Source organism: Exiguobacterium sp. E4787 (assembly GCF_018618375.1).
Classification (GTDB): domain Bacteria; phylum Bacillota; class Bacilli; order Exiguobacteriales; family Exiguobacteriaceae; genus Exiguobacterium; species Exiguobacterium chiriqhucha.
Map to the genome: position 1 here is coordinate 112,571 of NZ_JACSLY010000007.1, position 56,012 is coordinate 168,582.

At 51.6% G+C, this 56,012-nt stretch carries 55 protein-coding genes, 1 pseudogene and 1 riboswitch (1 of these 57 cut by a window edge); of the genes and pseudogenes, 34 read left to right on the forward strand and 22 right to left on the reverse strand.

Annotated features, from left to right (window positions below; all coding sequences use genetic code 11):
* Window positions 1-546 carry the 3' portion of an AraC family transcriptional regulator gene (locus KNP80_RS09635; RefSeq protein WP_021066189.1) on the forward strand. 336 nt of this gene lie to the left of the window's left edge, so the window shows 546 of its 882 coding nt (coding positions 337-882); its start codon lies beyond the left edge, outside the window; the stop codon is at window positions 544-546.
* Window positions 547-693: 147 nt separating this feature from the next.
* Window positions 694-1,530, forward strand: a complete 837-nt coding sequence (locus KNP80_RS09640; RefSeq protein ID WP_214720331.1) for a Cof-type HAD-IIB family hydrolase — start codon at window positions 694-696, stop codon at window positions 1,528-1,530.
* A gap of 23 nt (window positions 1,531-1,553) precedes the next feature.
* On the opposite strand, the gene KNP80_RS09645 is transcribed toward KNP80_RS09640, so the two are convergent.
* Window positions 1,554-1,988: an Rrf2 family transcriptional regulator gene (locus KNP80_RS09645; protein WP_214720330.1), complete on the reverse strand. Its 435-nt coding sequence runs from the start codon at window positions 1,986-1,988 to the stop codon at window positions 1,554-1,556.
* 148 nt (window positions 1,989-2,136) lie between these two features.
* Here KNP80_RS09645 and KNP80_RS09650 point away from each other — a divergent pair, with 148 nt between their 5' ends.
* Window positions 2,137-2,997, forward strand: coding sequence for an SDR family oxidoreductase (locus KNP80_RS09650; RefSeq protein WP_214720329.1), 861 nt, complete (start codon window positions 2,137-2,139; stop codon window positions 2,995-2,997).
* A 35-nt stretch (window positions 2,998-3,032) separates the two neighbouring features.
* Here KNP80_RS09650 and KNP80_RS09655 read toward each other — a convergent pair whose 3' ends face one another.
* Together KNP80_RS09655 and KNP80_RS09660 are read right to left on the reverse strand one after the other, a co-directional pair.
* The gene (locus KNP80_RS09655; RefSeq protein ID WP_214720328.1) at window positions 3,033-4,559 is read right to left on the reverse strand and encodes a methyl-accepting chemotaxis protein; all 1,527 of its coding nucleotides are present in this window, start codon (window positions 4,557-4,559) and stop codon (window positions 3,033-3,035) included.
* A gap of 112 nt (window positions 4,560-4,671) precedes the next feature.
* The gene (locus KNP80_RS09660; RefSeq protein ID WP_214720327.1) at window positions 4,672-5,319 is read right to left on the reverse strand and encodes a TVP38/TMEM64 family protein; all 648 of its coding nucleotides are present in this window, start codon (window positions 5,317-5,319) and stop codon (window positions 4,672-4,674) included.
* 220 nt (window positions 5,320-5,539) lie between these two features.
* On the opposite strand from KNP80_RS09660, the gene KNP80_RS09665 reads away from it, so the two are divergent.
* The 5 genes from KNP80_RS09665 (at window position 5,540) to KNP80_RS09685 (ending at window position 10,603) form a co-directional block, all read left to right on the forward strand.
* On the forward strand, window positions 5,540-7,234 hold the full coding sequence (locus KNP80_RS09665) for a methyl-accepting chemotaxis protein (protein ID WP_251129013.1): 1,695 nt from the start codon (window positions 5,540-5,542) through the stop codon (window positions 7,232-7,234).
* 321 nt (window positions 7,235-7,555) lie between these two features.
* Window positions 7,556-7,885, forward strand: a complete 330-nt coding sequence (locus tag KNP80_RS09670; protein WP_214720325.1) for a hypothetical protein — start codon at window positions 7,556-7,558, stop codon at window positions 7,883-7,885.
* A 717-nt stretch (window positions 7,886-8,602) separates the two neighbouring features.
* Complete coding sequence (locus KNP80_RS09675) at window positions 8,603-9,787, forward strand: ABC transporter permease (RefSeq protein WP_251129014.1); 1,185 nt, start codon at window positions 8,603-8,605, stop codon at window positions 9,785-9,787.
* The gene (locus KNP80_RS09680) at window positions 9,784-10,446 is read left to right on the forward strand and encodes an ABC transporter ATP-binding protein (RefSeq protein ID WP_214720323.1); all 663 of its coding nucleotides are present in this window, start codon (window positions 9,784-9,786) and stop codon (window positions 10,444-10,446) included. The genes KNP80_RS09675 and KNP80_RS09680 overlap by 4 nt, the downstream gene beginning before the upstream one ends.
* 1 nt (window position 10,447) lies before the next feature.
* Window positions 10,448-10,603, forward strand: coding sequence for a hypothetical protein (locus KNP80_RS09685; RefSeq protein WP_214714403.1), 156 nt, complete (start codon window positions 10,448-10,450; stop codon window positions 10,601-10,603).
* 85 nt (window positions 10,604-10,688) lie between these two features.
* Here KNP80_RS09685 and KNP80_RS09690 read toward each other — a convergent pair whose 3' ends face one another.
* Both KNP80_RS09690 and KNP80_RS09695 read right to left on the reverse strand, forming a co-directional pair.
* Window positions 10,689-11,111, reverse strand: coding sequence for a DUF1801 domain-containing protein (locus tag KNP80_RS09690; protein WP_214720322.1), 423 nt, complete (start codon window positions 11,109-11,111; stop codon window positions 10,689-10,691).
* Window positions 11,111-11,467 (reverse strand): DUF2200 domain-containing protein, encoded by a 357-nt coding sequence (locus tag KNP80_RS09695; RefSeq protein ID WP_214720321.1) that lies wholly within the window; start codon window positions 11,465-11,467, stop codon window positions 11,111-11,113. Before KNP80_RS09695 ends, KNP80_RS09690 begins: the two co-directional genes overlap by 1 nt.
* Window positions 11,468-11,609: 142 nt before the next feature.
* On the opposite strand from KNP80_RS09695, the gene KNP80_RS09700 reads away from it, so the two are divergent.
* Together KNP80_RS09700 and KNP80_RS09705 are read left to right on the forward strand one after the other, a co-directional pair.
* On the forward strand, window positions 11,610-12,062 hold the full coding sequence (locus KNP80_RS09700) for a MarR family winged helix-turn-helix transcriptional regulator (protein WP_214710230.1): 453 nt from the start codon (window positions 11,610-11,612) through the stop codon (window positions 12,060-12,062).
* Between the two features lie 13 nt (window positions 12,063-12,075).
* Window positions 12,076-12,582 (forward strand): GNAT family N-acetyltransferase, encoded by a 507-nt coding sequence (locus tag KNP80_RS09705; protein ID WP_214833713.1) that lies wholly within the window; start codon window positions 12,076-12,078, stop codon window positions 12,580-12,582.
* Here the strand turns inward: KNP80_RS09705 and KNP80_RS09710 are convergent.
* On the reverse strand, window positions 12,557-13,243 hold the full coding sequence (locus KNP80_RS09710; RefSeq protein WP_214720319.1) for a haloacid dehalogenase type II: 687 nt from the start codon (window positions 13,241-13,243) through the stop codon (window positions 12,557-12,559). The genes KNP80_RS09705 and KNP80_RS09710 overlap by 26 nt on opposite strands.
* 107 nt (window positions 13,244-13,350) lie before the next feature.
* Between KNP80_RS09710 and KNP80_RS09715 the strand changes: the two genes are divergently transcribed.
* The 5 genes from KNP80_RS09715 (at window position 13,351) to KNP80_RS09735 (ending at window position 17,756) form a co-directional block, all read left to right on the forward strand.
* Window positions 13,351-13,950, forward strand: a complete 600-nt coding sequence (locus tag KNP80_RS09715; protein ID WP_214720318.1) for an FMN-binding negative transcriptional regulator — start codon at window positions 13,351-13,353, stop codon at window positions 13,948-13,950.
* 51 nt (window positions 13,951-14,001) lie between these two features.
* The gene (locus KNP80_RS09720) at window positions 14,002-14,499 is read left to right on the forward strand and encodes a hypothetical protein (RefSeq protein ID WP_214720317.1); all 498 of its coding nucleotides are present in this window, start codon (window positions 14,002-14,004) and stop codon (window positions 14,497-14,499) included.
* Window positions 14,500-14,666: 167 nt separating this feature from the next.
* Window positions 14,667-15,704 carry an iron-siderophore ABC transporter substrate-binding protein gene (locus tag KNP80_RS09725; RefSeq protein WP_214834603.1) on the forward strand — a complete coding sequence of 346 codons (1,038 nt, stop codon included), beginning with the start codon at window positions 14,667-14,669 and terminating at the stop codon, window positions 15,702-15,704.
* A 10-nt stretch (window positions 15,705-15,714) separates the two neighbouring features.
* On the forward strand, window positions 15,715-16,728 hold the full coding sequence (locus KNP80_RS09730; protein WP_418508268.1) for a FecCD family ABC transporter permease: 1,014 nt from the start codon (window positions 15,715-15,717) through the stop codon (window positions 16,726-16,728).
* Window positions 16,725-17,756, forward strand: a complete 1,032-nt coding sequence (locus KNP80_RS09735; RefSeq protein WP_029594756.1) for a FecCD family ABC transporter permease — start codon at window positions 16,725-16,727, stop codon at window positions 17,754-17,756. The genes KNP80_RS09730 and KNP80_RS09735 overlap by 4 nt, the downstream gene beginning before the upstream one ends.
* Window positions 17,757-17,800: 44 nt before the next feature.
* On the opposite strand, the gene KNP80_RS09740 is transcribed toward KNP80_RS09735, so the two are convergent.
* Window positions 17,801-18,667 carry a LysR family transcriptional regulator gene (locus tag KNP80_RS09740; RefSeq protein ID WP_214834606.1) on the reverse strand — a complete coding sequence of 289 codons (867 nt, stop codon included), beginning with the start codon at window positions 18,665-18,667 and terminating at the stop codon, window positions 17,801-17,803.
* Between the two features lie 104 nt (window positions 18,668-18,771).
* Between KNP80_RS09740 and KNP80_RS09745 the strand changes: the two genes are divergently transcribed.
* The 4 genes from KNP80_RS09745 to KNP80_RS09760 all read left to right on the forward strand — a co-directional run bounded on the left by KNP80_RS09745 (window position 18,772) and on the right by KNP80_RS09760 (window position 21,022).
* On the forward strand, window positions 18,772-19,503 hold the full coding sequence (locus tag KNP80_RS09745) for an SDR family oxidoreductase (RefSeq protein ID WP_131471375.1): 732 nt from the start codon (window positions 18,772-18,774) through the stop codon (window positions 19,501-19,503).
* Window positions 19,503-20,063, forward strand: coding sequence for a sugar O-acetyltransferase (locus KNP80_RS09750; RefSeq protein ID WP_214834608.1), 561 nt, complete (start codon window positions 19,503-19,505; stop codon window positions 20,061-20,063). Before KNP80_RS09745 ends, KNP80_RS09750 begins: the two co-directional genes overlap by 1 nt.
* A complete protein-coding gene (locus KNP80_RS09755) occupies window positions 20,060-20,491 on the forward strand; it encodes a cyclophilin-like fold protein (protein ID WP_214834610.1) in 432 nt (143 codons plus the stop codon). Before KNP80_RS09750 ends, KNP80_RS09755 begins: the two co-directional genes overlap by 4 nt.
* 132 nt (window positions 20,492-20,623) lie before the next feature.
* Entirely contained in the window at window positions 20,624-21,022 is a 399-nt protein-coding gene (locus KNP80_RS09760; RefSeq protein ID WP_021066236.1) for a cytidine deaminase, read from the forward strand.
* 35 nt (window positions 21,023-21,057) lie between these two features.
* Here the strand turns inward: KNP80_RS09760 and KNP80_RS09765 are convergent, their stop codons facing one another.
* From KNP80_RS09765 to KNP80_RS09775, 3 genes are all read right to left on the reverse strand, one after another.
* Window positions 21,058-21,780 (reverse strand): polysaccharide deacetylase family protein, encoded by a 723-nt coding sequence (locus KNP80_RS09765; protein WP_214834612.1) that lies wholly within the window; start codon window positions 21,778-21,780, stop codon window positions 21,058-21,060.
* Between the two features lie 227 nt (window positions 21,781-22,007).
* Complete coding sequence (locus KNP80_RS09770; RefSeq protein WP_214834614.1) at window positions 22,008-22,724, reverse strand: polysaccharide deacetylase family protein; 717 nt, start codon at window positions 22,722-22,724, stop codon at window positions 22,008-22,010.
* 138 nt (window positions 22,725-22,862) lie between these two features.
* Window positions 22,863-23,324 (reverse strand): GNAT family N-acetyltransferase, encoded by a 462-nt coding sequence (locus KNP80_RS09775; protein WP_214834650.1) that lies wholly within the window; start codon window positions 23,322-23,324, stop codon window positions 22,863-22,865.
* Between the two features lie 188 nt (window positions 23,325-23,512).
* On the opposite strand from KNP80_RS09775, the pseudogene KNP80_RS09780 reads away from it, so the two are divergent.
* A pseudogene (locus KNP80_RS09780) lies at window positions 23,513-23,650 on the forward strand (Lrp/AsnC ligand binding domain-containing protein); the annotation flags it as partial.
* A gap of 38 nt (window positions 23,651-23,688) precedes the next feature.
* On the opposite strand, the gene KNP80_RS09785 reads toward KNP80_RS09780, so the two are convergent.
* The gene (locus tag KNP80_RS09785; protein ID WP_021066242.1) at window positions 23,689-24,408 is read right to left on the reverse strand and encodes a GntR family transcriptional regulator; all 720 of its coding nucleotides are present in this window, start codon (window positions 24,406-24,408) and stop codon (window positions 23,689-23,691) included.
* Window positions 24,409-24,554: 146 nt separating this feature from the next.
* Between KNP80_RS09785 and KNP80_RS09790 the strand changes: the two genes are divergently transcribed.
* Complete coding sequence (locus KNP80_RS09790; RefSeq protein WP_214834617.1) at window positions 24,555-25,883, forward strand: 6-phospho-alpha-glucosidase; 1,329 nt, start codon at window positions 24,555-24,557, stop codon at window positions 25,881-25,883.
* A 92-nt stretch (window positions 25,884-25,975) separates the two neighbouring features.
* Window positions 25,976-27,529 (forward strand): PTS transporter subunit EIIC, encoded by a 1,554-nt coding sequence (locus tag KNP80_RS09795; RefSeq protein ID WP_214834619.1) that lies wholly within the window; start codon window positions 25,976-25,978, stop codon window positions 27,527-27,529.
* A gap of 51 nt (window positions 27,530-27,580) precedes the next feature.
* On the opposite strand, the gene KNP80_RS09800 is transcribed toward KNP80_RS09795, so the two are convergent.
* Together KNP80_RS09800 and KNP80_RS09805 are read right to left on the reverse strand one after the other, a co-directional pair.
* Window positions 27,581-27,850 (reverse strand): hypothetical protein, encoded by a 270-nt coding sequence (locus KNP80_RS09800; RefSeq protein WP_214834621.1) that lies wholly within the window; start codon window positions 27,848-27,850, stop codon window positions 27,581-27,583.
* 84 nt (window positions 27,851-27,934) lie between these two features.
* On the reverse strand, window positions 27,935-28,834 hold the full coding sequence (locus KNP80_RS09805) for a helix-turn-helix transcriptional regulator (RefSeq protein WP_214834623.1): 900 nt from the start codon (window positions 28,832-28,834) through the stop codon (window positions 27,935-27,937).
* A 66-nt stretch (window positions 28,835-28,900) separates the two neighbouring features.
* On the opposite strand from KNP80_RS09805, the gene KNP80_RS09810 reads away from it, so the two are divergent.
* Window positions 28,901-29,419 (forward strand): dihydrofolate reductase family protein, encoded by a 519-nt coding sequence (locus KNP80_RS09810; protein WP_214834625.1) that lies wholly within the window; start codon window positions 28,901-28,903, stop codon window positions 29,417-29,419.
* A gap of 36 nt (window positions 29,420-29,455) precedes the next feature.
* Here the strand turns inward: KNP80_RS09810 and gntK are convergent, their stop codons facing one another.
* The 5 genes from gntK to KNP80_RS15805 form a co-directional block, all read right to left on the reverse strand.
* Window positions 29,456-30,955, reverse strand: coding sequence for a gluconokinase (gene gntK / locus KNP80_RS09815; protein WP_483297739.1), 1,500 nt, complete (start codon window positions 30,953-30,955; stop codon window positions 29,456-29,458).
* A 17-nt stretch (window positions 30,956-30,972) separates the two neighbouring features.
* Complete coding sequence (locus KNP80_RS09820; RefSeq protein ID WP_214834629.1) at window positions 30,973-32,316, reverse strand: GntT/GntP/DsdX family permease; 1,344 nt, start codon at window positions 32,314-32,316, stop codon at window positions 30,973-30,975.
* Between the two features lie 82 nt (window positions 32,317-32,398).
* Window positions 32,399-33,283: a phosphogluconate dehydrogenase (NAD(+)-dependent, decarboxylating) gene (gnd, locus tag KNP80_RS09825; protein WP_214834631.1), complete on the reverse strand. Its 885-nt coding sequence runs from the start codon at window positions 33,281-33,283 to the stop codon at window positions 32,399-32,401.
* Between the two features lie 138 nt (window positions 33,284-33,421).
* Window positions 33,422-35,095 (reverse strand): putative bifunctional diguanylate cyclase/phosphodiesterase, encoded by a 1,674-nt coding sequence (locus KNP80_RS15985; protein WP_353047993.1) that lies wholly within the window; start codon window positions 35,093-35,095, stop codon window positions 33,422-33,424.
* A 15-nt stretch (window positions 35,096-35,110) separates the two neighbouring features.
* Window positions 35,111-35,797: an MHYT domain-containing protein gene (locus tag KNP80_RS15805; RefSeq protein ID WP_251132364.1), complete on the reverse strand. Its 687-nt coding sequence runs from the start codon at window positions 35,795-35,797 to the stop codon at window positions 35,111-35,113.
* Window positions 35,798-36,093: 296 nt separating this feature from the next.
* Between KNP80_RS15805 and KNP80_RS09835 the strand changes: the two genes are divergently transcribed.
* From KNP80_RS09835 to KNP80_RS09845, 3 genes are all read left to right on the forward strand, one after another.
* Window positions 36,094-39,468 (forward strand): InlB B-repeat-containing protein, encoded by a 3,375-nt coding sequence (locus KNP80_RS09835; protein ID WP_214834633.1) that lies wholly within the window; start codon window positions 36,094-36,096, stop codon window positions 39,466-39,468.
* 89 nt (window positions 39,469-39,557) lie between these two features.
* Window positions 39,558-40,406, forward strand: a complete 849-nt coding sequence (locus tag KNP80_RS09840; RefSeq protein ID WP_214834635.1) for a MurR/RpiR family transcriptional regulator — start codon at window positions 39,558-39,560, stop codon at window positions 40,404-40,406.
* An 81-nt stretch (window positions 40,407-40,487) separates the two neighbouring features.
* On the forward strand, window positions 40,488-40,874 hold the full coding sequence (locus KNP80_RS09845) for a hypothetical protein (protein WP_214834637.1): 387 nt from the start codon (window positions 40,488-40,490) through the stop codon (window positions 40,872-40,874).
* A 179-nt stretch (window positions 40,875-41,053) separates the two neighbouring features.
* Here the strand turns inward: KNP80_RS09845 and KNP80_RS09850 are convergent, their stop codons facing one another.
* Window positions 41,054-41,911, reverse strand: coding sequence for a glycoside hydrolase family 191 protein (locus tag KNP80_RS09850; RefSeq protein WP_214720301.1), 858 nt, complete (start codon window positions 41,909-41,911; stop codon window positions 41,054-41,056).
* Between the two features lie 32 nt (window positions 41,912-41,943).
* A riboswitch (cyclic di-GMP riboswitch) is annotated at window positions 41,944-42,030 on the reverse strand.
* 69 nt (window positions 42,031-42,099) lie between these two features.
* On the opposite strand from KNP80_RS09850, the gene KNP80_RS09855 reads away from it, so the two are divergent.
* From KNP80_RS09855 to pelG, 5 genes are read left to right on the forward strand one after another with little or no spacing between them, the layout of a single operon-like run.
* On the forward strand, window positions 42,100-43,326 hold the full coding sequence (locus KNP80_RS09855) for a hypothetical protein (protein ID WP_214834639.1): 1,227 nt from the start codon (window positions 42,100-42,102) through the stop codon (window positions 43,324-43,326).
* Window positions 43,323-44,240, forward strand: coding sequence for a hypothetical protein (locus tag KNP80_RS09860; protein ID WP_214834640.1), 918 nt, complete (start codon window positions 43,323-43,325; stop codon window positions 44,238-44,240). The genes KNP80_RS09855 and KNP80_RS09860 overlap by 4 nt, the downstream gene beginning before the upstream one ends.
* Window positions 44,233-46,074 carry a DUF2194 domain-containing protein gene (locus KNP80_RS09865; RefSeq protein WP_214834642.1) on the forward strand — a complete coding sequence of 614 codons (1,842 nt, stop codon included), beginning with the start codon at window positions 44,233-44,235 and terminating at the stop codon, window positions 46,072-46,074. Before KNP80_RS09860 ends, KNP80_RS09865 begins: the two co-directional genes overlap by 8 nt.
* On the forward strand, window positions 46,071-47,489 hold the full coding sequence (pelF, locus tag KNP80_RS09870; protein WP_214834644.1) for a GT4 family glycosyltransferase PelF: 1,419 nt from the start codon (window positions 46,071-46,073) through the stop codon (window positions 47,487-47,489). Before KNP80_RS09865 ends, pelF begins: the two co-directional genes overlap by 4 nt.
* Window positions 47,449-48,930, forward strand: coding sequence for an exopolysaccharide Pel transporter PelG (gene pelG, locus KNP80_RS09875; RefSeq protein WP_251132365.1), 1,482 nt, complete (start codon window positions 47,449-47,451; stop codon window positions 48,928-48,930). Before pelF ends, pelG begins: the two co-directional genes overlap by 41 nt.
* 103 nt (window positions 48,931-49,033) lie before the next feature.
* Here pelG and KNP80_RS09880 read toward each other — a convergent pair whose 3' ends face one another.
* Window positions 49,034-50,020: a metallophosphoesterase family protein gene (locus KNP80_RS09880; RefSeq protein WP_214720295.1), complete on the reverse strand. Its 987-nt coding sequence runs from the start codon at window positions 50,018-50,020 to the stop codon at window positions 49,034-49,036.
* Between the two features lie 118 nt (window positions 50,021-50,138).
* Between KNP80_RS09880 and KNP80_RS09885 the strand changes: the two genes are divergently transcribed.
* The 3 genes from KNP80_RS09885 (at window position 50,139) to KNP80_RS09895 (ending at window position 54,350) form a co-directional block, all read left to right on the forward strand.
* Entirely contained in the window at window positions 50,139-50,753 is a 615-nt protein-coding gene (locus KNP80_RS09885) for a flavodoxin family protein (protein WP_214720294.1), read from the forward strand.
* A gap of 257 nt (window positions 50,754-51,010) precedes the next feature.
* Window positions 51,011-53,359, forward strand: coding sequence for an Ig-like domain-containing protein (locus KNP80_RS09890; RefSeq protein WP_214834646.1), 2,349 nt, complete (start codon window positions 51,011-51,013; stop codon window positions 53,357-53,359).
* 13 nt (window positions 53,360-53,372) lie between these two features.
* Window positions 53,373-54,350, forward strand: a complete 978-nt coding sequence (locus KNP80_RS09895; protein WP_214720292.1) for an SH3 domain-containing protein — start codon at window positions 53,373-53,375, stop codon at window positions 54,348-54,350.
* A 32-nt stretch (window positions 54,351-54,382) separates the two neighbouring features.
* On the opposite strand, the gene gnd (KNP80_RS09900) is transcribed toward KNP80_RS09895, so the two are convergent.
* A complete protein-coding gene (gnd, locus tag KNP80_RS09900; RefSeq protein ID WP_214834648.1) occupies window positions 54,383-55,264 on the reverse strand; it encodes a phosphogluconate dehydrogenase (NAD(+)-dependent, decarboxylating) in 882 nt (293 codons plus the stop codon).
* Window positions 55,265-55,325: 61 nt separating this feature from the next.
* A complete protein-coding gene (locus KNP80_RS15920) occupies window positions 55,326-55,451 on the reverse strand; it encodes a hypothetical protein (RefSeq protein WP_285800950.1) in 126 nt (41 codons plus the stop codon).
* Between the last annotated feature and the right edge of the window lie 561 nt (window positions 55,452-56,012).

A 56,012-nucleotide genomic window follows, 5' to 3' on the forward strand; every position in this document is an offset into this window, starting at 1 on the left:
GTCGGGCACGTCGAGCTGACTGAGCCGCGTGAACCGAAACGAGGCATGTATATCGCCGATGCCGACGAGGCGTTGTTCGATGTCGCGCTCCGACTCGCCCGTCTCGTCGACACACCGGATCACGTGGCACTCGCGCCGCTTTATAAGCGCGAGCTCCTATATTGGGTGGCGCAAGGGTCGAACGGAGAGATGTTGCGTCAGTTGGCGTTCGAGGGAAGTCAGGCGTTCCGGATTAAACGCGTCATCGACCACATCATCGCGAACTTCAACGAGACGATTCGAAGTGAGGAATTGGCCCGAGTCGCCAATATGAGTGTCTCGACGCTCCACCGTCATTTTAAGGAAGTAACGGCGATGAGCCCGCTCCAATTCCAAAAACAGTTACGGCTCCAAGAGGCGAGACGGCTGTTGCTCATGCAGGCGACAGACGTGGGCGAGGCGGCGTTCCAGGTCGGCTACGAGAGTCAATCACAGTTCAGCCGCGAGTATGCCCGGTTGTTCGGGCTGTCGCCACGGGCCGACGTGCGGCAACAACGACAGCTTTGACAAAGGAAATGCGCGAGCGGTATGCTTGAGGGGAAAACGACATACATCAGGATTGTTACTGGATTGCCAGGCAAAACCTAAACTGGGCGCACGTGTTGCGTCTGGTTTAGGTTTTTCTTGTGTTCAGGACAAAAAAAGGAGGATATTATGCGACACATCATCTTTCTAGACGTCGACGGCACGCTCGTCGATGACCACGGCAACATCCCGGAATCGGCCAAAGAGGCTGTCCGGCAGGCGCGACAGAACGGTCATCTCGTCTTCTTGTCGACCGGGCGCTCGAAGGCGGAGCTGTTTTCGGACATTCTCGACGTCGGCTTTGACGGCATCATCGGGGCAGCCGGCGGCTACATCGAACTCGAGAAAGAAGTGTTGTACCATCAACAAGTCTCCGTCGATGATTTGAGCCACCTCATCTCCTTCTTCACGGAACACGGCATCGATTTCTATCTTGAGTCGAACGACGGCCTGTTCGCCGGCGGCAACGCCAAGGCACGGGTAGCGACGATGATTGACGAGTTGATGGCGAACAATCCGGAGGCGAGTGCGACGATCGAGCGCGGCTTGAAGCCGTTCCATGACGCAATGATGGAAGGGGTCGACCTCGTCCGTCCCGATGTGAACAAAATCTCGTTCCTCGGCTCATCCGTGCCGCTCGACGTCATCCAACAAGAGTTCGCATCCCGCTTCACCGTCATCCCGAGCACGGTCGCTGTATTCGGGGCTAACAGCGGGGAGCTCTCCATCCCGGGCGTCAACAAAGCGACGGCGATTGCGACGCTGCTCGAACATCTAGGTCTCGAGCGAGCGCAGACGTTCGCCTACGGGGACGGGTTGAACGACATCGAGATGCTCGAATACGTCAAGGTCGGTGTCGCCATGGGCAATGCCAAACCCGAGGTCAAGCGTGTCGCCGACGATGTGACGGACGCCTGTGACCAAGACGGGCTTGCGAATAGCTTCAAAAAGTATCGACTCATCTGAAAAAAAAGCCAAGCAACCTCTCTTCAGGTTGCTTGGCTTTTCGTCGCGACATCGTTCACGACATCGGCGAGGGTCACATGCTTCAATACCGATTCCATCGCCAATTGGGCGTGGATAAAGATCGGCTCGATCGTCGCTTGGATATGTTGGCCGACGGGGCACGCCGGGTTCGGGTTGTCATGGATACTGAACAGCTCGTTCTCCTCGACGACACTGACGGCGCGATAGACATCATAGAGCGAAATCTCGGTCAAGTCTTTCGTCAGTTTGGCTCCGGCGACGCCAGGCTTCACTTCAATCAAGTCGGCCTTCTTCAACATGGCCATGATTTTTCGGATTAGGGCCGGGTTCGTGTTGACACTGCCGGCCAAAAAGTCAGACGAGGTGACGCCGTCCTGATTGACCTCGATCAACGTCAAGATATGAATGCCGACCGCGAAACGGCTACTGATGGACATAGGCTACCACCTTTCTGCACAAGTCATGTAAGTGAATTGGTTACATCTTCAGTATAACAGGGAACAAACAATTGACAAACGAAGATGCTGTAACTATGATGATTACATGTAACTGATTTAATTACAGGTTAAAAGGAGGAAATGATTTATGAAATACTTAGTCACAGGTGCAACCGGGAAACTCGGTTCGAAAATTGTCGATGTGTTACTCAAGTCGGTACCCGCAAGTGAACTCGCGGTCAGCGTCCGCAATCCGGAAAAAGCGGAAGCACTGAAAGCGAAAGGTGTCGATGTGCGACATGGGGACTTCGACAAGCCCGAGACGCTCGATGCAGCGTTCAAAGGTGTCGAACGACTGCTCATCATCTCGGCGGACGGGGACAACGACACGCGCATCCGTCAACATGCGAATGCCGTCGAGGCGGCCGAACGCGCAGGCGTATCGTTCATCGCCTATACGAGTCTCGCCGATGCGACAGAAAGCCAAAACTTGATGGCACCGCCACATGTCGAGACCGAAGGCGCAATCGAGCGGACGGGGATCCCGCATGCGTTCTTGCGCAACAACTGGTACTTAGAGAACGAACTCGGCAGCATTCAAGGCGTGCTCGCCGGTGCGCCGTGGGTGACGGCGGCCCGTGACGGGAAAGTCGGTTGGGCGCTACAGGACGATTATGCGGAAGCCGCTGCGAACGTGCTCCTCGCCGACGATTTCGAGCAGGATACCTTCGAATTGTCGGGTCCGCTCCATACGCAAGCCGAACTCGTCGAGGCGCTCGGTGAAGTGCTCGGCCGCGAAGTGCCACTCCAAGAAGTGAGTACCGAGGCGTACGCCGGCGTCATGCGCGGCGCCGGGGTGCCAGAAGGAGCGATTCCGATTGTCGTCGGCATTCAAGACAGCATCCGCAACGGCTCGCTCGAGGTCGAGTCGAACGATTTCGAGTTGGTGCTCGGTCGTCCGGTGACGCCGCTGAAAGAAGCGCTACAAAAATTGATTGCCACATTATAAAAGCAGACCGCGAATCGACATTCGCGGTCTGCTTTTTAGTTGGCTCTTGCCTGAAGTTGACCGGTCACGTCTTCTAACGTATTCGCGGTCGAAGCGAGGCGGTCCGACATGTGGCTCAACTCTTTTTGGATGGCGACTTGTTGCTCGGTCGCGGCGGCGACGTGTTGAATCTGTTGCTGCAGTTCGCTCGCCGCTCGTTTCGTCGTCGCGAGGCGCGTCTCGAGCGTCTCCATCTGTGACGTCACGCGTTGGCGCGTCTCTTGAATCGAACTGATTTGACCGTCGATCTCAGAAACGTCCCCGGTTAAACGGTGGAACACGGCCGTCACGTCAGCCGTGACGGTTTGACAGTTCTCGGTCGCGCGTTTGAACAACTGTGCCGAATCACGGACGACGGTCGTATCATCCATCAGTCCACCGAGGACACGGGTCATCTCGGCCGCATAATCTCGGGACTGGACGGCGAGCTTGCCGACCTCGGAAGCGACGACGGCGAAACCACGCCCGGCGTCCCCGGCCCGGGCCGCTTCAATCGAGGCGTTCAAGGCGAGCATGTTCGTCTGGCCGCTGATCGTCTCGACGTGCTGCAGGATGGCTTGAATCTCGGTCGACCGGTTCGACATCGTCGTGACGACACGTTCGAGCCGTTCCGACTCGTTGATGATCTCATTGACTTTCGCCTCCATCCGTCGCATGTCATCGTCCCCGGCCCGTGCGTCAGCCGCAATCCTCGACGAGGCGGCGGCCGTCTGCGCCATCCGGTCTTGGATGAGGGCGGTGAGGGAGCGAATCGACTGAATCTCGTCAGCCCCGTGGTTCATCGACGTCTCTTGCTCGGTCGCATGGGCGACGATGGGATCGACGGTGACGGCAATCTGTTCACCGGACTCGAGCGACTGGTTGGCAGAGGTCTCGAGCTCGGTCGCATGGTCTTTCAGTGTCATGACGAGTCGACTCGTATCGCACACGGCTTGTTGTAACAACCGGCGCGTCTCGTCTTCCTGTGCGTTGACCCGTGCCGTCTCGAGGTTCTGAAAGTGAATCTGCGCGACGAGCACGGCGCTCAGTAGGATGAGGTAGACCGCATGGACGAGCAATAGACTGAACGGATAGTCCGTCGTCCCACAGATGATTTCAGGCACGAAGAAGTAGCCGGCAAAATGCTGCACGGCGAAGATGAGGGTACTGTAGACAATCAAATCGATACGGCGCATGAACGATAATATCGCCAGGACGACGAAAATCGAGAAGTGATACTCGACGAGCCCCTGTCCGCCGGCGACGGTCGAGATGCTCGCGAACGTGAGCGTCAGCATCATCAAGTATGGGAACAGATGCGGTTTCACGCGCTGGCTGACGACCATGGCCATCAACAGCATGATTGGGACGGCGAACAGGACCCATGTCGCGATGGGATACGCATAGCCGACGACACCGTTCCGGAGCACGGTGTACGTATAGGCGAAATCGGTGAAGCGATGGAGCAGATGGACGATGACAGACGTCAAAACGATCATGAACGTGGTGACGAGCATCAAGTGATTGCGTTTTTCAAAACTCATACAGTTTCCCCCTGGTCATAAGTCGATATAGCTACTTGATTATCGTCCGATTGACCCGAATCTTTATCGAATTTACACATTGACGCAAAAAAAGAGAAGCGGATGTGCTTCTCTAGTCGTTCGTGAGCCCGAGCCACCGTTTGACCGGTTCGCGGAAATAATAGGTGACAGCAATCAACGTGACGAAGACGAGGGAGGCGATGACGACCAAGGTGATGCTCCCCGAGGCGAGACTCGCACCGAGAAAGCTGTAGGCGAGCGTCCCTGGAATCATGCCGAGCACGGTCGCAAGGAGAAACGACTTGAATTTGACTTTGGCGATACCGCCGGCGTAACTGAGCAAATCGAAGCTGACGAGCGGGATGAGCCGCAAGACGAAGACGTACATAAAACCGCGTTGCTCCATCTGTATGAACAGTTTCTCCGACCACGGATAGCTCTCGACCTTGAGTACGGAACGTCCGAACAAGCGGGCCATGACGTACCCGGTCACGGCCGCGGCCGTCGCCCCGAACAAAATATAGAGGACACCCGGCCATACCCCGAAAGCGAGACCGGCGCCAAGGGATAAGACAGACGTCGGCAAGAAGATGATTGGGCCGATTGCATAGATGAAAAAGAAGACGACCGGACCCCACCAGCCGAATGACATTACGATGTCGCGGACGTCAGATGGACGGAGTTCGTAATGGAAATGGGTGATATAGAAGATACTCACGAACAAGGTGAGCATGAGACTAAGTTTGAGCCAGCGAGGCACAGCAGACGCCTCCTTTCCATCAGTTCTTTTGTTTATCGTATCGCATTCTGTGTCCAAATGAAGGGGAGCCAGCCTACAAATACGTCGGCAATGTGCGATTATGGTCAACAGTATGGCTAAAAATGGAAATTTAGGTCAACGCATATGTAAAGTTACTTCATTTCAAGCCTCTTTCCTACGATAAATCAGGTAGGGAGGGATCACGATGAAAAATTTGAAGATGTCCAAAAAGTTAATGGTACTGATTAGCGTATTTATCGCGACACTCGTTCTCGTCGCCACACTCAGCCATGTCTTCATGGGACGCATGGCCGATGCGGGAGAATCGATTTATGAAGATCGGTTATTGCCGATTCGCGCCCTTGGTCAAATCCGAACGGATAACCGTGCCTTGGACGGGTATATGCTCGAATTGATGTTAACGACCGATTCGAGTCGGAATGAAGAGTTACAGGCAAGTATCACAGAACGTCGCGACAGTATCGGGACGAACCTAAAGCTGTTCAATGAAACATTCGCCTCAACAGATGCCGAGATGCAAGGACGAGTCGAGGACCTGAATGCCGAGATTGCAGCCTACCTCGAAGGGACTGAACTCGTGCTCCAACCGGCGTTGCGCGGCGAGAACACCGCAGCATATCGCGTCTATTTGAGTGACTTGCGTCCAATCCGTCAAGACCTCGTCGAGACGGCCACAGTCGTCATGGACGGCATCAATGCAGAGGCCGAGACGGCAAGCACGACGATGCAGAACGATCGGACAGAATCGGTCACGTTGTTCTGGGTGCTCGTCGCCATCGGGGCACTCGTCTCAATCGGGCTCGGCGTCTACATCACGCGCCTCATCGTCCGTCCGATTCGTGAGTTGAATGGACTAATGAGCCGTGCTGGAGCCGGCGATTTGACGGTCGACAGCACGTACACGTCACAAGATGAAATCGGTTCACTCGCAGCATCGTTCAATGAGATGAAAGACAGTCTTCGCGAGTTGATCGGCAACGTCACCACAACAGCCGGACGCGTTGCAACGTCATCGGACGATTTGAAATCGAACGTCGAAGAGACGACAAAAGCGACCGAGATGGTCGCCGTCACGATGGAAGAAATCGCGTCGGGCTCGCTCCGTCAATTGACGCGGGTGAAAGAATCGAGCGGCACACTCACCGAACTGACGAATGGGATTCATCACGTCTCAAATAGCGCCCAACACATGACCGAGTTGTCAGACGGGGCACTTCAAAAAGTCGGGACCGGCAACGAGTTGATTGAGACGCTCGAGTCACAGCTTGAGGCGATGAATGGGAAAGTGAAGGCGTTGCAGACGGTCATCGGCCAACTCGACGTCCGCTCCCAAGAAATCGGTAGCATCACCGGTACGATTTCTGGCATCGCCGAACAGACGAACTTGCTCGCCTTAAATGCGGCCATCGAAGCGGCCCGGGCTGGCGACCAAGGACGCGGATTCGCCGTCGTTGCCTCAGAAGTCCGGAAACTTGCTGAAGAGTCGGCGATCGCGACGAAACGAATCTCTGGTTTGATTGGAGATACGCAGACGGAAACGAAACAAGCCGTCCAGACGATGCACGTCGTCGAGAGCGAGATGGGTCACAGCGTCACGAACGTCCAACAGGCTGGGCTAGCGTTCGAGGACATCAAGCGGGCGATTGAAGAGGTCGGTCAAAAAGTCGAGGAAGTGTCAGGCTCTGTCCAAGAGATGGCGGCCGGAGCGACCGAGATTTTACGATCGGTGAACGAGATTCAAGGCATCACGGAGACGACGGCTACCGACACCGAGAACACCTCGGCGGCGACGGAAGAACAGATGGCGTCGATGGAAGAAATAACAGCCTCGGCCCAAGAACTGTCGAATATGGCAGACGAGATGCGTCAAATGACAAAACGATTTAACGTGTAAAAAACAGGCAGGTCGCCATCGACCTGCCTGTTTTTGTGAATTCTGTTCTAGTACCAGACTTCGCTTCGAACTTCGTTTTTAAGAAACAGAGCAATCTAAGGACCTTGGACATGATTCAAATTAATCTATCAGGCGAGAGCTCGTATATGGATAGATTGATGATAGTTAATTCGTAATGATGGAACACATACTTTTTATGTAAAAAGAATCAAATTGTAATAATATGTTATTTACCGATTGAATTTAATGGGGACTATGTTAGGTTTTTAATTGTATCAACTTTTTTACTTCAAAATACTAACAGGAAAGAAGGAATGTATGATGAACAAGAAGACAAAACGGTTTGCGAGTTCAGCTTTAGTGGTCGGCGCGCTTTTAGTAGGCGCAGGGTCTGCCTCGGCAGCGACGTTCGGTACGTCATCTAGTGGAGCGTCTACAGAAGAATCATTCCAAATCAAGTACAATGGTGCGGCTTGGAACTACAGTAGTTCAAAATACAAATCTACTTCGTTCAAATATACGCGCGACGGTAGAACTTTGTTGAGCAAAGTCGCCTACAGCAGCAAAGTGACAGGGTCTGTTTGGGATGATTTAAGATGGGGAGATAAGTACACGACAAAATTCAGTTGGGCCCGTGGCGCACTAAAATAAGACTTTGTCGTTTGAATTTTTTAATTGCTAAGCACGTAGGGGACGTGAATCAGGCCCGAGAGGTATGTTCCTACAGGGCCTGATCTTATACCGATGCGATGTGATTTATTTCTATTTTAACTGGAAGATCAGCTTGTTTTTCTTGATGATCAGTTAGAACTCACAGTTTTTTTTAGCTAGGTAGTTGGCATTTAATTATACGTGTTACCATAAATTTATAAATGCCATCTGTAAGGAGTAGGTCATGAAATATTCTTTATTTAGATTTAATGATGTGTTTGAAGCTTTTGCCATTTACTTCTTCTGTTTCGTTTCAAATTTAATATTACTTTATGTAAAAGTTGCAGATTTAGAGGGCTCATTTATTTTAATGTCGTTCATTGAAAGCATTATCGACTATCAATTTGTAATCAGTATTGTTCTCACTTTTATTATGATGATTTTTCATTATCAATTTTTAAATCGGAGAAAAGTAGAGATAGCTTGTCGTATCCTCGTCGGTGACACAAAGCAAAAGATTATGATTCGATATATGTTGAATAGCCTAGCGATATTGCTGTTCACCTTTTTACTATCACTTTCATTGAACTTCTACTTGGATTTGAATATAACCAGCAATCTCTACCTCGTTTTGCTGTTTATCGTATACATATTAATTAGTGTAGGTCAGGTGAAAAGAGAATGAGAATTTTACACTTTTTTATAACAAGAATATTTTTGAAGCGATGGATCCTTGTTCTGGGAATGATCCTATTACTTTTCCTAGCGAATTACCTCTCTTTTAGTGCCACGCGTTCCATTATTTCGACTGCTCAAGGCTATCAAGAAATTGAAACGTTCAATCGAGAAGGGAATTATATCGCCAATCTAGATCCAGAGAGTGAAGCTGATTTTGATCGAATCGACATCAAAGAAACGAGAAAACTTTACGAGTATTTAAACAACAATCATACATATGCCTTACAAGCTGACGGCTTTACGACCTCTTTAGAGAATGAACATGATATGGAAGTGTCGTTTAATTACATCAATGAAGAGGCGTACCAACTCAATCAATTCAAATTGGCGCAAGGCGATCAGTTGAACTTTGATTATCAATTTAAACAAGATGACATCCCGGTTCTGATAGGTGGAGGTCTGGCTTCAACGTATCCGGTAGGATCGAAAATCGAAATCACGGATCCGGTCACCCAACAAGCGGTCGATTTGAAAGTGCAAGGGGTCTTGGAGAAAAATACGCACCGCTCGAACTTTTATGCACCGAATTCAAAGAACTACTACAACTTTTCAGTCATCGTCCCCGTCAACGAGCCATTTATTCAAAACGCGGGTCTTGACCTCCACTTGAACGGTTTGATGGACATCGTACTGCTTGATTCGACGAAAGAAGAAGCAACGAAGTTGAATGAACAGATTCAGAACAATCTAGGGTTGGACTTTAACTTTTTTAGCCAACAAGAAAATTTTAAGTACTTTGAAGATTATTATGTAAGCTCTTTGAAGATGATCAGTGCGATTACGCTCGTGTTACTCGTTGTCATTGTGTGTCTGGCGACTTGGAATACATTAATCAGTGTTCGACTCATGATTAAAGATTTTACGGTCAATTTATTAGTGGGATTAAGTTATTCCAAACTGAGAACCATTTTTTACAGCTACTTTGCGATTTTGTTCTCGATCAACCTCGTCATCCTATTCGCGATCACTGCGTTCAATCGATATGGTTTTTGGATGAGAAAAGATTCGATTTTTGCCACGTATGGGGTGTTTGGCTTAATCAGTATGGATTGGATCGCCTTCTTAGGCGTTCTATTGATTGACGTGATTATCGGGGTGATGATTGTGGAACTGGCACTCAAAAAAATCAAGGGTATTCCAATCTCGGTGGGGGTTTTGCAATGAGTAGCATCATCAAGTTAGAAATTCAGAAAAAATCGTTTGATAAGAAAGGATTCTCCATCCTGCATGATTTTGAACTGGAGGTTCAACCGGGAGAAAAGCTCTCGATTATAGGGGAGTCTGGCGTCGGGAAGACCTCGTTGCTCAATATCATCGGGTTGCTGGATACGCGCTATCAAGGGAGCTATGAGCTGTTTGATTCATCGGTTCAGGGGCTGTCACGGAATACATTAGCGGAATGGCGCAATCAAAAGATTGGGTTCGTGTTACAGGAATCGGCACTCATTGATTCGTTGACCATCGAGGACAATATTAAGTTACCGCTCATGTATGCCAATCTCGAAAAAGACCCACGCGCCCAGGAACACTTCAAGCGGATTGTGAATAAGATTGGAATCGAGTCAATTTTGAAGAAGAAACCGTTGGAATGTTCGGGCGGACAACGGTCGCGAGCTGTTTTTGCGAGGGCTGTCATTATGAACCCCAAAATCATTTTATCCGATGAGCCTACTGCGTCATTGGACCCGGAAAACAAAGAGCGCATCATCGATTTATTGTTTGAGATGAATCGCGAGTTCAATACGACAGTGATTACCGTGACGCATGATTTGGACGTGGCCAATCGTCACGAGCGAATCATTAAGCTGAAAAGGAGCGAATAAAATGGGATTCATCGCAATGGTCTTGTCCTTCCTATTCGGTATCTTCTTTACCGTGATTGGTGTGGTTCGTAGAAAACAAAACATGTTTTATAAATTGTTGATCGTCTTAGGGGTAGCTCTCCTGGTTGTAGCAGTTTATCTGGCACGGCCGCAATAAGGACGGACTCAATCCGTTTCCGACTATGAATAAGCGGGGAAATAAGGAATGCCAAAAAGGCAGGTCGACAATCGACCTGCCTTTTTTAGCGTGATTCGTACGCCGCAATCCATTGCTCCGGTGTCATCTTCGAGACGAGCTCGCCAATCAAGTCGTACGGGATATGTTTGACGTTGCCGAAGCGGATACAGCTCTTGCCCATGTTCAATTTCGTCGGTACTTGGGCGGCGTATGACTCCTCGAACCAGCGGAGCAGTTCCGTGTCGCTATAGACGCCCATATGATACACGGCGACGTGATGCTTCTGGGCGATGACGCTCAAAAACGGGAGCGGGGTGCCCGGCGTGACGTGATACCCGGACGGATACGTCGACAGCGGGACGACGTAATGGATGCCGTTACCGTCGGTCGTCTTCTCGAACCCGTCCGGCAAGTTCGCGTCAATCACATCGATCAAACGGGTGAAGGCGTCGAGCCGTTTGTCGTCGACGAGTGTCGTATAGTCCATCACTGTTCGCCTCCCCGCAAAATCTTCGCCATCGCTTTGCCTTTGGCCAGTTCATCGACGAGCTTGTCCAAGTAGCGAATCTCGCGCATGAGCGGTTCCTCGACGTTCTCGACGCGGACGCCGCAAACGACGCCTTTGATCAAGGCACGGTCTTCGTTCATCTTAGGTGCCGTGGCAAAGAACGTGTCAAAATTGACCTCGGCAGCGAGTTGGCGCTCGAGCCCAGCCTCGTCATAACCGGTCAACCAGCGAATAATCGTATCGACTTCGTCTTTTGTCCGGCCTTTCCGTTCGGCTTTCGCGACGTAAAGCGGATAGACGCTCGCAAAGCTCGTCGTGTAGATGCGGTGTGCCATGAAATCCCCTCGTTTCGTGGAATGATACCTTCATTTTCTCACATAATCAAAGTTCATACCCAAAATACTTTTTGTTGCAAATGCAACTAAATCAATTATACTGAACGTAACGTATTGTAAATACAACAATCAGGAGGAATGTATGAGAGACCAGTTGCGTGAAATCGGGATGATTGCCCGTGCCCTCGACTCGATCAGCAATATCGAGTTCAAGGAGCTCGAGCTGACGAAAGGGCAATATCTGTATTTGGTCCGGATTTGTGAAGAGCCGGGCATCATTCAAGAGAAGCTCGCCGAATTGATCAAAGTCGATCGGACGACGGCGGCGCGGGCGATTCAAAAGTTGGAGACGAACGGGTTGATCACGAAGCAGGACGACCCGCATAACAAGAAAATCAAGCGGCTCGTCCCGACTGAACGGGGCAAGGCGCTGTATCCGGTCATCATCCGAGAGCACGAACATTCGACGGATGTCGCGCTCACCGGGCTGAGCGACCAGGAAGCCGAGCAGCTACTCCGGCTGTTGAAGCGGGTCCGCCACAATATCGAAGGAGACTGGGACGCGGTGAAGAAAGGGAAGAAACGAGACTACTAGAGGGGGACGGAACATGATCACCATCAAAGCTTGCACAATCGAAGACGTTGACGCACTCCGTGCCATCAGCATCGAGACGTTTGAAGCGGAGAATGACCCGGTGCATCTGGCCGCTTATCTCGAGCGGGCGTACAACGTGGCGCAACTCAAAGAGGAGCTTTCGAATCCGGACTCACAGTTCTTTTTCGCCATGCTCGATGGAGAAGTGGCTGGTTACTTAAAAGTGAACGCCAACAACGCCCAGACCGAGGCCATGGGCGAAAAGGCGTTCGAACTCGAACGGATTTATGTGCGACGGAAGTTCCAAGGTAGTGGCGTCGGGAAGTCGCTGTACGACCAGGCCATCACGTGCGCGGAAGAACTGAACAAATGTGAAATCTGGCTCGGTGTGTGGGAACATAACCATAAGGCACTCGCCTTTTACCAAAAGCACGGTTTCGTCCAGACCGGGGCGCACACGTTCTATATGGGTGACGACGCCCAAGTCGATTTGATTATGGCCAAGCCGCTTCGTCCGTGACCCATTCCAGTATCTCCGACAAGTTCTCATAGACGGCGTCAGGGGCCAGGTCGGGCATGTCGAGCGGTTTGCCGTCGCGGTTGATCCAAGCCGTGTGGAACCCGAAGTTCTTCGCACCGGCGATGTCCCAACCGTTCGAGGACAGGAACAGCACCTCGTCCCGCTTCAAACCACTGCTCTTGAACCAGTGCGTGTAGGCGGCCGGTGACGGCTTGGCTTGTTTGATGCCGTCGATGCTGACGAGTTCGTCGAATAGGTCGGTGAACCCGGCGTTTTGGATGAGTTCTGCGAGCATCGCGTCCGTCCCGTTCGAGAGAACGATGGTCTGTTTATGATGCAGTTGGTGCAAGACGTCTTCAACCTCTTCATATGGCGACAGGTCGGCGTAAGTGGCGATCAATGCATCCTCCGTCTCGGTCGTCCACGTCACTTCGGCCGCCGACAACGCATACCGGAGCGCGTCGCGCGTGACGACAGAGAAGTCCTCATAACGTCCCATAATGTGGCGGGTAAAGAAGTAGTCGAGCTGTTTCGTTCGCCACGACTGGCTGATTTGGTCACCTTTTCCGGGGAACTGTTCGTCACACGCCGCCTTGACGGAATGGACGTCGAACAAGGTCCCGTAGACATCGAACACGAATGCTTTAACATGTGGTTTCATCATATCCCTCCTCAATCATTTAGCGTCATCTACTCTTTACCCTAGTTGGCGTGAATTATACGGAAGGGTCCAGTCAGTTGAACAACGAACAAGACAGGAGGAATTTGATGTACGTCCCGAAACTATACGCCGTAAATGATCCGAAAGAAGTCCACGCCTTTCTGAAGGCCCATCCGTTCGGCACCGTCGTCACGCATGACGGACAGAAGCCGATCGCGACGCACGTACCGCTCCGGTTTCATGAAAAAGATGGCCATGCTTGGTTCACGACACACATCGCCAAAAACAATCCGCAATGGCAAACGATTGAAAATCAGACGGTGCTCCTGATCGTCCAAGGCCCAGACGCCTACGTATCGGCGTCGTGGTATGGGCATGAGGACGTATCGACGTGGAACTATCAGGCCGTCCATGCGTATGGGCAGGCGACCATCTTGAATGCGGACGAACTCGAGGAAGATCTGGCCGGACTGCTTCAAGACCATGAAGGCGACCGCGAGCACGCCGTCGTCTGGGGGGGACTGTCTGAGCCGGTGCAACGGCAGAAATATGGCGTCGTCGGGTTCCGCATCGACATTGCGGAGATGCAGGCGGCGTTCAAGCTGAGTCAGAATCGAAACGAGAAGGATTATACACGCATCGTCTCCGAGCTCGAGCAGGCAGGGTGCCCGATTGCGGATGTGATGCGCGAGAAACGGCAATCGTAAGGTGTGGAAATGAGTCGAAACTTAAATCTATGACGAAACGAGCGAAAATCAATGAAAATGAAATGGATTGTGCGGGCACTAGGTGGTCTTCTTGTTCTACTAGCCTTGGTCGAGCTGGCGACGGATCGAGCCGACCAACCAAACCCACCGATTGAACACGCGTTTGAAGAACCGATTGCGTTTCCTTTTGAAATCACTCGGCGCTATAGTGAGATTGATATCGCAAAACCGCACCACATGCATCAATTCGTGTTTCACTATGTGAACGAGGAGACGACACAGGAGTTGCGCTACATCGTCCATAAAGTCGTCGATGAACCTGATGACATGGAAGATATTTCGTCATACGGAGACCAATATGTACTTGCGGACGGGACATCTGCTTTCTATGATGAGGCGGAATCGACGTCCCAAGGGTTATGGTGGATCAACAAAAATGGCTTTACTGCCCGAATCATCTACTACATCGATGGCAACTCCATCGAACTTGACGACGAGACCCGCTTACCGGTCCAACAACTGATCAACTTGGCCAACCAAACGTTATGACGTCAGCCTGCATCTCACCATTTGAGAGATGCAGGCTGTTTCTATTTTTCACAAGATATCTTGAAGTTCAGATTGACAGCACGCCCGGATTCATCCTATACTCATAAATGATAATGATTATCAATGTCGGCGTAAAACGTTGTCATACAGAAAAAGGGGACTAGGACATGAACAGCTACAAGAAAATGCTACATATGTTCATCATCATGTCTGCTTTCGTGCTCGTGCTCGCAGGATGCGGCTCGAACAATGAAGATGCAGCCACGACAGATGAATCTGCTGAAACGGCAGAAGGCTATCCAATCACCATCAAACACGCGTTAGGCGAGACGGTCATCGACAAGAAGCCGGAACGTGTCGCAACGGTCGGTTGGTCAAACCAAGACGTGGCGCTCGCGCTCGACGTCGTACCAGTCGGTTTCTCGGCTGCGAACTACGGTGTCCAAGACGACAGCGGCATGTTGCCGTGGACGGCTGACAAGTTGAAAGACCTCGGTGAAGAAAACCCGAACATCTACCAAGATACGGACGGTCTCGACTTCGAAGCGATCGCCGACTCACAGCCGGACGTCATTCTTGCTGCCTACTCAGGCATCACGCAAGAAGATTACGACACGTTGACAGAAATCGCACCGGTCGTCGCATACCAAGAGACGCCTTGGGTGTCATCATGGCAGGACACGGTTCGTTACGACTCAATGGCCATGGGCATGGAAGAAGAAGGCAAACAGTTGATTGAAGACACTGAGAAACTCATCGCCGACAAGGCAGCTGAAGTACCGGAGATGAAAGGGAAAAAAGCGGCATTCGTCGCGCTCAGCCCAGACGATCTCTCGAAGTTCTACATCTACACGACTGGTGACCCACGCGGTGCCTTCATCGAAGAGCTCGGCATGGAGTACCCTGAGAACATCACAAGCCAAATCAAAGATGAAAACAGCTTCTACCTCGAGCTCAGCTCAGAGAACGCTGACATCTTGAACGACGTCGACATCTTTGTCGCCTACGGGAACGAAGAGACGTTGAAAGCACTTCAAGCTGACCCGCTCTACAGCAAAGTGCCGGCCATCAAACGCGGTTCGGTCGTCATGATCGAAGATAACACGCCGCTCGCGGCTGCTGGGACACCATCACCACTCTCGATCGAATACACGATCGATGACTACGTGAAACTCGTGTCAGAAGCACTCGCGAAAGTCGAGTAATCAAATGAATATGCCGAAGAAGTTACACACGCCGAAACGGTTCGGGCTCCTCCTCGTAGGGTCGCTCGTCCTGCTCGTCGTCTGTATGCTCGCTTCGCTTGCTTTCGGCTCACGGACAGTCGGATGGGATGAACTGCTTGACGGTTTATTCCGTCCGGCTGTTCAGTCGTATGAAGCGGACATCGTCCGGCAGCGGGTCGTTCGGACGATGTTCAGTTTCATGTGCGGAGCGGCACTCGGTGTCTCGGGCGCATTGATGCAGTCGGTGACGCGCAATCCGATTGCCGACCCGAGCATTCTCGGGGTCAACACGGGAGCGGCGCTGTTCGTCGTCGTCGGGATTGCCTTCTTCAACATCTCGACCGCGAGCGACTATATTTGGTTCGCACTCGCCGGGGCGCTCTTGACGGCGGCGTTCGTGTTCGGGATCGGGTCGCTCGGGCGGGGCGGTTCGACGCCACTCAAACTCGTTTTGGCCGGCGCGGCGACGAGTGCGGCCTTGTCGTCACTCGTCATGGCCATCATGATTCCGCGCTCGAACGTCATGGACCAGTTCCGGTTCTGGCAAGTCGGTAGCGTCGGGGCCGGGACGATGGATTCGATCATGACGTTCCTGCCGTTCTTTATCGGCGGGATTGTCATCGCCATCTTGGCGGCACCATCCCTCAACATCTTGGCGCTCGGGGAAGAGCTCGCCACAGGTCTCGGTGTCCGCATCGGCACGTTGAAATTGATTGCCTCATTCGCCGGCGTGATCTTGTGTGGGGCGGCGACGGCACTGGCTGGACCAATCGGCTTTATCGGTCTCTTGGCGCCGCATCTCGTCCGCTTGGTCATCGGAGCGGATGAACGGTATATCATCCCGATGTCGGCACTCACCGGCGCGATTTTATTGACGTTCGCTGACGTGGCAGGACGGTTGCTCGGCAGTCCCGGTGAACTCGAAGTCGGGATTGTCACGGCGTTCGTCGGGGCCCCGATCTTGATCGCGTTGACGATGAAAGTGAAGGTGCGTGGCGTATGACGAACCAATCGATTCAACCCATCATCCATAACAGTCGCAAGCGCCGGCAACGGACCGTCTTCGTGACGCTCGTCTTGTTCGCGCTGGCCCTTACGTTGAGCGCGACGATGCTCATGCTCGGCAACACGATTTACCCGGTCGCAGACGTCATCCGTGTCTTGTTCGGGGAACAAGTACCGGGCGCCTCGTTCGCCGTCGGCACGATTCGTCTGCCGCGCATGCTCGCCGGCGTCTTCGCCGGACTTGCGTTTGGGATTGCCGGTACGGTGTTTCAGACGATGCTCCGTAACCCGCTCGCCAACCCGAACGTCATCGGCATCACGACCGGGTCGAGTGCGGCGGCCGTGTTCGGCATCGTCGTCTTACAGGCGAGCGATACGTTCGTCTCTATCATCTCAATCATCGGCGGGCTGTTGACCGTCCTCGCCATCTACTTCTTGTCGAAAGGCGCCGCCTTCTCAATCGGCCGGCTCGTCTTAGTCGGCATCGGGATTCAGGCGATGCTGACAGCAGTCATCAACTATTTGTTGCTCATCAGCCGCCAAAACGATGTCGGGACGGCGATGCGCTGGTTGAGCGGTAGCTTGAACGGGGTGAAGATGGAGACGCTCCCGCCGCTCATGATTGCGGTCGCGCTCTGCCTCCCGGTCATCCTCCGACTCAGCCGACAGCTCCAGATTTTAGAGCTCGGGGAGATGACGGCGACGTCGCTCGGTGTTAAGACGAACCAGACACGCGTCCTGCTCATCGTCGCCTCGGTGCTCATGCTCGCGCTCGCGACGGCGACGACCGGACCGATCGCGTTCGTCGCGTTCCTTGCGGGACCGATCGCGAAGCGGCTCGTCGGGGACGGGCGTTCGACAATCATTCCGGCGGCACTCGTCGGGGTCATCTTGGTGCTCGCGGCCGATCTCATCGGTCAGTTCGCCTTCACGGCCCGCTACCCGGTCGGTGTCATCACCGGCATGGTCGGGGCGCCGTATTTGATTTATCTCTTGATCCGGATGAACCGAAGAGGGGAACTATAAGCGACAGGAGCCTCGTCTGGTGGGACGAGGCTCCTGTTTATTGTTCATTTAGAGTTGAAGATTTCCAAAAACGTCGAGGCGACGTTCGACAGACGGCTCCCACTTTTCCAAATCAAATGGACGGAAGACGTGAGCGGGGGATGGAGCGGGACGAACACCAACTCGGTCCCTTGCGTGTTGATGATCCCGTCGAGACAGAGCGCGTGGCCGATGCCTTCCCGGACGAGGAGTGAGGCGTTATAGAGCAGGTTGTACGTCGCGACGACGTCGGCTTCACTCAAATCGACGCCGAGCCGGGCCGACAAATGCCGGTCGACGAGCGATTGCTCTGACAAGATGAGCGGCAAGTCGAGAAGATCCCCGGTCTCGATGGTACTCTTTTGTCCCACCTGACTGTCACGGCGCGTCAAGATGCCCCAACGGTCGACATGAGGGAGCTCGCGGGAGGCGTACGTGGCCAGAGTGATTGGTTCGATGACGACCCCGAAGTCGAGGATGCCTCGGTCCAACTTGTCGATGACGTCGTCTCCGTTGCCGCTATACAGGCGTAACTTGACGTCGGGATGAAGCTGTTTCATCTGTCGAAACGTCTCGATGACTGAGGTGAGCGTCTCCGTCTCGCCACCGCCGATATACAGTTCTCCGCTGACGGGTGTCGCCGTGTTCAAGTTGATCGAGATCTTATCGGCCAGACGGACCATCTCTTTGGCGTGTTCGGCCAAATAATAGCCTCGTTCCGTCAGCGTGACCCCGCCCTGGCTCCGCTCGAACAACGGTCCGCCGAGACTGTCCTCGAGTTGATGGATTTGCCGGGACAGCGCCGGTTGCGACAGCCGTAAATGTTCTGCCGCGCGCGTGATGTTCTTTTCGCTCGCGACGGCGAGGAAGTACCGTAGTTGTTGTAGCTCCATGTCATCCCTCCATGCGTTTTCGTTATGGTTCTTAATCAAATAGTAGCATTAGACATGACGATTGTCCGTTCCTATACTGGAGTCAATCAAAGGAGGAATGGATTATGACCATCAATAAAGTTGTCATCATCATGGGGGCGTCGAGCGGGATCGGCGAAGCGACGGCCCATCTATTGGCCGAACGGGGTGCGAAACTCGTGCTCGCCGCTCGTCGTCTCGACCGGTTGGAAGCCATCCAAGCGAAGCATCCCGAGGCCGATATCGTCATCCAGCAAGCCGATGTCACGGACTACGCAGCTGTTGAGGCGGTGGTGAAGACGGCACTCGACACGTTCGGGACAATCGATGTCTTGTTCAATAACGCTGGCATCATGCCGACCGCGCCCCTCGTCGACGGGCGCCGTGACGAATGGCAGGCCATGCTCGATGTGAACGTGACCGGGGTGTTGAACGGGATTGCCGCCGTGCTTCCAATCATGGAACGTCAACAGTCGGGTCATATCATCGCGACGGATTCGGTGGCCGGCCACGTTGTCTATCCGGAGTCAGCAGTCTACTGCGGGACGAAGTTTGCGGTCCGCGCCATCATGGAAGGCTTGCGCCAAGAACAGCGGGAGAACAACGTCAAATCGACGATCATCTCACCGGGAGCCGTCCAGACCGAACTGTACAACACGATCAGTGACAAACAAGCCGCCCAGGCGCTCCATGAGGCGCAAACCGAGTGGGGATTGACGAGCGAGGACGTGGCTGAAGCGGTCGTCTACGCCATCGACACACCGGACCGGGTCTCTGTCAGCAACCTCATCATCCGTCCGACGAAACAACAGGTGTGATGATGGGTAGCGGATTGAGAGAACGCGTGTCTGGCCGAACGATCACTGCGGGAGAAGCCGTCTTTAAAGAGATTCATCACATTCAACGAGCCATCGAGCCGACACTCATGCGCCTGAATTATCAGTACTTGCCGAAAGACGAGTTCCAGCGGACGCTCTCGGAGCTGCTCGGGCAAGACGTCGCGGACTCGGTCACGGTGCTGCCACCGTTCTATACCGATTTCGGGAAACACATCACGCTCGGGACAGACATCTTCATCAACCGCGGTGTCATGTTCACCGATCTCGGCGGAATCGACATCGAGGACCACGTCTTGATCGGCCCGTTCGCCAAGTTGCTGACGGTCAACCATCCGACCGACCCGACCGAACGGCGCGGCTTGATCACGAAGCCGATTCGCGTGAAACGGAACGCCTGGATCGGGGCCGGGGCGACGATTTTGCCCGGTGTCACCATCGGCGAGAACGCCATCGTCGCAGCTGACGCGACGGTGACGAAAGACGTCCCGGACAATGTGACGGTCGCCGGGACACCGGCCCGTGTCGTTCAGACGTCATGAACGTCATCCGGCTCGGATTAGTCGCTTCCATGTTGTTTCTCGCTGGGTGTGGGGACGACACGGTGAGGAAGCCGGAGAATCAGGAAGGAGTGACGTCACAAGTGGAAGAACTAAACGTCTCAATACGTTTCGAAACCAACCCGACAGCCGAAGCGCTCCAAGCCCGTCTGCCGCTCACGTTGTCGATGCAGGACTTGCATCAGAACGAGAAGTATTTCTATTTTAATGAACCGTTCCCGACGAACCCGGAACGTGTCGGCTCGATTCGGGCCGGGGATGTCATGCTGTATGGCGATGACTGTCTCGTCTTGTTTTATAAAGACGTCGAGACGAGCTATGCGTACACGCGCATCGGTCGGGTCGAGGATTTCGCAACGCTTGAACCGCTACTCGGGAGCGGGACGGTCGAGCTGACGTTTCAAAACTGATAAAAGATTGTGACCGCTTTCAAAAATTCATTGACTTCTCTATCGCATGAGGTGTATGCTAAAAATCCTGCCCAAAAAGAGAGGCCGGGAACTGGCATCAGTTCATTTCGAGTCAGAGAGGACCATGATCCCATGAACCAACAACAATTAGTCGAGCGTGCCCGCCAAGTGAAAGAGAACGCCTACTCGCCGTATTCAAACTTCCGCGTCGGAGCAGCGCTTCTCATGAAGGACGGTACGGTCATCGACGGCGTCAACGTCGAGAACGTCTCGTTCGGTGCGACGAACTGTGCCGAGCGTACGGCCATCTTCACAGCGGTCGCGCAAGGTTATAAAAAAGGCGATTTCGAAGCCGTCGCGGTGTCAGGCGACACGGTCGACTTCTTGCCGCCATGCAGCATCTGCCGCCAAGTGCTCGTCGAGTTCGGCGACCCGGACTTCAAAGTGTTGCTCACGAACGGCAATGCCGACGTGAAAGAAGTGACGCTTGAAGAACTCGTCCCGCTCGCGTTCACAGAACTTGAGATGTGATACAAAAGGCTGAGCCCGCGGGCTCAGCCTTTTGTTTACCGGTGTGGCTTCCATTTATTGAAGAAGTTGTGCGGATTTTTGATACCTTGCAACGTCCTGAACTCATAGCCGCGTTTTTTCGCTTTCGCGTTGCGGATGATATAGTCGAGCGCGGTCGGGGTGATGGAGTGGTCGTGGGTCAAGATGATTGAGGCGATTCTCGCTTTGTAGTTCGCATCAAGCCGGGCGAACACTTGGTTTTGGACGCGGCGATTGTCTGACTTATACCGGTAGTCGAGACTGTCGATGTTCCAGTCCCACATTTGAAAGCCCGCTTTCGTCATCGCGCGCCGATGCGCCAACGTCATGTACGGATCGCTGCCGTATGGGGTGCGGACGATGTTTGACTTGACGCCTGTCACTTTGAAGACGAGCCTTTGGACGTCCTGCATCTCACGCACGGCCGTCGTCGGTGTCCGGTAAAATTTGTGCCGGTCGTGCGTCATCCCGTGAAGCGCGATGAGGTGACCTTCGGCGACGATTCGTCTGAGCATTTTCTCGTTGCCTTTGATGTTATTGCCGAGAATGAAAAACGTGGCTTTGACCTTATGCTTCTTCAACACGTCGAGCAATGCGCCGGTTTGACGGTGCGGCCCGTCGTCAAACGTCAAATAGATGAGGCTACGGTCGTTGTACGCTTTCGGTGTCGTGGCCTCTGCGTGTGACAAGGGACTGATCAAGAGAATGGCCAACACGAACAAAATCAAACGTTTTCTCATCATCATACACACCTTCCTGATGCAAATCGTTGGTGATTGACGGTGCCGGCATGATTGACGTTAGTCTTTACCCGATTCAAGATTACGAAACTACACATACGGACGACAAATATTTGGTTCATTCCGAGACACGAACAAGCCCTTCAATCGTGTGATTGAAGGGCTAATTTTCATTTCTGAACAGCTGAATGCATCGTCTCGTTAACCTAATAGGGGAGGTGGAGAAATCATTCATTCGGTTCCCACGGATTGAAAAAGTTATACGCGGGATGCACGCCTTCTAGCGTCCGAAACTCATAGTCGCGTTCTTTCGCATAGCGGATAATCGTATCGAGCGCTTGCGGTGTCATCGAGTGATCGTGTGCCAAGATGATCGAGGCGATATTCATTTCATAGTTCGCCTCGAGCCGATTGAACACACGTTGCTCGATTGGCGCGTTGTCTTTCTTATAGATGTGATCGAGACTGCCGACGTTCCAGTCCCAAATCTCGAAACCGGCCTCGTCCATCGCTTTCCAGTGCGCAGGCGTCATCCCGGCGTCACTACCATAAATCGTGCGGGCCATGTTTGTATGAATCCCCGTCATTTCGTAGATGAGGCGTTGCACGTCCTTCATTTGACGCACGGCCGTCATCGGCGACTCATAAAACTCCTCACGCACATGTGTCATCCCATGCAAGGCGATGAGATGGCCTTCGGCGACGATGCGTCGGATGAGGTGCTCATTCCCCTCGATATTCTTCCCGAGGATGAAGAAGGTGGCCTTCACCCGATGCTTCTTCAAGACGTCGAGCAGCGCTCCGGTCTTTCGGTTCGGCCCGTCATCGAGTGTCAAATAGATGAGGCTGCGGTCGTTATAGGCTTTCGGTTTCGGAATCGCCGCCTGTGACAGGGAGCTGATTAACAAAAAAATAGACATGAGCAAAATGACACGTTTCTTCATCCTATCAAAACTCCCTCGAGGCAACAAAACAGGTGACATGATATCGGTATGAAGCATAGATTACCATAAAAAGGAGTCAAAGATGAAGCGAAAAAATGCCCCTGAAATTGAAAATCAGGGACGGGGATGTGAATCGATTCATTTCGCTACATCAAGTGCATAAATCTGTTCGTCGTCCTCAGTCACAAGGTACTCAAAGTTCAACTTTTTTAAGAGGGCGATTGACGCCTCATTCGTTGCAAGTGCACAGGCTTTGATTGTCTCGGCCCCTTGGTCGGACAAATGACGAATCAATCCGGATGCGACCTCGGACGCATAGCCTTGGCGCGCGTGTCGGGGTGAAATCGTATAGCCGATCCAATACGTCGTCCCGTCTTGTTGCACATACAAATCGCCAATCAATTCATTCGTTTCCTGATTGATGATGGCGAGTTGCATGCCTTGAGTAATGGAAGGGTTGCCGAATAAAGAGCGTTCATATTCTTCGTAAGTCAATCCTTTGAAGGATTGGTGTTGCATCCATTCCAAGTCGTTGCGATATGTCATGAACGGTTCGATGTCATGTTGCTCGAACGGTCGGATGAGGCAGCGGGTTGTCATTAGTTTCACTAGATATTTTACCTCCTGTTAAGCGTATATTAAGTTTACACAGGATGCCGAGGAGAAGGTAGGGTGCTCCGATCGACGACTCCTGATTAAAACAAAAAATCCTTTGTTTGACAGGGATGACTTTTGGCTGATGCGCTTGGCTCGTCTTGGTCATATCAAACTGTACTCACGGTCCGCACGTCCGCAATAACTACAAGGTGAGCGGGGACGGCTGTTACGTCTTGGAGTGCCGATTCCCGTCGAACCAAGAACTGAACGCCTTTTTGGACGGGCTCAGCAAGTTCGTCAATTATAAGTTGTCGCTCGTCATTAACTGACGAAGGACCTGTGAATCGCTGTGATTCACAGGTCCTTTTTAATGTCTTCGTCCGGCGCGGATGATGAAGCGATATTCTTCACTCTTGAAATACGTTTCTGTGAACTCAAACCGACTGCCATCCATAAGAAACGAATAGAGTTCGACTTTGAGTACGGGCGTTCGTTCACTCACTCCGAGCATCTCGGCAATCTCTTTTGTCGGGAGCACCGGGATGAACTCTTGGACGCTGTCCGCAATCTTGAACTGTTTGACGTCTTCGATATAGGCGTACTTCGATTGCGACATCACTTCGTACGTCAAGTCGGGGAACAGCTTTAGCGGCAAGTATGTGTCCTCGACGATGAGCGGTTCGCCGTCTGCGAATCGTTGGCGCCTCACGTAGAAGACGAGCTCGCCATCTTCGAGTTCGAGTGCCTCTCGCACTTTCTCACTCGGTGGCTGCAACGTGAAGGTGAGTACTTTGTTCGTCACTTCTTTCCCTTCTCGTTTCATGTCTTCCGTGAAGCTTTTTAATTCGTACATGTTGTGTTCAATCTTTTCAGACTGGACGTATGTGCCGCTGCCCTGTCGTTTCCATAAGAGACCTTCCTCTTGGAGCAATTTGACCGCCTGCCGGACAGTCACTCGACTGACGCTGAACTCTTCGACGAGTTGAGCCTCGGTCGGAATCGCCTCACCGGGCGCCCACGTGCCGGACTCGATAAACGTGCGCATTTTGTGGGCGACTTGTTGGTAGAGCGGTGATTTTGCTTTCATGACTGACCCTCCGATTTCGACCTGAATTCATACTTCTAGTATACACAAAGCAAAACGTTTTCAAAAATATTGTTGACGTTTAAAATAATATGTATTAAATTTGTATTGTAATCAATAAAATATGTATTCGAAAGGGGAACGCACACATGAAACAAGGACAACGCCTCGTCGTCGTCGGTGGCGGCAGCACGTACACAATCGGTATGATTATGAGCTTGATCGAAGAGAAGGCTCACTTCCCACTACGTTCAATCACGTTTTACGATACGGATGGTGAGCGCCAGGAGCGTGTCGCCAAAGCGACTGAAATCATCTTGCGTGAGCATTACCCAGAGCTCGAGCTGTTCGAGTATACGACGGACAAAGAATACGCCTTACGCGACAAGGACTTCTTCTTCGTTCAAATTCGAACGGGCGGCCTGGAGATGCGCGAGAAAGATGAACAGATTCCGCTCCGTCACGGCGTGGTTGGACAAGAGACGTGTGGACCGGGTGGGATGTCGTACGGGATGCGGTCGATTGGGGACATGATTGATCTCGTCGCAGACATCCGCCAAGGCTCACCGGACGGTTGGATCTTAAATTATACGAACCCGGCCGCAATCGTCGCCGAGGCGTTGAAGCGTGCCTACCCGAATGACAAAAAGATTTTAAATATCTGTGACATGCCGGCCGCAATCATGGTGAGCTACGCGAAGATTCTTGGCAAAGAGATTTGGGATCTCGTGCCGGAATACTTCGGCCTCAACCACTTCGGTTGGTTCACAGGCATCTATGACAAAGAAGGCAACGAATTGACGGAAGACATCAAGCGCGCCATCTTAGAGGACGGGTTTATCCCAGAAGACTCAGAGATCGCAAACGACCCATCTTGGATCAAGACGTTCAAGCAAGTCGAGAAGATGCTCACCGACTTCCCGGAATACTTGCCGAACACGTACCTTCAGTATTATTTGTATCCGTCCGACATGGCGGAGAAGGAAGACGTGGAGAACACGCGGGCCCGTCAAGTCATCAACGGCCGCCAACAACGTGTCTTCTCGACGTGCGATCAAATCATCGCTGACGACTCGCTCGAGAACGTGCATCTTGAAGTCGACATCCACGGTTGCTACATGATTCGCGTCGCAGCGTCACTCGCTTACAACAATGGCGATATCTTCATCGTCATGGTGAAAAACGACGGCATCATCGCTAACTTGCCGGATGATGCGATGGTCGAAGTGCCGGCGATGCTCACGAACCGTGGACCGAAGCCGTTCGCTGTCGGACACATTCCTCGCTTCTATAAAGGGATGATTGAAGGACAGCTCGCCTACGAACAGCTCGTCGTCGATGCCTATTTCGAGAACAGCTATGAAAAGGCACTCCAGGCACTCACGCTCAACCGGACCGTCGTCGATGCGCCGGTCGCCCGTCAAATCCTTGACGATTTGATTAACGAGAACGAGAACTATTGGCCGGCCCTCAAATAACGGGAGACGGTCGCACGCTAAAGACGAAGGGGAGTTATTCCCCTTTGTTCGTTTTGTGAATTGATAACGCTTACACATGAGTAGTGAATCAAATGAGTCAATGGTTCGGGGTATTTCAAAAATTCGGGAAGGCGCTCATGGTGCCAGTCGCGCTCTTGCCGGCGGCCGGTATTTTACTTGGTCTCGGCGCGGCGCTAACAGGTCCGCTTGCAGAGAGTTGGACGTTTTTACAGAACGGGACGGTCGAAGCGATCAGTGCCGGGATGCTTCAAATCGGGTTGAGTATCTTCGCCAACCTGCCAATCATCTTTGCGATTGGCGTCGCGGTTGGTCTGTCCGACGGGTCGGGAATTGCGGCACTTGCCGCACTCGTCGGCTACGTCATCATGAACACGACGATCTCGATTGCCCTTGGGATCACACCGGAAATGGCGGCTGAGAGCGGGGAGTACGGCATGTTGCTCGGTATCCCGTCACTTGAGACGGGTGTGCTCGGTGGGATCGCGGTCGGCTTGCTTGCGGTCTGGGTGTATAAAAAATTCCACACGTTCAACCCGCCAGAGATGCTCGGCTTTTTCGCCGGAGATCGTTCGGTCGGTATCGTCATGGTATTCTTCTCCATCTTGCTCGGTTTCTTTATGATGCTCATTTGGCCGCCGATTCAGACCGGCCTCACGGCGATAGCGAACGTCATCGCGAGTGATGCGACGAATCCGGCTTACGTCGGGTTATACGGAATGCTCGAACGGTTATTGATTCCGACCGGATTACATCACATCTGGTACGCACCGTTCTTATGGACGTCACTTGGCGGCACGGCGACGGTTGGCGGTTCGATTGTGAGCGGGGACCAATATATTTTCCTCGCGCAAATCGCAGAAGGTGTCGACGTGACGGCCGGACGCTTTATGGCCGGCAAGTTCCCGATCATCATGTTCGGTCTTCTTGGAGCGGCGTTCGCCATGTACCGTCAGGCCGACCCGGACAAGCGTCCCGTCGTGCGTGGCCTCTTGCTCGCAGCGGCAGGGACGGCGTTCTTGACCGGGATCACCGAACCGATCGAGTTCACGTTCTTATTCATTGCACCACTTCTTTACGTCGTGCATAGTGTGTTGACAGGGGTGTCGTTTGCGCTCATGTACGCTCTTGACGCCCATATCGGCTGGGCCGGTGGCTCGGGATTGATTGACTATGTCTTGGTGAATGTGTTGCCAGGGACGCCGCGCTGGTGGATGAACCTCGTCGTTGGGGCCGGATTCTTCTTCGTCTATTACGGCATCTTCACGTTCGCGATTAAAAAATGGAACTTGGCGACGCCGGGCCGAGGGGGACAAGAGACGAAACTGTTTACCCGCAAAGACTACAATGAAAAGAAATCAGGAAAGACATCAATCCAAACGACGGCACTTGCCATTCAAGAGGCGCTCGGTGGCCGTGACAACATCATCGATATCGATGCCTGTTTCACACGTCTTCGTGTCGAATTGAAAGATGTGTCCCAAATCGATGAGGACGAGTTGAAGGCACTCGGGGCAGCCGGGGTCGTGAAAGTGAAAAATAACATCCAGGCCATCTTTGGAGGACGCTCGGATTTGTACAAGAATGAGTTGCTCAAACTGCATAAAGAGATGGACCAAGCGAATTGAAAAAAGAGCTCAACCGATTTACGGTTGGGCTCTTTGTCCGAGATAAAAAGGTTAGTTCGTAACCGACGAGGCACGATAAAATTGAGCGCCTTTGATGAGTATCGATGCGACGAGACCGATGGCGAGCGGCAGTGTGATGACGCCAATCCCTTGCTCGGTGAAGATCATGTTGCCTTCCTCATAATAGCCTTTCAAGTAGAACAGCCCTGAACCGATCGTCTCGTTCAGTTCGAGCGTCGAGACGTTAAGGTACACCATGATAGCGAACAATGAGATGACACTGATTGAGACAAATAATTTTGAAAACGATAGCTTGGTCATGCGAACGCTCCTTTACATGTAGCAATATGGACTCATATTACCATATAAAGACAATTCTTACATGAGGACAAAGCATCGATTTGATTAACGATACCGGTTCCATAACCGCTCCGCCTGCTCTCGCATCATCTCCCGCAGTTCAGTCGGCTCGACGACCTCGACTTCCGCCCCGGCCGCGAGCAATTGCCGCGACAAGAACGAAAGCTCTGCTTCCGGCACGTCCCACTCATTCTTTTCAGCGATATCGGGTAATACGTCTTCAAGCAGACGGCGGCCGAGCGGGGTGATGTTGAGCCGGACGGTCCCGCCGCTTCGGTCGTCACTCGCCTCGAGCAGCGTCGCCAAATCGTCCGCTTCGAACGTCTCATCGAGCAGGCGCAGCGCTTCAATCCGGTCAATCCGATATTGGCGTAGCCCGTATTCCGAGAGACCATACACATACCATTTCGAATCGAGGAGCGCCATCCCGACCGGGGCGACGGTGAACGTGCGGCTGCCTTTCGTCGTCGCGTACGTCACCTCAATGTTGCGTCGTTGCTCGACCGCTTGAAACACGTCTTTCGTGAACGGCGCCGGTGGGACGGTCTTATTCCCGAGCCAGAGGATGTTGTTTTCGAGCCGGGCGATTTTCGTCTCGAGGTCGTGCGGCAATTCGTTCACGTACCAATCGGACAGTGTATCCCGCATGTCACCGAACAGCACGTCTGGAATCTGTTCCATCCATTTGAGGGTGAGGTAGAGCGCGACCGCTTCCTGTTCTCGGAGCTGGAGCGGTGGCAAGAGCCGATTCGGCAACATCTCATAACCGCCACCCGTGCCGGGGACGCTCCAAATCGGATAGCCGAGTTCTTCGAGCGTCAACATGTCGCGCTGAATCGTCCGAACCGAGGCACCTGTCTCAAGAGCGAGTTCATCCGCCGTGAACCGGCGCCCGCGATTCAACAATCGAATCAAGTGCAGATGTCGCTTTTTCATCTTATCCATTCCCGTCATGTTTTGTCGTGTTTATCATGTAAGCTGAATGTATCACGAATCAAGGAGGAATTCATCATGGCAAAAGTCGTCTTATATATCGCGACAAGTTTGGATGGAAAGATTGCGCGCACGAACGACCAACTCGATTGGTTGTTCGCGGTCGAGGGGGAAGGGGACAACGGCTACGCGGACTTTTTCAAGACGGTCGGCGCGGTCATCATGGGACGGAAGACATACGAGGAAGTGCTCCGGCTCGAGGACAATCATTATCCGTACGCGAACATCCCGAACTATATTTTGACACGTAACCCGAACCGTGAAGCCGAGCACGTCACATTCACGGACGAGCCAATCGAACAGCTTATCGGACGGTTGAAGCAAGACATCGACGGAGATATTTGGATCGTCGGAGGAGGCGAAATCATCAAGGAAGCGATGGCGCACGACTTGATTGACAGCTATGAGATCGCCATCGCCCCGGTCGTATTAGGAGAGGGGATTCCGCTCTTCCCGGAAGGTACGAAAGAGACGAAGTTGAAACTGACGAGCCAACGCGCGTCGGGACAGTTCGTCATGGTGACGTACGAGAGATAAACGAAAAGCCGAGTTCGCGATGAACTCGGCCTTTTCCTATACATACTTCCGCTGGAACGCGGCAATCGCTTCATACTCTTCCGCGAGATGACGAGAGAGCCGGATATAAATCGGCAGCAGCTCCCGGTAAATCGTGGTCGCTTCATGATTTGGCGCATGTTCATGCGTCACTTGCGGCACGGCCGTGAAGTCGTCGATATCCCCGAACGCATACTCCCCGAGCATGACCGCACCTAAACACGAGCTCTCGTGGCTCTCCGGCACGACGACCGGCGTATCGAAAATGTCGGCCATCATCTGGCGCCACAAACTCGACTGGGCGAACCCGCCGGTCGCGTGAATCCGGTTCGGCGCGCCCGTCAACTCGTCGAGCGCCAACATGACCGTATACAAGTTGAAGATGACGCCTTCGAGTACTGCGCGGATGAAGTGCTCGCGCTTATGGTGGATACTCAACCCGAAGAACGAACCGCGTGCGTTCGAGTCCCAGAGCGGGGCCCGTTCACCCATCAAATACGGGTGGAACAATAGCCCGTCTGAGCCCGGCTTGACCGTCTCGGCGATGCGCGTCAACACGTCATACGCGTCCATCCCGAGCCGTTTCGCCGTCTCGACCTCGCTCGCCGCGAACTCGTCGCGGAGCCAGCGGAGGATGATGCCGCCGTTATTGACCGGTCCACCGATGACCCAATGTTTGTCGGTCAAGGCGTAACAGAAGATACGTCCTTTCGGGTCCTCGACCGGTTCCCGGACGACCGTGCGGATGGCACCGCTCGTCCCGATCGTGACGGCGACGACGCCTTGTTCGAACGCTCCAACCCCGAGGTTGGATAACACACCGTCACTCGCCCCAATGACGAGCGGGAAGTCCCAGCCAAGCGTTTCAACAACATCCGATTTAAGCGTTAAAATTTCGGTCGTCGGCACGAGCTCGGACAGTTGCTCGGGCGTGACTCCGGCGACGTCGAGCGCCTCCGGATCCCAGTCGCATTCTTTCAAATTGAACAGGCCCGTCGCCGAAGCGATCGAGTGGTCGATGACGAAGCGCCCGGTCAGGCGGTAGAAGACGTACTCTTTGATGGAAACGAATTTCACTGCCCGAGCGAACACGTCCGGATGCTCGGCTTTCAGCCAACGCAGCTTCGACAGCGGCGCCATCGGATGGACAGGTGTGCCAGTGCGCATATGGAGCGCACTCGCATTGAAGTCGCGTTTGATTTCTTGCGTATACGGGTTGGCCCGGCTGTCGGCCCACGTGATGCTGTGGGTGAGCGGGCGACCTGACGCATCGAGCGCAATCAGGCTGTGCATCGCCGAGCTAAAGGATGCGAAGCGGACCGGACCGTCGGCTTTGGCGCGGACGGCGGAAATCGCCTCGAGCACGGCCCCGTAGATGACGACCGGGTCTTGCTCGGCCGTCTCCGTGTTCGGGGTGAGAAGCGGGTACAACACGTTATGTACCGCGAGTTGTTGCTGGTTATGGAATAGGACGGCTTTCGTACTCGTCGTCCCGATATCGACGCCAATCGTGTACACACACATCACTTCCTAACTTAAATGATAAACAAGCTGATCAAGAAGACGACCGCGAAGCCGGTCAATCCGATAATCGTTTCCATGACGGTCCACGACTTGAGCGTGTCTTTCACGTCGAGCCCGAAGTAGCGGTTGACGAGCCAGAAACCTGAGTCGTTGACATGCGAGAGTACCGTCGCACCCGAGGCGATCGAGATAACGATGAGGCCGAGCGCGGCACCGGTGATATTTTGAAGTTCGAGAAGCGGCGTGATGAGTCCTGCCGCCGTGACCATCGAGACGGTCGCCGAACCTTGGGCGACACGGACGACGGCTGCAATCAAGAAGGCGAGCACAATCGCCGGGAGTGCTGAACCGGCCATCATTTCTCCGAGCACGTCACCGACACCTGAGTCGATCAATACTTGTTTGAACACACCACCGGCACCAGTGACAAGGATGATAATCCCGGCCGGTTCGAGCGCTTTCGTCGCAATCTCTTGCACCTCGTCACGCGTATAGCCGCGGCGTGTGCCGAGGAAGATGAAAGTGAACAGCGTCGCGAGCGTCAAGGCGACGAACGGGTGACCCATGAACGTGAAGAACGTGCGGATGCCGTTGCCTTCTTCAAGCAAGACGGCGGACAACGTGTTGGCGAGAATCAACACGAGCGGAATCGAGATGAGCGAGACGATCATCTTGAAGCTCGGCAGTTCTTTCGACGTATCAATCTCTTCGAACTCCATATAGTCCGGGATAGTGACGTGAATTTTCTTGGCGATATACTTCGCGAAGATCGGACCGGCGAGAATCGTTGCCGGAATCCCTGCGATGACCCCGAACAAGATGACCCATCCGAGCTCGGCCCCAATCAAGTTGGCAACGGCAATCGGACCCGGCGTCGGCGGGATGAAGCTGTGCGTGACGGCGAGACCCGCGAGGAGCGGAATCCCGTAGTACAAGAGCGAGCGGCCCGTCTTTTTGGCGAGGCCATAAACGATTGGAACGAGAATGATGAAGCCGACATCGAAGAAGACCGGGACGGCGACGATAAAGCCGGTGAGGGCGAGCGCCCATTGCGCCTTGTCCTCTCCAAACTTATTGACGAGCGTCTGGGCGAGGCGTTCCGCTCCACCCGATACTTCTAACATCTTCCCGAACATGGCCCCGAGACCGACGACGACGGCGACGAAGCCGAGCGTGCCGCCCATCCCGTTCTGGATTGAGGCGATGACGTCCCCGAGCGGCATACCGGCCGCGACCCCGACGAGTAAACTGACGAGGAGAAGTGAGACGAAGGCATGGAGCTTCGTCCGCATGACTAAAAATAAGAGCAAGAAAATCCCTGCGACTGCGATTAAAATGAGTGTCGAACCCGACATATGTATTTCCCCCTTTACCGTATGTGTAACCGTTTACAAATATTTACAAAGGAAAAGGCCACCCCTGACCTTTTCCTTGCCGTTATTTCTTGACGACCGCGTGGCCCCCGAACTCGTTGCGGAGCGCGGCGACGACTTTCCCTGAGAACGTATCGTCTTCGAGCGAGCGATAGCGCATCATGAGTGACATGGCGATGACCGGGGCCGCTGCCTGTAGCTCGAGCGCCGTCTCGACCGTCCATTTTCCTTCCCCTGAGGAATGCATGACGCCACGGATGTCGTCGAGCTTCGCGTCTTTCGAGAACGCGTTCTCGGTCAACTCCATCAACCATGAGCGGACGACCGAGCCGTGGTTCCAGACGCGGGCGACCTGTTCGTAATCGTAATCGAACGGGCTCTTCTCCAAAATGTCGAAACCTTCAGCAATCGCCTGCATCATGCCGTATTCGATGCCGTTGTGAATCATCTTCAAGAAGTGGCCGCTGCCGGCAGGTCCCGTATACAAGTAGCCGTTCTCGACCGAGAGGTCTTTGAAAATCGGCTCGATCGTCGGCCACGCATCGGCGTCACCACCGACCATCGTGCAGGCGCCGTTGCGGGCACCTTCCGTGCCGCCGCTCGTCCCGCAGTCGAAGAAGGCGATGCCTTTGGCGCTGAACTGTTCGGCGCGAGCGACCGACAGCTTGTAGTTCGAGTTGCCGCCGTCGATGACGATGTCACCCGGTTCGAGTTTTTCAAGCAGTTCTGCCAGTACGGCCTCAGTGATGTCACCGGCCGGCACCATCGCCCAGACGACGCGTGGTGTCTCGAGATTAGCAATGACGTCCTCGAGCGTCGGCACGATTTCAAACTTCGCTGTCGCCTCGACGTTCCCGGCGTCCGTCCCGACGACGTTGTGACCATGGTCGCTCAAGTTGAGCGCCAAGTTGTATCCCATCTTGCCTAATCCAATCAAACCGATTTGCATATCGTCACCTCTAAATCGAATTTTTTTCCATCTCTCCACTATAATATCAAATTAAATTCGATTTACAAGTCGAATGACGGAATTTTTTTCGAAGAACACAAAAAAGCGTCCCTACCTAACGAGTAGGCGGGACGAGAATCAGACACTTTTCTTATACGGATACAGGAATGAGTCGAGCTCTTCGGCCGGCATCGGCTTGTTGTAATAGTAGCCTTGCGCCTGGTTGCAATCCTCGGCCTTGAGGAAGGCGACTTGCGCTTTCGTCTCGACACCTTCAGCGATTACGTTCAACCCGAGCTCGTGTGCCATCCGAATGATCGTCTTGACGAGGGCGGCGTCCTTCGTGTCGGTCTCGATATTTTTTGTGAAGTGTTGGTCGATTTTCAACGTATCGATCGGGAACAGCTTCAAATAACTGAGCGACGAGTAGCCGGTGCCGAAATCGTCGATTGACAAGTGGACGCCGAGGGAGACGAGTTCCTCCATCGTCTCGATCGCACTTTGCGCGCTCTGGATGACGGTCTCTGTCAACTCGAGCTCGAGATATTCCGGTGCGAGCCCGGACGCCTCGAGCGCCTGGCTGACGATGTCCGGCAAATCTTTTTGCGCGAACTGGAGTGCCGAGATGTTGACGGCGACGCGGAACGGTTCGAAGCCGGCATCCTGCCACGCCTTGTTCTGCCGGCACGCCTCGTTCAAGACGTACTCGCCGAGACGATGAATGCTGCCGGTCTCCTCGGCGATTGGGATGAACTCGGCCGGGGAAATCATACCGAGCTCGGGGTGCGTCCAACGCACGAGCGCTTCGACACCGATGAGCACCTCGGTCTCGAGATGCACTTGCGGCTGATAATGAATCGTGAACTCGCCGCGGCCGATGCCTTTCCGGAGCGCCATCGCGAGCTGTGATTTGCGGGCGACGGACTCGTTCATCTCGGTCGTGAAGAATTGGAAGCCGTTCTTGCCGTCCTCTTTCGCCCGATACATGGCGATGTCGGCGTTTTTCAACAAGTCATCGGCCGTCCGCCCGTCGGACGGGTAGAGACTGATCCCAATCGACAGACTCGTGAACACGTCCTCACCCTCGAGCAGGAACGGTTGGTTCAACGCGTTCGTGATCTGTTGGGCACGGTGGGCGGCAAGGTTACTGCCAGTGTTCGGCGACAGGATGACGAATTCATCCCCGCCGAGACGGGCGAGCGTGTCGCTCTTATTGATCATCGTCAACAGCCGGTCGGTCACTTGGCGCAAGAAGACGTCACCTGACGAGTGGCCGAACCGGTCATTGATGACTTTGAAGTTATCGAGGTCAATGTAAAACAAGGAGAATGTCGACTCGCTGCCTTGCGCGAGCAAGGCGTCGAGCCGGTCGTTGAACAGGCGGCGGTTCGGAAGGCCGGTCAACGTGTCCAAATAGACGAGGTCGTTGATTTGTTCCTCGATTTGTTTCCGTTCACTGATATCGCGGATGATACTGCTGAAGAAGAGACCCTTCTCCGTCTCCCACGTGCCGAGTGACATCTCGAACGGGAACTCGGTGCCGTCTTTACGCAGTCCGACGAGCTCGACCGTGCGGCCGATGACGTTCGCCTCACGGGTCTGACGATAGCGTTTCATGCCTTGTTCGTGTGCGACTTTGAAGCGCTCGGGCATGATGAGCGTGATTGATTCCCCGAGCACCTCGCTTGCGGCATATCCGAACAGTCGCTCGGCCCCGTGGTTCCATTGCACGATGCGGCGTTTGTCGTCCGCGACGATGATGGCATCATTCGCCGACTCGATGACGGACTGGAACTTCGTTTCGAGTTCGATGGACTGACGCTCGAGCTACTTCTCATTGCGAAGCGAGATCAGCATGAGCACGAACAACGTCGTGACACTGCCGCCAATCCAAACGGCGAGGAGCGTGCTGTCCATTGAGAAGCCGGTCAAGGGTTGTGGTGTCGCGAGTGGCGTAAATTCGGCCGCACCCATGCCGATATAGTGCATCCCCGAGACGGCGAGCCCGATCAAGAGCGAGCAGACGAGTCTCCGCCAATGGAACCGTGACACGTCCGGGAGTGAGAACAAGAGATACAGTCCGACGAGCGAGGCAATGAACGCGACGACGGCCGATAACAGCCACATGACCGGGTCGTACGTCAATACAGCGTTCATCTGCATCGCTTCCATGCCGACGTAATGCATCGACACGATGCCGATGCTGATGAAGACGGCGCTGATGACGAGATCGCGCGGTCGCGCCGTCTGTCGGCTGACGATATAGAAGGCGAACCCGGACGAGATGATGGCTGGAATGATCGAGGCGATGACGATACCGATATGGTAGGATACGTCGGCCTCTAAATGGAATGCCAACATCCCGATGAAATGCATCGCCCAAATGCCGAGCCCGAGACTGAGGGCTCCGGCGCTCACCCAACGGATGCGCGAGACTCGTTCGGCATATTTGAGCCGACTGCTAATATCGAGCGAGACGAAGGCCGAGAAGACGGCGACGGCGATGGATAACAAGACGAGGGGAAGACTGTATGTACTATGGAGATGGTGTTCGATGGGGACCAAACCTTTCTTTAATAATATCGGGACAAATGGACGAAAACGGACAGTTTCTCAAAAATGAGCTTTCCTAGCATAGCATATTTGTCTTGACGTGAAGGGAATTTTTTCCACGGCGGGTCAATAATTTGGCACATTGAATTTTGCTAGACAGAGACAATAGATATTTTGGATTTTTTTGTATAAAAGGTGAAATGGGACTTTCGGTTTTACAATGGAACTATATAACTAGAAGAGAGTGGGCGCAAACTATGAAGAAGGTAAATTATTTACTCCTTATTTTTGTTCTCTTGTGTTCAATGTGGGGGCAGCAACGTGTTGAGGCACAATCAGACATCCAACTCATTTATTCGGTGGAGGATTTTAATAAAATACCGAATCAACTGAACGGGCATTATCGACTAATGAAGGACTTGGATTTTAAGGGTGCAGAACAGTTGCCGATTGGAACGAAAGACAAACCATTTATCGGTATTTTTGATGGGAATGGCTTCTCTGTTTCAAATTATCAATTGGAACATAATGAGTCCATGACACATATCGGATTATTTGCCTATGCGAAAAATGCGACATTCCGAAATCTTAAAGTGATGGATACGCAATTGACAATCGGAACTGATATGAATCTCGAATTGTATGGTGGTGCGCTTCTTGGAAGAGGCGAATCGGTCACTATTGAAAATGTACAAGTTGCATCATCCGTTTCGGTTGCGATTCAACCATTATTCAAATCAACCGTAGGGGGCATTGCTGGAGAAATTAGAGGGACGTCCCTTCGTCCTTCTTCAATTTTGAATGTTTCCAATGGAGGGACAATTACTGGAAAATATGAGATAGGTGGGATAGTAGGAAGTGCTTCGTATACAACGATTGGGTATGCAATAAACAATGGACAAATAATTGGTGGTAGTAGTGCAGGGGGGATCGTGGGTTATCTGTTCCAAGGAAAGCTGTATAACTCGGAAAATGAAGGAGCGATTAAATCAGTGCAACGAGGTGGTGGCGTGATTGGGTACGCATCGACCGTTACCATTGAAAATGCTACTAATGGTGGGAAGATTTCGTCGAGCGGAAGTTGGGGTGACTTCGGAGGTATAGTCGGTTATATGACAAAGTCAACGTTAGCTGACGCGGAGAATTTCGGAATTTTTGAGGCTAAGGGAAGTTCTACGTACGTCGGAGGACTTGTTGGAGAAGCAAGCCAAGACAGTATCATTCGTCGTGGCATGAACAGAAGTCCGATTGAAGTACAAGGTTATGTTGGAGGGATTGTCGGGAGTGCCTCACAACTATTTTTAGAGCAAACGTATAATGAAGGCGATTTATCAGGGTCGACAGGTGGAGGGATTGGCTCTTCCATCACAAATGTGACGATTCGAGATAGTTTCAACACAGGTAAAGTACAAGCTAGAGTCACAGCAGGCGGAATCGTCGGATATGCGTATCAAGATTCAAAAATTGAAAAGTCTTATAACAGTGGCTATGTGAAAGCGTATATATCAGGAGCTTTAGCAGGGAACTATGGAGGAACCATGAACGGCGCGTATGGTCTGACAATGTCCAAATTGATTGGTGAAGGAGAACAAGTTGGACAAGTAATCTCACCAACGGGGGTAGTAAATTCCGAAACGATGCCTCTATTGTCGCCGACTATTTGGGAGTTTTCATCAGAGAGTTACCCCACGTTAAAAGGGATGGACAAGCCTACTGGTAATCATCAACATGCCATCGCAGTGAAACAAGTTGATCTGTCTAAGACTACCTATCGCCAATATGAAGAACTTGATCTCATAAACGGAAAAGCACTTTTGGTAAACAATACCGGAACACTAACGTCTATTCCGTTAGAAGAGAGTATGTTGTGGCAGAATAAAGTCCTCGAAAATGCAGGAAATCAATCCGTATCGTTTCGAATTTTAGAATTACCTGGTACCACACAAGTACAAGTGACGCCTCGTTATCGAGCGATGTTCATGAACCATCAAAACGTTCAAATCGATGTCCAATACGTCGAACCTGGTCAAACTGCTAAACCGACTATTGTTCCAGAACGAGAAGGGTACACGTTACAAAACTGGACACCTGAGTTTGAACCGATGAATAAAGATCAAGTCTATAAACCGATTTACACAAAAAACCGATATGACGTTCAGCTGATGGACGGTGAGCAATGGTTAGATACTGTATCGTTCTCACATGGGGAACGTCTTTCATCAAGGATACAAGAGCCTTCAAAAGAAAACCATTTCTTTAGCGGTTGGTATAAAGATTCAACGTTTTCCGAGAAAATTGACTTAAGTCAAAATGTCATGAGACCAATGGAGTTGTATGCGCGATTTATACCTATGCCAGAAGTGACAAACCTCAATGTGGTCTCTAAAGGTGGAGATGCTACAGTATCGTGGGACGGGACAGCTGGAACGACATTCTATCACGTCGATGTCTCAAACGATCCTGACTTTGGAAGCTTCTCACGTTATACAACAACGGAGCGAAGCTATTCTATTTATCTGACACCAACCGATACGCATTACATTCGAGTGAAGCCGATACTCGTACTTGATTATCAAGAGTGGGAAGGGGTTTCAAATACGGTCACACAGTCACCACTTCTTAGAAAGTTAGACGGAATCCAAACTTCAGACATCACGTCAACATCTGTCAAGCTCTCGTGGAATCGACAAAACTTTGATCAGTTTTATGTGTATCGTGCAGAGGACGATGGTGTATTTAATCAAGTTGCGACTGTAAAAACGCCATTTTGGACCGACGCAAAATTGAATTATCGTAAAGACTATAAATACAAAATTGTCGGGTACTTGAAAATTGACGAGACGAGTGGTTTGTTGAGCGAAGAGAGCGAAATGATTTCAATTCGCTTGAAGATGCCGTATAACAGCTCGTGGGAAGTGAATTCAATTAGTACGAGCAGCACAGTTGTTAGTGGTCGGGCCTTTGCGCCGAATGGTTATGTAGAGGTGTATAAAGGGTCTCAACGGATTGGGAAAATGACAAAAGTCGTAAACAATTCGTTTAAAGTCACGATTCCAAAACAACCGGGAGGGACACTGCTAACCGTCAAATTGTATCCTCATTCTATATACGACGTTAGTATAAAAAAGGTTTATGTTAAAAAAACGTTACCTGCTTTCTCTGTGTCTACACCAGCTGCCATGGACAAGGTTTTGACTGGTAAAGGGAAGCCTGGGGCAACGGTGCGCGCCTACGTCGGATCGAACCCAATCAGTAAGGCGATCAAAATCGGAAGCAATGGGATATTCAAACTGCCTATTTCTTCGCAAACTGGCGGGAGAGAGATTCAAGTAAAAATGTCACAATCCGGATACCTTGATCGCACAATCAAAACGAAAGTGCTACGTGTTTTTAAAACGTTCAAAATCGGGACGGTGAAATCGACTCATGCTTATGTGACGGGTACTGGTAACCGTGGTGCTACGGTTCAAGCCTATGTAGGTAAGAAACGCATAGGTAAGCCAAGTACCGTCAATACAAAAGGTGCCTATCGCTTAACCATCTCAAAACAAAAACCAGGAACGGTCATTAAAGTGAACATGACTCAGTCAGGTTATAAGACGCAAGATAAAACGATTAAAGTGATCAAGTGATGAAAAAGAGGAGCGTTCATAAAACGTTCCTCTTTTCATTGCGGAATTTTTTTCGAAACGGTATCGTAAAAAGAAAAAGGGTGAGACACATGGAATCGATGAACGGCCTGGCCCGCATCCGTGGCGCCTACACGACACTGAGCAAGAAAGAGCAACGCATCGCTGACTATATCTTGAAACAGCCCGAACGCATCATCCATCATACGATCAACCAAGTCGCCGACGACCTCGACGTCGCCGAGTCGACCGTGTTCCGTTTCTGCCAGCGCGTCGGCTTCAAAGGCTATCAGGCGCTGAAAATCGCGCTCGCCACCGATGTCGTCGCGCCGCTTCAAGACATTCATGAGGATATCTCGAACGATGATACACCGCATGAGATCGCTGAGAAGATTTTCACCTCGAACGTGAAGACACTCGAGGCGACCCGGCAAATTTTGGACGCGGCCTCGCTCGATAAATCGGTCGCGCTGCTGTTGTCGGCTCGTCGCATCGAGTTTTTCGGGAGCGGGGGCTCGGCCGTCATCGCGCTCGACGCTTACCATAAGTTCGTCCGGAGCGGTCTGTTCGTCACCGCGAACTTGGAGTCGCACATGCAGCTCATGTCGGCGTCCCAACTGACGAAAGATGACGTCGCCGTCCTCATCTCGCACTCGGGTGCCTCGAAAGATACGCTCGACGTGGCGAAAGTGTTGAACGAGCGCAGCGTCCCGACGATTGCGATCACGAATTATGCGAAATCACCGTTGTCGAAGCTGTGCGACGTCGCCCTCTATACGGTGTCGCAAGAGACCGAGTTCCGGTCTGAGGCGCTCGCCTCGCGAATCGCCGAGCTCAGTCTGATCGACGCCTTGTTCACCGTCGTCATGATGCGGCGTGGGGAAGACGGGAGAGAGTCGCTCCAAAAGATGCGGGAAGCCATCTCGCTACGCCGAATCTGACGAAATAGGATTACATTTTGCAAAAAGGTGGAAATTATAAGTCTGAGCGTAACGCGAGGTTTAGAGAGAGAAGGTGGACCGATGAACCATATTGATTTTAAGTCCTCTGACCACTACAACGAGTTCAAGCGATTGGCACGACGGCTCACGGACCCCGGTCAGACGGACCGAGAATATTTTGCCGCGCTGTATGTGATATCAGGGAATCAACAAATTCGTGAGCGATTGCTTCCTTATATGGACCTGGAGGCTGGTACAATCCGTACCTCGACCATCATTGATGACAATACGTTCGACAATCGAGAATTTGTTCTCGCCAAGCTCATCATTCACTTGTACAACCATAAAGAATGGGTCTTGCCGACCGAGCTGATTTCTCTTCCTGAAGATGACTATAAGCTTGCGATGCAGGCGATGACCCTATGCCGAAACGAGCAGTTTGACGGGGTGACAATCCCGAATGACTGACCGTAGCCTGTCCTGACCGTGGGCAGGTTTTTTTATGCGCAGCATATAGCGTGTGAGCAAACTGAACAGTAAAAAAACCCACGAAGATGCCGATGAAGAAGGTATCTCGTGGGTTTGTCATGTAGAGAGTTCACGTTGTATAATTTTCCATATTTGTAATACAATCAGATAAATACCGTTTAAAATTGATTGTAATTTGATGTCGGATTCGTATGGAAATGAATGAATCCGTTCTTTTTCGCATAGGAGGCACTCGTGGATCGTTGTGTAAACGAAACGGTTAATGTTTTAATCCCGAATGTCTTGTCGAGCTTGCGAAGTTCTTTCATCCGGTCTTTTGACCATTGGTCCTTCGACACGACACGGTAGTTAAACCCCTCCCACATGATGCCATCGACATACGGCGATGTGTGCGTTTGTAGTGTGGCGAAGCCCCAGTTTTGAATCAATGAAAGGGAAGGATGATGCGCTTTGATTGATTTCATGAACGTCCGCATGCCGTTACGTTGTGCTTTTAACGTGGCAGGGTGCGCCGAATGCTCATTGTCAATATTGCCGACGGTGTCCAAAAAAGCACCATCCAAACCTTTCGCCACAATTTGCTTGTTCACTTCACGTCGTAACAGCGAACGGTAGTGGGTCGAGGTCATGTCGACCAAATAAGAATCCCATGTCGCGTAATGGACACGTTTTCCGTTGCGATAAAAGAAGTCAGACTTCTTCATCTGCTTGATGAAATTGACGTTCCAGTTGTCGGCTTCCATCGTGTTGATATACCCATACACCTTTGTCCCATACTTCTGTAACTCTTTGATTTGAGTCGCCGTATAATAAACAGGTTCGATAATGACCATGTCATATTGTTGCATCTTCTTAATCTTGGCCTTGGTCGGCATGTCGTAATAAATTTTATACGACTTGACGTTCGCCAGTGGATTGCTCGATTGGGCGGACGCTTGTTGAGGCGACCATAAAGTCAGCCCGAGGACGAGCGCACAGCAGAGTGACACCCATTTTCTTGTTGACATCATACGCATAAAAACCCTCCTGATTGTAATCAGAGAGCGGTAAGTGCAGACTGGCGATCGGTATCTAAAAAGATCGACGACCCATGTCTTTGCGCCCTTACTTTTCAGTAAGTTTGCCCGTCTCGATATGTTGTATTGTCGAACAATCAATTCGATGTCCTATCTATAAAATACCATGTAAAGGAATGAGTGACACTATGATTTATACCCAGCATCGCACGTCGATTAAATGGATTGAAATGATTGTGACTATTTTACTTATCGGCATATTGGATTATACGTTTAACTTGTCGGTATCTGAATGGGCAATCGACCCGCTTATTTTTTATATTCTTCTCTTTTCATTGCGATATGGGTTGCTCGGTGCGTTCGTCAGTTTCACGTTAACGAGTCTGTATCATTTTTCATTTTTGTTGATGGAAGGCGCAGACCTCCTGTTGTTTCTCTATGACTCGAAAGAGTTGGCTTGGATTCTTCTTCACTTCTTCGTGGCGTTGAGCGCGGGTATTTTCAGTACCTCATATCGCGAGCGTTACCAGTCGTTGCACATTCGCCAAGAAGAAGTCGTCGATGAGAATACGCAACTGAAGCAGACGGTTCAAAAGCTTCAAGAATCACAAAACGAGATGAGGAAACGTGTGCTCGACTCGACGTATACATTGTCAAAAATCTATGAGGTCGGGCTCCATTTAGATCAAGATGTGACCGGCTTAGTGCGTGACCATTTGATTGGGACGTTCACGCGTGTCTTTAAAGCCCGACAAATTGGTCTGTATCATGTGGACACGTCACGCCGGACACTCCGCCTTCACGTCCGTTCAGGCGATGTCGACCGTCTACCCCAGACGCTGTTCATCGATTCGGACGCAGGGATGTTTCAGCGAATGTTTCAAACGAAACGACCGACGTTGCGTTTGGCAGACGAATTAGAAGGACCGCTTCTTGTCGCACCGGTCTGTTACGACGGTGATGTGAAAGAAGTGCTGGTCGTCCACGAGGTGGACATCCTCCGCCTGCGCAGCCATGAAATGAATATGATGAAACTCGTATTGGACTGGGCGGGGACACGGATTGAGAAAGCGGATGCGCTCGAATGGTTGCTCGTGAGCGATCAACTCGTGGATGGGACACGCATGTTAAGAATGGACGCCTTCGAACAAAAAGTGGCGCAACAAGTGCTTCGCCATGAGCAATACGGACAACCGTATAGTACGGTCAGGCTCTCGGTCGAAGGGGTCGACTTGACGTTGATTGAGATGGAGTTGATTTTAAGGCAGTCCATGCGTGAAATCGATATCATCGGCTATGACGAGGATGAGCAGATCCTTCATTTCCTCCTTCCCGGCACGCCGGTCGAATCCGCGGAGTGGTTCAAAGAGCGGATTGAGCATGTGTTCTATGTGAAAGGGGGGAGACGTTTATGACCGGATGGCTGTTAGTTGCGTTGTTTGTGCTTCATGCCATTCTGTTAGTCGTCGTTTATCGGCTCGTTGTCTTCCCACGAACGGAAGGCGAGCAACGAGGGATTTGGCTCTCCCTTTTTCTACTCAGTGCCGTCATCCCGATTGTCGGTGAACTGTTCGGGATCGTGGCCTATGGCATCGCACGTCGTTTCGCCTCTTCGAAGACGCTGCTTGACTACGATGAATACATCACCTTTGAAGCGGTCAACCTCGAACGATTGCAACAACAGGCGACAGAAGACCTTGACCTTGTCCCGTTGACAGAAGGCTTGCAAATGGATGGGAAGAAACGAAAGCAGTCCATCACACAACTCATGTCGACACCGTTGTCAAATACGGAAGAATACTTAACCCTCGGTCTTGAGCACGAAGACACCGAAACGGTCCACTACGCGGCAACGGTCAGAAACACGTTATTCGACCGATACGAGTTGCTGTTAAAACAACGCGTGGCGCAAGTGAACGAGGAACGACCGGAGACAATTTACCCTGTCATCGAGACGGGCATGTCGTTTCTAGACAGTGGTTTGTTGGACCAAGATATGCAACATCGAATTGAGTCGCTCGTCATGACATATTTAGATCAGCTCGGTGAGCAGGATGAGACTGATTTGATGTATTTACGGATGAAAGCCCGTCTGTCCTTTCGGTCTGGTGCGTTTGAGACGGGCGTACGACATGCAGAGGCGCTCACGCTACATCATCCTCAGGTAGCTGATGGGTACATCATGTTAATCGAGCATCATATGACGAACGGGGATTGGCCCTCGTTACGTCCGACGCTCGATTGGATGCGTCAGCACCTGAGCATACAAGACGTGCCTGAAGATTATCGCTTTGTCATCCAACAGTTAGAAGGTGTTAAACATGAATAAATCGATTACGACCTATACCGTCTCCTTATTTTCGCTGTTGATCGCTCTGATTGTCGTCGTCCAGTTCATCCGACTCGACTATGGGCACCGACTCATCCCGAAAGAATCACATGATCCAAAATCCTTTACGACGCTCGCGGGAGAAGCGAGCGCGTTAGAAGGAGAACCGGTAAACATTTATATCCATGAGAACGAGGACGAGTTGTCCACTTCCATCTTGACGAACGTGAAGTATGCGCTAGACTATGCGAAATTAGCCTATCAGTCGATTGAGGTGGATGACATCGCGTCGATTGAGCCATCGCCGCAACACGTCCTCATCGTCAGTGGGGAGAACACGGAAGCGTGGCCGTATGAGACGATTCGTTCGTTCGTCGAGCGCGGCGGACGGCTCTACGTCGCGGGTCGCTTCATCGACCAGTCGTGGTCCGACCTCGTCGGCGTCCGTGACTTCGGCGATTTTAAGGACGGGATTAACGGGTTGACGTTCGAACGGGAGCTGTTCCCGGGGTATGTCGACTTGCCGCAAGACTCTGAGTTGTTCATCCATAGTATCGCGGACGTCGACTTAGAAGCCGAGGCCGACGTCTTCATTTCAGCAAAGGATGAGCCGATTTTGTGGAAAGCCCCGTACGGACAAGGAGATGTCATGTTTTGGAATACGACCTCGTTGACCGACAAGAACTCACGAGGGCTCATCGTGCAGTCGCTGTCCATGATGTTTCCTGCGTTCGTCATGCCGCAGGCCGGCATTAAAGTCGTCCATCTCGACGACTTCCCGGCACCGGTCCCGAACAACTCACATCCGGTCATCACAGAAGAGTACGATTTGTCGATCAAAGAGTTTTTCTCGGAAGTATGGTGGAAGGACATGAAACAAATTGGGGAAGACCTCGATGTCATCTACTCCGGCTTTTTGATCGGGAGTTACAAAGCGACGAATGAAGAGACGGCCGAACAGCTCATCGACAAGGTGCGGGCGCCGATGCTCGAGTATGGCCGTGGGCTCATTCAGACGAATGGAGAAGTCGGATTGCACGGCTTCAACCATCAACCACTCGTCATGGGTGATGAGATCATGGACCCTGAACTCGGTTACACGAGATGGGACAGCCAAGCGGCGATGCGCTCCGCGGTCGACCGTGTTGTCGAGACGTTTGAATATTATTTGCCGAATGAGACGATTCGCAGTTATGTCCCACCCTCGAACATTATTGGCGACTCGGGTCTTCAAGTATTGAATGACAAGTTTCCAAACGGTTTGATTGTCGCTGGGCTGTATAGCGGGGACGCTTCAAAAGGGAGTTATATCCAGGAGTTCGGACCTGACCCGAATTATCCGAATCTCTATGATTTCCCCCGTGTGTCGAGTGGGTATAACGAGACGCCGGATGACTTGTTCGTCGTCGTTGACGCCGTCGCCAACTTTGGACTCGTCTCACATTTCATTCATCCGGATGATGTCTTGGATGAGTATCGCTCGAAGGGAAAAGGATGGGGGACGATGAAGGAGTCGTTCGGTGGTTTGTTCGAAACGCTTCAGGGGACGTATCCACACCTGGAGGGATTGACGCAATACGACGCATATCGGAAGTATGAACTGTATCAAGATGCTCAAATCGACGTCGCGTATACGGAAGACGCGATTCAAATTAACGCGCAACAACTGATTGTGCCATCGACCGTGCTCGTTCGACTCGAGTCAGACAAGCATCTTGCCACAGGCTCGTTCGACTTCGGCGACGTGCAAGCGTTCGATGAGAGCGGGACACTATATCAGGTTCAATTGAGAGACACGTCGGTCCGTCTCCCGATTTTGGAGGGTCGCCCATGAAAATAGGAATTGTAGTCGAAGGAAGTTATCCGTATGTCAGTGGAGGCGTCTCGAGCTGGGTTCACATGTTGATGCAACAGATGCCGATGCATGAGTTCGAGATTATCTCGATCATGCCGAATCCGAAGTCAGAGGCGGACTACCGGTATACGTTACCGGAGAATGTCACAGGGGTGACGACACTCGCCCTCAATCAACGATCGAAGCGTAAGCGAAAGACTCCGGCCCTGACGCCGGAAGAGCGCGAACGGATTAAAACGTGGATGACGTTCGGCCACGTCGAGTCCTCCATCTATCCGCTGCTCGAACAAGCCATCGGAACGCCCGAACAATTTTTCTCGAGTCGTCTGTTTTATCAGCTCGTCACGGAGAACTATCAAGAAGAGGGCCAGGCTGGTTCGTTCATTAATTACTTTTGGATGTGGCGCAGCATGTATGCGCCCGTCCTTGATTTGTTGCAGGCGGAGTTGCCCCGCGTCGACGTCGTCCACGCCGCATCGACGGGTTACGCCGGTTTGATTGCGAGCGCGATGAAAGAACGGCAGGAGATTCCGTTCTTCCTCACAGAGCATGGAATCTATTCACGTGAGCGGGAGGAAGAACTGTTACAGGCGTCGTGGATTCCTGCGGAGTTCCGGACGCACTGGATTCAATTTTTCCATCACTTGTCACGTGAGGCTTATCGCAAGGCCGATGAGGTGATCACGTTGTTTGAACGAAACAGTGAGCTACAACGTCAGCTCGGTGCGCCGACCGAGAAGTTGAGCATCATTCCGAATGGGATTGATGTGACCGGACTCTCGGCACTCGGTCACATCGAAGGTGATGACAAGCTCCGAATCGGTGCCATCGTCCGCGTCGTCCCGATCAAGGACATTAAGACGATGATTTATGCCGCGAAGCTGCTTCAGGACATGCTCGTCCCGTTCGAGTTGACGATTATGGGACCACTCGACGAGGACCGCGAATATGCGGCAGAATGTCAGACGCTCATCCGGCAACTCGAGCTCGAACAACATGTCTTCTTGGTCGGGAAAGTCGATATTCGTCAACACTTGCCACGATTTGATGTCTGTCTGTTGACGAGTATCTCAGAGGGACAACCGCTTGCGGTATTAGAAGGAATGGCAGCAGGCGTCCCTTGGATCGTAACAGACGTCGGGGCGTGCGCGGAGCTCGTGAACGGCCGTCCGGACGAACCGTTCGGACCGGCCGGGTTCGTCGTCCCTCCGGTCAATCCACGCCGGATTGCCGAGCGGTGCGTTTGGTTTTATCAAAACAAGGATGACGCGCGAAGACTCGGGCGAAACGGTCAGCAACGGGTCGAGACCTATTATCGCACCGACCAGTTCATCGAGGCGTATGTCAATCTATATGAAGAAAGGAGCGCGGCTCATGGCGGGTATCGGCTTTAAATTACAACAGTTGTTCCAGGAAGACTATTTCTCTTCACGCATCAAGGCGTACACGTTTGCCGGATTCGTCACCTCCGGGCCGTGGCTGATTGTCATCGTCACGATTGCGCTCATGCAGTGGCTGACGAGTTATCTCTCGATTGCCACACTTGAGGAGCGGACGACGTTCAATTTAATCGTCTCCTACAGCTTCATCTTTTCGCAAGTCGTACTCGGTGTGCAGCAGCTCGTCGTCACACGCTACTTGGCGGACTGTTTTTATGAGAAGCGCTATGAGGACATCTTTCCGGCCTATATCGGAATGATGAAGACGACGGTCGCCATCGCCTCCGTCTTGTTCGCCCTCTTTTTATCGTTCTCCGAGCTCCCGGCATTATTGAACGCGTTAGCCTTCGTCTTGTTCATGACCGTCAACTTGATTTGGGTCCACTTCCTCTTTTTGAGTGCGGCCAAGTTCTATCAGGCGGTGGCGTATAGCTTTGTGGCGGGCGGGGCCGTCGCGGTCGTCGCCATCCTCATGACCGATCAGTGGTTGATGCCGTATTTGACGACGTCCGATATGAAGAGTTTTGCCTTGACCGCGAGTATGACGCTCGGTCTGATCGTCACGTTGTTCGGCTTGTTCATGTCGATGCTCTTGACGTTCCCGAATCGAAGCACAGTGGGGCAGTTCTCGTTTTATCGCTACTTCGACCGCTATCCGGCCCTCTTTTGGACGAGCTTTCTGTACAACATCGGGATTTGGGTCGGGACGTGGATCATTTGGTTCTCCGAAGGGGGGAGTGTCCATCTCGACACGTTCCGCTATCATCCGATTTATGATACGGCCATCTTCTTGTCCTACTTGACGATTATCCCGACGATGACGATTTTCGTCGTCTCCGTCGAGACCCGGTTCTATGAGCGGTATCGCGTGTTTTACGGCTACGTGAACGAAGGCGGGACGTATCAACAGATTCAACGCGCGAAGGCGGCGATGCTGCTCGTTTTACGACAAGAGCTACAGCGCCTCTTCCGAAACCAAGGTCTCGTCTCGCTCCTCTTCATCATGTTCGCCGCAGTGTTGTTCCCCCTTCTCGGGCTATCACCTGAGATTCGGAGCGTCTTTCAAATGACGACCATTGGCGCATTCTCGAACGCGATGGTGCTCGTCCTCACGCTCGTGTTGCTGTATTTTGAGGATCATCGTGGGGCGGCGTATACCTCAGCCCTGTTCATCACACTGAATGCTGGAATGACTGTGTTATTACTGCCGCTTGGCCCAGATAGTTATGGACTTAGCTTTGCCATCGGCTGTACGATTGCCTTCGCGTTCTCTCTGATCCGGTTAATCCGTTACGTGTCTGAGATTGACTATCATACGTTCAGTCGCAGCGAACGATCGCCACGGACGGACACGTTCCGCCGCGTCGGGGAATGGCTCAATGACCGTTCGGCATGATCGCTAAAAAAACCAGCCGTCTTCTCGAAAACGAGAGGGCGGCTGGTTTTTTATGACGATTGGATGAGTGCTTGAAGAGCGGATAACCGCGGTCACCCGTCTTTTACTGTGTCGTCTTCGTCACTTTGAAACTGCGAATGTAAAACTCTTCGAATCGCGCACTGTCCTCCAATAACGTGCGTCCGGTCATTGATAGACGGCGCGTCGGAAAACCGTTCGACCGACTTGGCGTGACGAAATAATCGTCGGGATAGTCGGCCAACGTGGAGCGGACGAATTCGCGCAACAGCGTGTCGTCCTCTTCAATCCATTGCTCCGAAGGGCCATCGAGATTGTCACGCGTGAGCAAGATGCGCGACCCGTCCCGGATGAACGGATTGAAACTGAGCCGTCGTGTCTCGGGTCCTTCAAACGCGTGGAACGCGTGTGTGATCCCTGACAAGGTGACCTCACCGATGACATAGCCGGTCGACCACGCCTTGCCGCATCCGTCCCAAACGGAGAAGATGTGACCAGGATAGACGAGGTCGGCACCACCACGAGGAATGGCTTCATAACGATGATGATGACCGAGGGCGTAATAGCTGAACCCGAGCCGGGCGACGACGGATGCGGGGAATCGTTTCCGGTCACCGTGACTCAGGAAGATGTTTGGATACGGGTCATCTCGCATTGGCGCGTTGGCGATTTCTTCTTTCAAACCGGTCTGATTCGTCTCGCAACTGAGTCCGTATATGCCGGTACCAAGTGTTGGGTCGAAGATATATCCAGGGCGAAGGAACACATGAACGTGCTCAATCTGACTCCAACAAGCCTGGTAGGCAAGACGGTCGACGTCATGATCTCCGAAGACGAGGTAGACGGTCGCACCGAGCTTGGTCCACGTCTGCAAATACGGGATGAAATCTTCCGGATCGCTCACCTCGATGTCCCCAGCGATGAGCACCGCCTTGATGTTTTTATGACGAATGACCTCGGTGAGTTGAGCGAGCTTTTCGGCTTGGATAGCAAAACTTGTGCGTTCGGCCGTGATGGCGTTCCCGGTATGTCTCGCGTGATGCAAATCCGCGATATGGATAAAGCGTGTCATGGATGAGCCTCCTTGAACTCGAGTATCCTAATTTTCCCATGAAGCAATAGACATGTCGATGAGATTAATCTTTCCGCGTGACGGGAACATCTAACTGTCTATATGAAGGAGGGATTCGATGAAAGCGTTATTCTTGAACTGTTCATTGAAAGGCGGGGACACGATCTCGCATACGGAAGGATTGATGAAGGACATCATCCCACACTTTGATCAGCTCGGGGTCGACTCGGAAATCGTCCGTGTCGTCGACTACAACGTCGCGTTCGGCGTGACCGAGGACGAAGGGGACGGGGATGCGTGGCCGCAGATTTTTGAGAAGGTGAAGGCGGCCGACATCCTCATCATCGGGACACCGCTTTGGCTCGGCGAGAAGAGCAGCGTGGCGACGCAAGTCATCGAGCGATTGTACGGCGGTAGCGCCTTGATGAACGAGTCAGGGCAGGCCATCTACTACAACAAAGTCGGCGGTGTCGTCGTGACGGGGAATGAGGACGGGGCGAAGCATGCCTGTGCCTCGATCTTGTATGGCCTGTCGCACATCGGCTTCACCGTTCCGCCGAACGTCGACGCGTATTGGGTCGGTGAGGCCGGACCGGGCGACTCGTATATCGATGCCGGCCGCGATAACGCCTTCACGAAAAAGAACGGACGCGTCATGGCGTATAACCTGTACCATTTCGCGAACATGTTGAAGCAGACGCCGATCCCGGCTGAAGGCAACATGATGGAGTGAAGATAACCACCAATATTGTGGATTGATCGTCTTCGACAAACAAAAGGATTGGCTAAAAAGTATGCGACGTCGCATACTTTTTTTATTGGCTTAAAGGAAATAGAGTGATGGGATTCGATAAAATCATGACCTGTTATGATGGGATATTGAAAATCTTACTGACTATATGTTGAAAAGTAAGATAATTGAACGAATTGGATTATTTATACTGTATAGTGAATGGATTAAATGCAGAATGGGGTGTTGAATGAATGAACATGAAATTATTTCGTTTGTTGTTGTTCACGACTATTTTTTTAGTGGGAACTTCTTTTTTTGGTGACTCTATTAAAGGGGCAACTAATGACAAGGTGTCTCTCGTATCGATGACAGCATCAGGCAAAACGTTCTCTTCTAGCCATGTTAAGACGGACATACTTCTCAAGCTGGATAAATCACCGGAACTGGGAATTTGGGAAGTCGAAGCGGATTTACAGAACGTCGAATCTCCAAAAGAAATAGAAACCGTGTTTGCGTACCCGAACAAGGATGGACTTGAAATTACTGTCGATTTAGAAAGTCCGAACTTTCAAGCGGAAGGGGATTGGATTCTGTCGCGTTTGATTGTTCGAGATGAGGATGGTGGCGAGCATCAGTTAGATCTCTCGCTTGTACCTGACAAAAAAGTATTTACGTTGGCTTTCCCAAAACCGAAATTGGTGAAAACAGAAGGTGTCCCAAAAACCTTAGATATCACTCAATTAAATAAAGTGAAATCTTTCTTCATGACCATTGATTTGAACGGATTGAAGGTGCCAACTGATCCGATGAGTATTATTTTGGAAAACAAACAAGCCAAGGAAGAGTTCTATCTGACGCCTGTCTATCATACGGAGAAAAAACAGTTTGAAGTAGATTTGAGTGATCAGAACTTAGGTGAGTGGAATGCTATCGGGACATGGAGTTTAAAAGAAATTTCGTTCTATGATGACGAGACAAATCATCGTTATGATGTTCAACTGCCAGTCAACTTAAAGCCTGTGTTTCAAGTCACGCCAGACATCACATTGCCTGTCTTTAAAAGTGTAAAAATGGTACATTCCAAGACAAAAGATTCGCAATTAATTGTTCAAGCAGACGATAATAGTGGCTTTTTCAAGGTGAAAGCAACATTCAAACACTTACCGAGTGGAATCATTCAAACACTTGAGCCTTGGGAAGGACGTTCGAAAATAGCGAAAATGAATTTGAATCGTCGAGACTTCGGGATGGCTGGTAAATGGGAATTGATTGGTCTTGATGTCATCGATATGTATGACAATGTGCTCACGGTGAAATCGATTCCGAAAGGCTTAACGATGGCGTTTGAGGAGTACGACGTCACTTCAAGAAATTGGGTCGTAGCAAGCGGGACAGTCAACTTAACGAAGCTGTTTGAAGAAGATCGGTATATTGAACGGATCATTGTGCTCGAAGGAGCTACATTGATTGTGAATGCAGACGTAACCTTACCGATTCATGCCTATGGGACGGTCATTATTGAGAAAGGGAAGCGCGTAAAGGAGACGGTATATGCCAAACAGTTCAAATCAGGAACTGGTAAATTAGCCAGTACGGTGTACTCAAAAGGGAACAATGTGATTAAAAAGCGTATTGTGACAAAGACACCATACAACCTGGGGCTTGTCGAACTGAGTAAAGGCATTTCATTAAACGAGGACAAGAAGACGTTCAATCTAAAGGGATTAGCCTTACCGGGCACTAAAGCAATCAAGATTGACGGTAAGACCGTTGCGGTTCAAAGAAATGGAGCGTTTTCGACGAATGGGTTAGTCGCCAAAGGGAAAGTCGTCACCATCGAAGTGACTGACCGCTATGGAAAGAAACATGTATCGAAACATAAAGTGTACGATTATAAGCCGGCGACAGCAAAGTTTAATTTAAAACCCGGAATCTATAAAAAAGGCACCGTCTTGAAAGTCACCGCGACAAAGGATGCGGAAATCATTTATAACGGATTCAAGCCAGGAGATATGTATGCGGTCGTTGGAGGTGCTTATCAGGACGGGATTCCGCTACTTGCGTCTTTGATGTACGAGATACAATTGCTTGACCCGGTTCTTGGTGGAATCCAAGGTCCGAAAAACGAATTCGCTATACTCGATGTGAAGCAGGCTTCGAATATAGAGCAGGCAATCACTGGAGTGACGAAGCCAAAAACAGTCATCACCATCCGTGTAAGCGGTAAAACGTATACTACCACTGCAGATTCGAAAGGGAAGTTTGCAGTCAATGTTTCCTTGAAGCAGGCGAAAGCGTATACCATTCAAGCTGTAAATGGAAAATTGAAGAGTCCACTTTATACAATGGCTATCACCGATAAAATTCCCCCGGCAAAAGCGAAAGTGAACGCAGTCACAGCCAAGTCTGGAATTGTTCAAGGAAAAGCCGAACCGAAAGCGACGGTCGTTGTCACTTATGGTAAACAAACGATGCAAACGAAGGTGACGGACAAAGGGACCTATAAACTCACTTTTAAAGGCTTGAAAAAAGGAGCATCTCTATCCGTTCGGGTAAAGGATGCGGCGGGTAACCTGTCTCCGTCTGTGAAGCAGTTGATTAAATGAGGGGGATAAACAAGTGAAGAAACTCATGACTTATGTCATCGCGTTGGTGATTGTGCTCGCCACATTAACTCCAATCGCTTCAACCGTCGAGGCTGCGACGACCACGTTGACGACCTATACAACGAAGACAGCCGTGTATTTACGATCGACCCCTTCCTATAAAGGGAAAAAAATGATCCTCATCCCGAAACAAAAAGCTGTCACTTATCGCTCTAAGAAAGGCACATGGGTAAAAGTCCGCTATGCGAATCGGACGGGCTATGTGAATGAGCAGTCGCTCACCCGTAAAGTTCAAAAAGGTGTGGCATTGAAAGCAACTCCCTATGTGACTCAACGTCAAGTCATTGTCTATTCGCGGGTCGACGCAGATAAAAAACAAGTCTTCACGTTGAAAAAAGGGACCACCGTCACCGTGAACGAACAGTTGGCAGGGTACTATAAAATTCGCTACGGGAGCAAAACCGGATGGGTCGCTACAAAGTACATGAAGAAAGCAACCGTGGTAGCACCGAAACCAATCAAGAAGACACCGTTTTTACCGAAACAAGCCTCGATCAATTATTTGAAGAATTATAAGAGCGCTACTGAGAATCGTTTGTTGTTTACAATCAAATCTGAACACGGGCATCAGTTTGTAAACTCACATCTATTTCAAACGACTGTTCCAATGGATGAATATTTATTTGTCATTGGAGGGTACGATCAATCGAAGTTAAGTTCGCTCATGTTTGTTCGCTCACGTTACGATAAATATCCGACTGGACAAGCAACGGGTGATGAAGCGGTGCACGCAGGATTGGCAGCTTTCTTCGGTGAGGGAACGGAAGAGACGAAAATGTTGCGCAACCTATACGCTCAGCACAAATACTTTGAACAGAATGAAGTCATCCCAATTAAGGTTGGGGGCCAGGAAGGGATTTTATTGCTATGGGAGAAGCGGATTGAGTTTATCTTTGACTATGATGGTGACTTGCCTATCATCACAATCTAAAAAGAGGGAGACGCATCGCGTCCCCCTCTTTTTCATTTCTTCTCCACCGCATGCCCACCGAATTCGTTCCTTAGCGCGGCGACGACTTTTCCGGAGAACGTGTCTTCTTCGAGCGAGCGCTGCCGCATCATGAGCGACATCGCGATGACCGGTGCCGGTACACCATACTCGAGCGCCGTCTCGACCGTCCATTTGCCTTCACCCGACGCATGCATGATCCCTTTAATCTCGTCGAGTTTCGCATCCTTATGGAACGCGCTCTCGGTCAACTCCATCAGCCAAGAGCGGACGACCGAGCCGTGGTTCCAGACACGGGCGACTTGCTCGTGATCATAGTCGAACGGGCTCTTCTCAAGAATCTCGAACCCTTCGGCGATTGCCTGCATCATGCCGTATTCGATGCCGTTATGGATCATCTTCAAGAAATGGCCACTGCCACTCGGTCCGGCGTACAAATAGCCATTATCCGTCGACACGTCGTCGAACAACTCCTCGATCTTGCCGAACGCCTCCAAATCCCCGCCGATCATCGTACAGGCACCGTGACGCGCCCCTTCCATGCCGCCACTCGTCCCGACGTCAAAGAAGTAGATGAGCTTGTCTTTGAAGTGCTCGGCTCGTCGCATCGATTCTTTATAGTTCGAGTTGCCGCCGTCGATGACGATATCCCCCGGTGACAAGAGTGCGTGCAAGTCGTTCAAAACGTGCTCCGTCACGTCGCCCGCCGGCACCATCACCCAGACGACACGCGGCGTCTTCAGCCCTTCGACGACTTCTTCGAGTGATTGCTTCGTCTCGAATTGGCTCGTCGACACGTTGCCTGGGTCGTAGCCGAGGATACGGTGTCCACCATCCGTCAGATTGAGCGCCAAGTTCAACCCCATCTTTCCAAGTCCGATCATCCCTAATTCCATATCGGTTCACCCCGTTCATTGATTTGGTTTCCTTATAAGGGTTACCCGAAATGGATGGACTTCAAAAGAGGGGCTGTACCTCATCGATGCGGTAGGCGAGAATCGATCCGACCTTCACTTTCTTGCCGTCACTCAACTCCACATAGTCGTTGAGCGGGCTCGCCTCGTTCAACGTTCTTTCAAACATGAAAGCGGCATCCTGTTTGGACTCCCCATATACCGTAAACACACAAGGTTCTTCTTTCTCTAAAAAACAAGTGATGATGTAGCGCATCTGACGACCCCTCCAACCAATTAATGGATTTATATGTTTATTTTCATCATAGATAAGTCAATTATTACAAAAAACCAACCCTTTGTCTCATCAGGGTGTTTGAATATAAGGAAACATACCTATAAAACATCGGATTCTATAAAAAATTGACATAGTTTTAGATGCATTTTGATTTAGAAATAGGTCTTTATACGTACAAGTCGGGCATGGTCATGATTGAAACTGTCAAATGTGAAGGAGTCACAAAAATACTGAGAAAACACTCAATGATTCGTCAGAAAAGACCGATAGATAACAACGAATGCATACGTTCCCAATTTGCTGTATCAATTTCCCTTTTTTTATAAGATGAATTATAAAATTAAGTGCAACATCTGAACGTGAACGCAAAAAAAAGCCCACAGCGATGGCCTCGTTTAGAATGAAGTTACGACACAAACATTCAGACGGAGGAATCGCTATGAGCTACACCCA

Coding starts and splice junctions, on each gene's coding strand:
- KNP80_RS09640 (WP_214720331.1), top strand. CDS start 694: ATGCGACACATCATCTTTCTAGACGTCGACGGCACGCTCGTCGATGAC.
- KNP80_RS09705 (WP_214833713.1), top strand. CDS start 12,076: ATGATCACCATCAAAGCTTGCACAATCGAAGACGTTGACGCACTCCGT.
- KNP80_RS09845 (WP_214834637.1), top strand. CDS start 40,488: ATGAACCATATTGATTTTAAGTCCTCTGACCACTACAACGAGTTCAAG.
- KNP80_RS09725 (WP_214834603.1), top strand. CDS start 14,667: ATGAACAGCTACAAGAAAATGCTACATATGTTCATCATCATGTCTGCT.
- KNP80_RS09770 (WP_214834614.1), bottom strand. CDS start 22,724: ATGAAGAAACGTGTCATTTTGCTCATGTCTATTTTTTTGTTAATCAGC.
- KNP80_RS09765 (WP_214834612.1), bottom strand. CDS start 21,780: ATGAGAAAACGTTTGATTTTGTTCGTGTTGGCCATTCTCTTGATCAGT.
- KNP80_RS09690 (WP_214720322.1), bottom strand. CDS start 11,111: ATGGACTATACGACACTCGTCGACGACAAACGGCTCGACGCCTTCACC.
- KNP80_RS09865 (WP_214834642.1), top strand. CDS start 44,233: ATGAATAAATCGATTACGACCTATACCGTCTCCTTATTTTCGCTGTTG.
- KNP80_RS09755 (WP_214834610.1), top strand. CDS start 20,060: ATGAACGTCATCCGGCTCGGATTAGTCGCTTCCATGTTGTTTCTCGCT.
- KNP80_RS09805 (WP_214834623.1), bottom strand. CDS start 28,834: ATGGATAAGATGAAAAAGCGACATCTGCACTTGATTCGATTGTTGAAT.
- pelG (WP_251132365.1), top strand. CDS start 47,449: ATGAAGAAAGGAGCGCGGCTCATGGCGGGTATCGGCTTTAAATTACAA.
- KNP80_RS09835 (WP_214834633.1), top strand. CDS start 36,094: ATGAAGAAGGTAAATTATTTACTCCTTATTTTTGTTCTCTTGTGTTCA.
- KNP80_RS09775 (WP_214834650.1), bottom strand. CDS start 23,324: ATGACAACCCGCTGCCTCATCCGACCGTTCGAGCAACATGACATCGAA.
- KNP80_RS09735 (WP_029594756.1), top strand. CDS start 16,725: ATGACGAACCAATCGATTCAACCCATCATCCATAACAGTCGCAAGCGC.
- KNP80_RS09820 (WP_214834629.1), bottom strand. CDS start 32,316: ATGTCGGGTTCGACACTCATTTTAATCGCAGTCGCAGGGATTTTCTTG.
- KNP80_RS09700 (WP_214710230.1), top strand. CDS start 11,610: ATGAGAGACCAGTTGCGTGAAATCGGGATGATTGCCCGTGCCCTCGAC.
- KNP80_RS09740 (WP_214834606.1), bottom strand. CDS start 18,667: ATGGAGCTACAACAACTACGGTACTTCCTCGCCGTCGCGAGCGAAAAG.
- KNP80_RS09810 (WP_214834625.1), top strand. CDS start 28,901: ATGGCAAAAGTCGTCTTATATATCGCGACAAGTTTGGATGGAAAGATT.
- KNP80_RS09655 (WP_214720328.1), bottom strand. CDS start 4,559: ATGAGTTTTGAAAAACGCAATCACTTGATGCTCGTCACCACGTTCATG.
- KNP80_RS09720 (WP_214720317.1), top strand. CDS start 14,002: ATGAAAATGAAATGGATTGTGCGGGCACTAGGTGGTCTTCTTGTTCTA.
- KNP80_RS09850 (WP_214720301.1), bottom strand. CDS start 41,911: ATGCGTATGATGTCAACAAGAAAATGGGTGTCACTCTGCTGTGCGCTC.
- gnd (WP_214834631.1), bottom strand. CDS start 33,283: ATGCAAATCGGTTTGATTGGATTAGGCAAGATGGGATACAACTTGGCG.
- KNP80_RS09890 (WP_214834646.1), top strand. CDS start 51,011: ATGAAATTATTTCGTTTGTTGTTGTTCACGACTATTTTTTTAGTGGGA.
- KNP80_RS09790 (WP_214834617.1), top strand. CDS start 24,555: ATGAAACAAGGACAACGCCTCGTCGTCGTCGGTGGCGGCAGCACGTAC.
- KNP80_RS09760 (WP_021066236.1), top strand. CDS start 20,624: ATGAACCAACAACAATTAGTCGAGCGTGCCCGCCAAGTGAAAGAGAAC.
- KNP80_RS09670 (WP_214720325.1), top strand. CDS start 7,556: ATGAACAAGAAGACAAAACGGTTTGCGAGTTCAGCTTTAGTGGTCGGC.
- KNP80_RS09860 (WP_214834640.1), top strand. CDS start 43,323: ATGACCGGATGGCTGTTAGTTGCGTTGTTTGTGCTTCATGCCATTCTG.
- KNP80_RS09855 (WP_214834639.1), top strand. CDS start 42,100: ATGATTTATACCCAGCATCGCACGTCGATTAAATGGATTGAAATGATT.
- KNP80_RS09685 (WP_214714403.1), top strand. CDS start 10,448: ATGGGATTCATCGCAATGGTCTTGTCCTTCCTATTCGGTATCTTCTTT.
- KNP80_RS09840 (WP_214834635.1), top strand. CDS start 39,558: ATGGAATCGATGAACGGCCTGGCCCGCATCCGTGGCGCCTACACGACA.
- KNP80_RS09730 (WP_418508268.1), top strand. CDS start 15,715: ATGCCGAAGAAGTTACACACGCCGAAACGGTTCGGGCTCCTCCTCGTA.
- KNP80_RS09715 (WP_214720318.1), top strand. CDS start 13,351: ATGTACGTCCCGAAACTATACGCCGTAAATGATCCGAAAGAAGTCCAC.
- KNP80_RS15920 (WP_285800950.1), bottom strand. CDS start 55,451: ATGTTTGAAAGAACGTTGAACGAGGCGAGCCCGCTCAACGACTATGTG.
- KNP80_RS09880 (WP_214720295.1), bottom strand. CDS start 50,020: ATGACACGCTTTATCCATATCGCGGATTTGCATCACGCGAGACATACC.
- KNP80_RS09680 (WP_214720323.1), top strand. CDS start 9,784: ATGAGTAGCATCATCAAGTTAGAAATTCAGAAAAAATCGTTTGATAAG.
- KNP80_RS09665 (WP_251129013.1), top strand. CDS start 5,540: ATGTCCAAAAAGTTAATGGTACTGATTAGCGTATTTATCGCGACACTC.
- KNP80_RS09800 (WP_214834621.1), bottom strand. CDS start 27,850: ATGACCAAGCTATCGTTTTCAAAATTATTTGTCTCAATCAGTGTCATC.
- gnd (WP_214834648.1), bottom strand. CDS start 55,264: ATGGAATTAGGGATGATCGGACTTGGAAAGATGGGGTTGAACTTGGCG.
- KNP80_RS09710 (WP_214720319.1), bottom strand. CDS start 13,243: ATGAAACCACATGTTAAAGCATTCGTGTTCGATGTCTACGGGACCTTG.
- KNP80_RS09650 (WP_214720329.1), top strand. CDS start 2,137: ATGAAATACTTAGTCACAGGTGCAACCGGGAAACTCGGTTCGAAAATT.
- KNP80_RS09785 (WP_021066242.1), bottom strand. CDS start 24,408: ATGAAAGCAAAATCACCGCTCTACCAACAAGTCGCCCACAAAATGCGC.
- KNP80_RS09795 (WP_214834619.1), top strand. CDS start 25,976: ATGAGTCAATGGTTCGGGGTATTTCAAAAATTCGGGAAGGCGCTCATG.
- KNP80_RS09750 (WP_214834608.1), top strand. CDS start 19,503: ATGATGGGTAGCGGATTGAGAGAACGCGTGTCTGGCCGAACGATCACT.
- pelF (WP_214834644.1), top strand. CDS start 46,071: ATGAAAATAGGAATTGTAGTCGAAGGAAGTTATCCGTATGTCAGTGGA.
- KNP80_RS09695 (WP_214720321.1), bottom strand. CDS start 11,467: ATGGCACACCGCATCTACACGACGAGCTTTGCGAGCGTCTATCCGCTT.
- KNP80_RS09745 (WP_131471375.1), top strand. CDS start 18,772: ATGACCATCAATAAAGTTGTCATCATCATGGGGGCGTCGAGCGGGATC.
- KNP80_RS09885 (WP_214720294.1), top strand. CDS start 50,139: ATGAAAGCGTTATTCTTGAACTGTTCATTGAAAGGCGGGGACACGATC.
- KNP80_RS09645 (WP_214720330.1), bottom strand. CDS start 1,988: ATGTCCATCAGTAGCCGTTTCGCGGTCGGCATTCATATCTTGACGTTG.